The organism is Rhodococcus zopfii NBRC 100606 = JCM 9919 (assembly GCF_001895025.1).
GTDB classification, from domain to species: Bacteria; Actinomycetota; Actinomycetes; order Mycobacteriales; family Mycobacteriaceae; genus Rhodococcus; species Rhodococcus zopfii.
The window spans coordinates 114,096-171,766 of record NZ_BCXI01000011.1; the positions used below are offsets into that span (position 1 = coordinate 114,096).

Here is a 57,671-nt window from a genome sequence, read left to right on the forward strand (position 1 = left end):
ATCGATGGTCACCGGGGAATCGCTGCCGGTGTCCAAGGCGGAGGGCTCGGAGGTGATCGGTGCGTCGATCAACACCACCGGCACGCTGCGGGTGCGGGCAACCAAGGTCGGTTCGGACACCGCCCTCGCGCAGATCGTGGCGATGGTGCAGGAAGCCCAGAATTCCAAGGCGCCGGGCCAGCGTCTGGCCGATCGGGCCGCGTTCTGGCTGGTGCTGGTCGCCCTGATCGGCGGGGTCGGCACGTTCCTGGTGTGGTGGCTCGTCGGCGGCGACGTGCAGATGGCGCTGTTGTTTGCGATCACCGTCGTGGTGATCACCTGCCCCGACGCGCTCGGGTTGGCGACCCCGACCGCGATCATGGTCGGCACCGGTCTCGGCGCCAAGCGTGGCGTGCTGTTCAAGAACGCGACCGCTCTCGAGACCTCGGCGCGGATCGACACGGTCGTGATGGACAAGACCGGCACCTTGACCAAGGGCGAACCGGAGGTCACCGACGTCGTCGTCGACGGTCTCGACGAGAACGAGCTGCTGACGTTGGTAGCCGCGGTCGAACGCGAATCCGAGCATCCCCTCGCCGGGGCGATCGTGCGTTACGCCACGACCCGCGACATCGCCGGGGCGTCGCTCGAGAACTTCCGGAACGTGCCGGGGCACGGCGCGGTCGCCGAGGTGCGGGGGCGTCGGGTAGCGGTGGGCAACCGCAAGCTGATGGTCGCCGAGAACGTCGACTTCGGGTCGCTGATGGACCGTCGCGATGCGCTCGCCTCCACCGGCCGCACCGCCGTGCTCGTCGCCGTGGACGGCCGCGGGGTCGGGGTGATTGCCCTGGCGGATGCGGCGCGGGAGACCTCGGCCGAGGCGGTTGCGTCGCTGCACGAGCTCGGCATCGAAGTGGTCATGCTCTCCGGCGACAACGAGGCCACCGCCCGTCGCATCGCCGGGCAGCTCGGCATCGACGCCGTCATCGCCGAGGTCCTGCCCGGCGACAAGGCCGACAAGGTCGCCGATCTGCAGCGAGCCGGCAGGACCGTTGCGATGGTCGGCGACGGCGTCAACGATGCGCCGGCGCTCGCGCAGGCGGATCTGGGTATCGCGATCGGCGCGGGCACCGACGTCGCCATCGAAACCGCCGATCTGGTGCTGATGCGTTCGGACCCGCTGGATGTGCCGATCGCGCTGCGGATCGGTCGCGGCACGCTGCGCAAGATGCGCCAGAACCTGGGGTGGGCCGTCGGATACAACACCATTGCGTTGCCGATCGCCGCCGGCGTGTTCGAACCGGCCTTCGGGCTGGTGCTGCGTCCGGAGATCGCGGCGCTGTCGATGTCGGGGTCGAGCCTGATCGTCGCGGTCAACGCGCTCACGCTCAAACGGCTGCACCTGCCGTCCCCACCACAGGAGGAGCCGGCGGCGCGCCCGGCGCCGGAACCCGTCCCGACCGGCCCACACCGCTGACACCGCATGCCCTCCGGTGCAGGTCGGCACCGATCACCGCTTCGTGGTGGGCGGTCCCGGCCGATGCGAGTGCAGGGCCTCGAGGCGACGCCGGAACTCGTCCTCGTCGATCTCGCCGTGCGCGAACCGGGTGGCGAGGATGTCCTCCGGGGTCGGTCCCGGCGCAGGCGGCGGTCCCGGCTGCGGCCCCGGACTCATCGCTCGCACCAGCATGACCAGACCGACGACCACCAGCGCCCAGAACAACACCATCGCGACAGTCATCAGAACATAGCCCCAGCCACCCATGCCGTCGCCGTACCAGAACATCATGGAAACCACTCCTCGCGCTCGACGGTGTTCTCCGGGGCGCCGGCCCGGCAGAGCCGGCCGATAGGCCGATACGTCCCGACTCCACGCTGCCCGTCCTCGATGCACTGTTCTGCGTCGTTTCCGTGAAGATCTGGTCGAGATCGTCTCGACCCGAGCCTGGACGGAAGTCCTCGATCGGCCACCGCCCGCCGGTCTTGACGGAATCTTCACCGAATGCTCCGGATAGTCCCGAGGTCGGACTGACACGCTCGGCTCCGGACGAGGCACAAGGGCCGGCGGGCCGACGGAAGTGCCAGGGACCGGCTGGTCCGTACTCGTTCGCCCGCCGCGCACACGAGGGAAAGGCGTAGACGATGGAGAAGAACATGCTTGCGGGGAAGAAGTCCCTGGCGGCTGGAGCTGTGGCGGTCGCGGCGGCCCTCACCCTGGCGGCCTGTGGTGACTCCGGCAGCAATCAAACCACCGAAACCAGCACGCCGGCCGCCGTCAGCGCCACCGCCTCCGCCGAAGCCGCCGAGAACCACAACCCGGCCGATGTGATGTTCGCGCAGCACATGATTCCGCATCACTCCCAGGCCATCGAGATGAGCGACATCGTCCTGGCCAAACAGGACATCGATCCCCGGGTGGCCGAGGTGGCCCAGCAGATCAAGGCCGCACAGGGACCGGAGATCGAACAGTTGCAGAGCTGGCTGGCGGCCTGGGGGCGACCCGGTATGCCTCCGCGCAGTGGCATGCCGATGACGAGCCCGGAGATGCCGATGTCCTCACCCGGGATGGGAATGCCCCGGAACGACATGCCGATGCAATCCGGCACCATGCCCGGCGGTGCGATGGGCGGGATGAGCGGGATGATGTCCGCCGAGGACATGGCCGCGCTGCGCAGCGCCCAGGGCATCGACGCTTCTCGTCTGTTCCTGACCCAGATGATCGAACATCACCGCGGTGCGATCGAAATGGCGCAGACCGAGATCGACGCCGGGGAGAACCCCGACGCCGTGGCCATGGCCCGCAACATCGTCGACACCCAGCAGCAGGAGATCACCACGATGGAGAACATCCTGTCCTCGCTGTAACCCGGCGTCGTCGACCGTGCACCTCGGCGTCTTCGACCTGTGGGTGGGGCGGATATGCGGCAGGGCGCGCCCGGAACGTTCCGGGCGCGCCCTGCCGAAATCGCTGTGCGACTACCGCGGCCGGCGGCGCTTGACGGCGTCGACCACGATAATGAGCACGAGGAGCGCGGCGAAGCCGATGAGGTACCAATCCTCGACGCGGCCGTGGTGGTTGCCGATGATCATGAACAGCAGGAAGATCGCGGCGATCACGCCCATGGTGCGGAACAGCTTGGGAGCTTCGCCGCTCCAACCCCATTCCGCCGACGGCACCTCGGCCGTGTCGACGTGAGTGGACTGCAACTCGGTACCGGCCACGGTTGTTCCTCCTGCTCGAAAGATCGCGCTGTTGGGCTAATCGTGACATACGACCGCCTGTCGTATGAAGCGGGGGCGGCGCCCGCGCGTCGCCGGCTGTCCCGACCGATTCAGGAACGGTTCAGGTGCATCAGGAACAATAGTCGCGTGGTCGACACAGAATCCCGCTCTCGTACCCGCGTCCTGCTGCTCGGCAGCACCGGATCGATCGGCACCCAGGCACTCGAGGTTATCGACGCCAACCCCGACAAGTTCGAGGTCGTCGGCCTGGCCGCGGGCGGTGGCAACCTTGCCCTGCTCGCCGAGCAGATCCGCGCGACCGGTGTCACCGACGTCGCCGTCGCGAACCCGGACGCCGCGGCCCGGCTGGAGTTGCCGCACGACGGTGTGACGATCCGCAGCGGCCCCTCCGCGGTCACCGAACTCGTGCGCGAGACCGAAGCAGACGTCGTCCTCAATGCGCTCGTGGGTTCGCTCGGTCTCGAACCGACCCTCGCGGCCCTTGCGGCGGGCGCGCGGCTTGCGCTCGCCAACAAGGAATCGCTGGTCGCCGGTGGCGCGCTCGTCACTGCCGCGGCGGCGCCCGGCCAGATCGTGCCTGTCGACTCGGAACATTCGGCGCTGGCGCAGTGCCTGCGCGGCGGCACCGCCGGTGAGATCGCTCGACTGGTGCTCACGGCGTCGGGCGGACCGTTCCGCGGGTGGAGCGCCGAGCAACTCGAGGACGTCACGCCCGAGCAGGCCGGCGCCCATCCGACCTGGTCGATGGGGCCGATGAACACCCTCAACTCGGCGACCCTCGTCAACAAGGGACTCGAGCTCATCGAGGCGCACCTGCTGTTCGGCATCGGCTACGACCGCATCGACGTCACCGTGCATCCGCAGTCCATCGTGCATTCGATGGTGACGTTCACGGACGGTTCGACGCTCGCGCAGGCGTCGCCGCCGTCGATGAAGCTGCCGATCGCGCTGGCCCTGGCCTGGCCGGACCGGGTGCCGGAGGCTGCCCCCGCCCTCGACTTCGCCACGGCCTCGACCTGGGAATTCGCGCCCGTCGACAATGCTGTGTTTCCCGCGATCGAACTTGCCCGCGCGGCCGGACGCGGTGGCGGCAGCCTCACCGCCGTGTACAACGCGGCCAACGAGATCGCCGCCGAGGCGTTCCTGGCGGGTGCACTGCCGTTCCCCGGGATCGTCCGCACCGTCGAGACGGTGCTCGACGACGCACACGAGTGGTCCGCGGAACCCGCTACCGTGGATGACGTGCTCGCCGCCGACGGCTGGGCTCGGGACCGAGCCCGCGCGCTCGTGAAATAGGAGGAGCGGCCAGATGATGTTCGTGCTGGGCGTGGTGATCTTCGCCCTCGGCATCACCGCCTCCGTCGCGTTGCACGAGGCCGGTCACATGTGGACCGCGCAGAAACTCGGCATGAAGGTGCGGCGGTACTACATCGGCTTCGGCCCGCGGATCTTCTCGTTCCGCCGCGGCGAGACCGAGTACGGTCTCAAGGCGTTGCCCGCCGGTGGTTTCTGCGACATCGCCGGGATGACCGCACTCGACGAGCTGGCGCCCGACGAGTACGACCGCGCGATGTACAAACAGAAGACGTGGAAGCGCCTGGTCGTGATGTCCGGCGGCATTGCCATGAACTTCCTGATCGGCATCGTGCTGGTCTACGGCCTCGCCGTGACCTCCGGCCTGCCCAACACCGAAACCCGCGCCGTGGTCGGCACCGTCGGGTGTGCCGCCCCCACCCAGGCCGGTGCTGAGGGCGGCTACCAGCCCGCCGAATGCGAGGGCATCGGTCCGGCCGAGGCCGCCGGCATCCAACCGGGCGACATCATCGTCGCGGTCGGCGACACCCGCGTCGAAACCTTCGGTCAACTGGTCCAGGCCACCCAGCCGCTGTCCGGCACCGTCGATTTCACCGTCGAACGCGGCGACGAGACTCTCACGTTCCCGGTCGCGGTGCAGCAGGTGCAGCGCTGGGTGTACGAGAGCAGCGACCGCAACGCCGAGCCCGTCTCGCGCGAGGTCGGCGCGATCGGCATCGGGGGGGAGCCCCGCGAACTCGAGTACTCGGCGTTGTCCGCTGTCCCCGCGACCTTCGAGTTCACGGGATATCTTGCCGCGCGCACGGCCGAGGCTCTCGTGCAGCTGCCGTCGAAGGTGTCGGACCTGTGGACCGCGGTGACCGGCGGTGAACGGGCCATCGACACCCCCGTCAGTGTCGTCGGCGCCAGTGTCATCGGCGGCCAGTTCGCCGAGGCCGGTATCTGGCAGTCCTTCGTGCTGCTGCTCGCCCAGCTGAACTTCTTCCTCGGCGCGTTCAATCTGGTGCCGCTGCTGCCGCTCGACGGCGGGCACATGGCCGTGGCGATCTACGAGCGCCTCCGCAACTGGGTGCGCAACCTGCGCGGCCTCGCCGACGGCCCACCCGTGGACTACATGAAGCTGCTCCCCATCACCTATGTGGCCGTGGTCGTCGGTGGTGCGTACATGCTGCTGACGCTCACTGCGGACATCGTCAACCCCATCAAGCTGCTCTGACCTGCGCCGCTAGAATCGGCAGGTAGCGACGAAAGAAGGCGAAACGTGACCAGCCCCATCGGTTTGGGCATGCCCGAAGTACCTGCGGTCCTCGCACCGCGACGCAAGACCCGTCAGCTCATGGTCGGTGATGTCGGGGTCGGCAGCGACTATCCGGTGTCGGTGCAGTCGATGTGCACCACCAGGACGCACGACATCAACGCGACCCTCCAGCAGATCGCCGAACTCACCGCCTCCGGCTGCGACATCGTCCGTGTCGCGTGCCCGCGGCAGGAGGACGCCGACGCGCTCGCGACCATCGCGAAGAAGAGCAAGATCCCGGTCATCGCCGACATCCACTTCCAGCCGCGCTACATCTTCGCGGCGATCGACGCCGGTTGCGCCGCGGTGCGCGTCAACCCCGGCAACATCAAGGAGTTCGACGGCCGCGTCAAGGAGGTCGCGAAGGCAGCCGGGGACGCCGGCATTCCGATCCGCATCGGCGTCAACGCCGGATCCCTCGATCCGCGGCTGCTGAAGAAGTACGGCAAGGCCACGCCGGAGGCGCTCGTCGAATCCGCGCTGTGGGAGGCGAGCCTGTTCGAGGAACACGGCTTCGGTGACATCAAGATCTCCGTCAAGCACAACGACCCGGTCGTGATGGTCGAGGCGTACCGGCAGCTCGCCGCGCAGTGCGACTACCCGCTGCACCTCGGGGTCACCGAGGCCGGCCCGGCGTTCCAGGGCACGATCAAGTCCGCGGTCGCGTTCGGCGCGCTGCTCTCGGAGGGCATCGGCGACACCATCCGCGTGTCGCTGTCCGCCCCGCCCGCGGAGGAGATCAAGGTCGGCACGCAGATCCTGCAGTCGCTGAATCTGCGTCCCCGCAAGCTCGAGATCGTCTCGTGCCCGTCGTGCGGCCGCGCCCAGGTCGACGTCTACACCCTGGCCAACGAGGTCTCCGCCGGCCTCGAGGGCATGGAGGTGCCGCTGCGCGTTGCCGTGATGGGTTGCGTCGTCAACGGTCCGGGGGAGGCCCGTGAAGCGGACCTCGGTGTCGCGTCCGGCAACGGCAAGGGGCAGATCTTCGTCAAGGGGCAGGTCATCAAGACCGTTCCCGAGGCGCAGATCGTCGAAACCCTCATCGAGGAAGCGCTGCGCATCGCCGAGGAGATGAAGGGCGACGCCGGAAGCGGCGCACCCACCGTGTCCGTGGGGTGAGCCCCCACCCGCCACGAATCGGGACCAGGTTTCCGTAGAGCCGTAGCTCATGGCAATCTGGTCGGTATCGGCAGTCGACAGGTGGTGGGCACGTGCTCAAGCTTCTGGGGGTCCGGTCGCTCGGTGGACGGGACACCGCCGCGGTGTTGCGTGTTCTCGCCCGCGACCCGGTGGCATCGTGCATGGTCACCGGACGCGTCGAGGAATACGGCATTGCGAGCCGCTCCGTCGGCGGTGAGATGTGGAGCCGCGGCGGTCCGGAGACCTCGCTGTGTTTCTCCGGCGCCAATCTGATCCCGCTGCTCGGCGCTCCCGACGATCTGCAGGCATTCGCCGAACGTGCTGCTCGTGGACCGCGCTTGTGCTCGTCGGTCGTGGGCCGCGCCGAACTGGCCATGCCCATGTGGGAACTGCTCGAATCCGCGTGGGGACCGGCCCGGGAGGTGCGCGCCGAACAGCCCCTGCTCGTCCTGGACCGGGAACCGCTCGTGGCGCCGGACCCACTCGTCCGCCGTGTTCGACCCGAGGAACTCGACGCCTACCTGCCTGCCGCCGTCGCCATGTTCATCGAGGAGGTCGGCATCGACCCGCGGGCCGGGGACGGGGGAGTGAGCTACCGGCGCCGCGTCGCGAGCCTCATCGCGACCGGCCGGGCCTGGGCGCGGTTCGAGAAGGGCGAGGTCGTCTTCAAAGCCGAGGTGGGATCGCAGTCGTCGGCGGTCGGTCAGATCCAGGGCGTCTGGGTCAGTCCAGCCATGCGCGACGCCGGGCTCGGATCCGCCGGTACCGCGGCGGTGGCGGTCGCGATCGCCGCGGCGGGCAGGTTGCCGAGCCTGTACGTCAACAGCTTCAACGTGCGGGCCCGCGCCGCGTACGCGCGCGTCGGGTTCCGGCAGGTCGCCACGTTCTCCACCGTCCTCCTCGACTGAACGGGAGACGCCCGCCACGTCCGTTGCGCCTCCCCGACGTCCGGGCTTCGGGCTCCTACGATGACGGGCGATGAAAGCCAGATCAATTCCCGGGGCGACCCGCCCCTTCCGCCGTCACGTCCTCGTGCGGGTCGTGGCGGCGTCGCTCGTCGCGGTCGCTGTTCTCGGTGGCCTCGTGGCGTGCACCCCGAAACCCGCCGGACCCGAAGCGGCCGCGCAGACGTTCCTCACGGCGTTCTCCGAGCAGGACTTCGCGGCGGCCGCAGGGGGCACCGACCGGCCCGGCGACGCCGAAGCGGCCCTCGCCGAGGCATGGGACGGCCTGCAGGCCGAATCGCTGACCGCGGGCACGACCGGCGCGCAGATCCACGGTGACGCCGCGACCGTCACCTACTCCTACGAGTGGCACCTGCCGAAGGACCGGATCTGGCAGTACACCGGGACGATGCAGATGGGCCGCAGTGGCGACGACTGGATCGTGCGGTGGACCCGCTCGAACCTGCACCCGCAGCTCGGCGACCGCCAGACGATGCACCTGCGGACCAAGGCCGCGCCGCGAGCGCGCGTCAACGAGCACTCCGGCGGGGATGTGCTCGTGCCCGGGACCGTGTACTCCGTCGCGTTCGACGCGTCCGCGAGCAGCGATGTCCTCGGCGCCGCCCGAGCCCTGTCGGCTGCCTTGAGCGGCTTCGACAAGTCCCTCACCGCCCAGTCCATCGCCGAATCCGCCACGGCGGCAAGCGGCGCGCTCGCCGTGGTCCGGCTCGTCGAGGACGACTACGCGACCGTCTCCGACGCGCTCGGCGCGATCCCCGGGGTGACAGTCGTCCAACAGGCGGATCTCGTCGCCACCGACCGGAACTTCGCACCGGACCTGCTCGGCCAGATCAAGAAGACGGTGATCGACGAGGTCGACGGTGTTGCCGGCTGGAGTGTCGTCGTGACGAACCAGTACGGCGTCGACACCGGTGTTCTCACCGAGACGGCGCCGCAGCCTGCCCCGTCGTTCTCCATCAGCCTGGACCGGCCCATCCAGCTGGCGGCGCAGGCCGCCGTCGATGCCCGCGTCGAGCAGGCGATGACGGTTGTGATCGAGGCGTCGACCGGCGCGGTCCTCGCCGTCGCTCAGAACAAGGCCGCCGACCGGGACGGTCCGGTCGCGATCGCGGGACACTACCCACCCGGATCCACGTTCAAGATCATCACTTCGGGTGCGGCGATCTCCACAGGTCTGGCCACCCCCGACACGATGGTGCCGTGCCCGGGCCGCATCTCCATCGGCGAACGCAGCGTCCCCAACTACAACGAGTTCGCACTCGGCACCGTCCCGATGGCGACGGCCTTCGCTCGCTCCTGCAACACCTCGTTCGCGAAGCTGGCGTCCGAGATGCCTGCCGACGCGCTCACGAACGCCGCCGCCGCGTTCGGTATCGGACCCGAGTACGGGGTTGTCGGGCTGCCGGTGTTCTCCGGATCGGTCCCGCCCGCGGAGAACACGGTGCAGCGAGCCGAGGACGGGTTCGGGCAGGGCAAGGTCGTCGTCAGCCCGTTCGCGATGGCACTCGCGGCGGCGACCGTCGCGGCCGGGCACACCCCGGTCCCGTACCTGATCCAGGGACGCGAAACGACGGTGGACGGGGATCGCCCGGCGATAACCCCGGAGATGGTCGAGGCGCTGCGCGGCATGATGCGGCTGGTGATCACCAGCGGCACCGCCGACCGCATCCGGGACCAGGGCGAGGTGTACGGCAAGACCGGTGAGGCCGAGGTCGAGGGCGGATCGCACGCGTGGTTCGTCGGCTATCGCGGCGACCTCGCGTTCGCCACGCTCGTCGTCCGCGGCGGCAGTTCCGACAACGCCGTCGCCGTCACCCGTGACATGTTCGCGGCTCTGCCGGAGGGTTACTGACCTGTACCTGCCTGATTCGCGGGACGTGCCCGGCGGGTCACTTCTGCGCCGGCCGTTCGGGGTCGACGGTGGGCCCTCTGCCACCCCTGCGCTTGGCCGACAACCAGGTGATCAGCCACAGCACACCCCCGATGCCGAGTAGGACCGCCGCGATCCGGTACTGGGCGGCGGGACGTTCCACCAGCGGGGACACCAGGAAGATGCAGCTCGCCGCGCCGAGCACGGGAAGGATCGTCGGGGCCCGGAAGTGCTGGTGTTCGGCCGGGCGGCGTCGCAGCACCAGCACCGCGACATTGACGATGGCGAACACGATCAGCAGCAGCAATGCGGTCGTCCCGCCCAGCTCCGGGACCTCGCCGACGAAGGTGATCAACCCGAACGCCAGCAACGTCGTGAACACGATCGCGACGTAGGGCGTGCGCCGCGCCGGATGCACCCTCCCGAGAGCCGCGGGCAACACACCTTCGCGGGCCATCCCGTACAGCAGACGGCTGGCCATGAGCATGTTGATCAGCGCCGTGTTCGCCACCGCGAACATGGTGATGAACGCGAAGATCCCCACCGGAAACGCCGGGGCGCCCGCCTCGACCACCTTCAGCAGCGGAGTGTCACCCGAGCCCAGGTCACCGGGTGGCACGAGCGCGATCGCGGTGACGGACACCAGCACGTAGATCAGGCCCGTGATGCCCAGCCCCGCGAGCAGCACCTTGGGGAAGATGCGGCTCGGGTTCTTGCATTCCTCGGCCATGTTCACCGAGTCCTCGAAACCGACCATCGCGAAGAACGCGAGCGCGGTGCCGGCGACGACCGCACCGAACACCGAGCGGTCGCCGGTGTCGATGTCGAGCACCCGGGAGAAGTCGCCCTGCCCGATCCCGAGTGCCCACATCCCGATCATGATGATGATCAGCAACCCGGACAGTTCCACGCAGGTGAGGACGACATTCGTCTTCACGCTCTCGCCGACCCCGCGCAGGTTGACCAGCGCCACCGCCAGCATGAACGTCAGGCCCACCCCCGTGATGCCGATGCCGTCCCCGAAATCGAGATCGAACGCCTCCACGAGGTTGGCGGAGAACGCCCGCGCCGCCGTCGACGCCGACGTGATGCCCGACGACATGACCGTGAAGGTGACCATGTAGGTCAGGACGTGGATCCCGAACGCCTTGTGCGTGTACAACGCGGCGCCCGCGGCCTGCGGATATTTGGTGACCAGTTCGAGGTAGCTGAACGCCGTGATCACCGCGACAAGGAACGCGAGCAGGAACGGCAGCCACACCGCCCCGCCCACCTCGTTGGCCACCTTGCCGGTCAGTGCGTAGATGCCGGTCCCGAGGATGTCACCGACGATGAACAGGAGCAGCAGTCCCGGCCCCATCACCCGCTTCAGTTGCGGAGATGAGGCGGTATCCGCCACGTCGAGTCCTCTCTGCCCCGGAATCGGGACGCCTCAGGGCAGCAGCGACAGCCGTCGGGCGACGACCACCGCCTCGTGCCGGGTGTGCACGTCGAGTTTGCCCATCGCGCTGCGCAGATAGCTCTTCACCGTCTCCGGGGTGACCGACAGACGCTGCGCGATCTCGACGTTGGTGCAACCCAGCGCCACGTGCGAGAGCACATCGGTCTCGCGTGGGGACAGCACGATCGCGGTGGTCGATGCCGGGGTGCCGTCGCAGGCACCGGCGAGCCGGTCCGACAGGGCCCGCAACTGCTGCTTCAGACCGGTGTCGGTGACCGTCTGGGCGAGGCTGCGCAATTCCGCATGGACTTCCCGGACCTCCGCCGCCGCCATCGGATCACGGTCGGGGGTGCTCTGCCGCGCGAGCATCGCCAACCGTCGATCGACCTCGTCGCGCACCGCGATCTCGTCGGAGAGACGCCGCGCGGCCTGCACGAACGCGCCCACCGCGCGATCACCGAGCGGCGCACATTCGCGGATCGCCCCGTACAGCACAGCACGCGCTGCCCCGCCGACGATCACCGGCACCGCGAGGATCGAGCGCAGACCCTCACCGAGCACCGGACGGTCGAAGTGGTGCGTGATCGACGACGAGCGCCCGTAGTCCGCGACCGTGAGCGGCCTGGCGCGGTCGACGACGAGTCCGCCGAGACCGGCCTTCGGCGGGACGATCACCCCTTCGAGCCCGTTGGTGCGCGTCCCGAAGAACTCGCTCAACTGGAGATGGCTCTCGCGCACCTCGCCGGCGAACACGACGGAGACCTGCGCGTCGGCGGCGGTGCGTCGCAGCTCGGCCCGCAGTGCGTCGCCGTCGCGCGGCCGGAGCAGAGACGAGGGACCGGAAACCGGCACGATCGCTCACCCCTTTCCGGGGGTATCGGGAAACTTCTGTGACTCGGATCATAAGGGTGGCGGTACGTTCGGATGACAGGCATCCCGTGACGTGTGCCGCGAGACCCTGTGAACGCTCGACGAGGAAGGACGGATCGATGGCTGCCGACTTCGCTGCCCGTGTCCGCGAATTGCTGGACCGCTACGACACCGCGGACGGATGCGCGGCGAACCTGTTGTGCGACGATCACCCCGCGGACGCGATCGCGTTCACCGTCGTCGACGCCGACCTCAGCTCGACCGATCTGACGTACGGCTATCTGCGCGAGGAGTCGACCCGCTTCGCGGCCGCGCTGAACGATCTCGGTGTCGAACCCGGCGACCACGTCGCGACCCTGATGGGCAAGTCCGCAGATCTGGTCGTCGCCCTGCTCGGTATCTGGCGTCGCGGCGCCGTGCACGTGCCGCTGTTCACCGCGTTCGCGTCGCCCGCCATCGCGTTCCGGTTGCAGGCCAGCGGCGCGAAGGTCGTCGTCGCCGACGCCGATCAGCTCGGCAAGCTCGCACCCGGCGAGGACATTCCGGCCGATGCGCCGTGGCAGATCGTCGTCGCGGGTGACTCCGGAGACGCCGGGATCGGCCTGCACCTCGCGGATCTGCTCGCCGCCCACACCGGCGACGATCCGCGCGGCGCCGCGGTCGCCGTCGGCGGTGCCGGGGGCCTCGTGCAACTGTTCACCTCCGGTACCACCGGAACCCCCAAGGGCGTACCGGTTCCGGTGCGGGCGCTCGCGTCGTTCCACGCCTACATGGAGTTCGGGCTCGACGTGCGGGCCGATGACGTGTTCTGGAACGCCGCGGACCCAGGCTGGGCGTACGGGCTGTACTACGCGCTGCTCGGTCCGATGGCCGCCGGCCGTCGCAGCCTCCTGCTGCACGCCGGGTTCTCCCCGACCCTGACCTGGCAGGTGATGGAGAAGTTCGGCGTCACCAACTTCGCGGCAGCGCCCACGGTGTACCGCAGCCTGCGCGCCGACGCCGTCGAAGGGCCGCAGATCCGGCTGCGTCGCGCATCGTCGGCCGGTGAACCGCTGACACCGGACGTGCTGAACTGGTCTGCGCACAAGTTCGGGGTCGTCGTTCACGACCAGTACGGACAGACCGAACACGGCATGTTTGTCGTCAACGCGTGGGCCGACGGCCTGCTCGAGGACGTCCCGCCGCTGTCGATGGGCAAGCCGCTGCCCGGCTGGTCGGTGGCGGTGCTGAAGGAGGACAGCGACGAACTCGCCGACGCGAACGAGGTCGGCCGCGTCGCGATCGACACCCAGGCCAGCCCGCTGCTGTGGTTCACCGGCTACGTCAACGCACCGGAGAAGACGGCCGAACGGTTCAGCGAGGACGGTCGCTGGTATCTGACCGGCGATGCCGGCCGCGTCGACGAGAACGGCTTCTACTTCTTCTCCTCCCGCGACGACGACGTGATCATCATGGCCGGCTACCGCATCGGGCCGTTCGACGTGGAGAGCGTGCTCGTGCTGCACGAGCAGGTCGTCGAGGCTGCGGTCGTGGGCATGCCCGACGAGCTGCGCGGCGAGGTGCTCGAGGCGTTCGTCGTGCTCCGTGAGGAGGTCGAGGGAACCGACGAACTCGAGGCCGAGCTGCAGCAGCTGGTGAAGAAGAAGTTCGCCGCGCACGCCTACCCGCGGAGCGTGCACTTCGTCCCGCACCTGCCGAAGACGCCCAGCGGCAAGGTCCAGCGGTTCCTGCTGCGTCAGCGCTGACCCGTCCCGCGGGTGATGCCTCGGCGGCATCACCCGCGGGCCAGTGGGCATATCCTGGTCGTCATGTCTGTGCGCACAGCTCTCGTTCCCGGCACGCCCACCCCGGTCCGCTCGGTTCCCAAGCTCATCGAGCGTCCCGAGTACGTGTGGAAGCCGACTGCCGACGAAGGTAACGAGCCGTGGGTGCAGACCCCGGAGACCATCGAGAAGATGCGCGAGGCGTCCCGGATCGCCGCGCAGGCGCTCGCTGCGGCCGGTGCGGCTGTCGCCCCCGGTGTGACCACCGACGAACTCGACCGGATCGCCCACGAGTACATGTGCGACCACGGCGCCTACCCGTCGACCCTCGGTTACCGGGGCTTCTCCAAGTCGTGCTGCACCTCGCTCAACGAGGTCATCTGCCACGGCATCCCCGACTCGACGGTGATCCAGGACGGCGACATCGTCAACATCGACGTCACCGCCTACATCCACGGGGTGCACGGCGACACCAACGCGACCTTCCTGGCCGGCGACGTCTCGGAGGAACACCGCCTGCTCGTCGAACGCACCCGCGAGGCCACGCGGCGGGCCATCAAGGCCGTCGCGCCCGGCCGAGCCCTGAACGTCATCGGCCGCGTCATCGAGGCCTACGCCAACCGCTTCGGATACGGCGTCGTCCGCGACTTCACCGGCCACGGCATCGGGGAGACCTTCCACAACGGCCTGGTCATCCTGCACTACGACCAGCCGGCCGTGGAGACGGTGATCGAACCCGGCATGGTCTTCACGATCGAACCGATGATCAACCTCGGCACCGTCGACTACGAGATCTGGGACGACGGCTGGACGGTCGTCACGAAGGACCGCAAGTGGACCGCGCAGTTCGAGCACACCATCGTCGTCACCGACACCGGATGCGAGATCCTCACACTGCCGTGACGTTGCGATCGCGTACCGTTCTGCGGCATGGAATCGACTGACGTGAGCACCGCGAGTGGCACCGTCCGGGTACGGATCGACGGACCTGACAGCCGGCACACCGTGCTGCTGCTGCAGGGCGCGGGGGAGACCGCGGACGTGTTCGACGCGGTGTGCGAGCGCCTGCACAATTCCGACCTGCGGACGGTCGTGCCGGAAAGCATCGACAGCCTCGATACGGCTGCGGTGTTCGCGCTGCTCGACGGACTGAAACTGCCGTGGGTGCACCTCGCCGGCAGCGGTGCCGGCGCGGAACTCGCGTGGGCCGTTGCGGCGGGCAGATTCGGCCGGTTCGCGAGTCTCGTCGTTGCCGACCGGGGGCATCCCGCCGTTCCCGACGTCGACGGCGCCGTCCGCGACGCTTCGGCGGCCGCCGCCGAGGTCCCCACGACCGTCGTGATCGGCAGTGGCGCACGTCGCGCCGAGGCCGCCGGGTCCATGCGGTACGTCACCGGGGAGTTTCGGGTCGTCGAACTCGACGGCATCGACAACGTCCCGGCTCAGGCCCCCGCCGAGTTCGCCTCGGCGATCGTGCTGCGCACCGGCAGCTGGTAGGACGAACGTCCGGTGCCGATCCGATCGGCCGGCACCGGATCGTGTCTACAACCCCAGCAGCGCGTTCTCCACGACCTCCGGCAAAGCCGGATGGATCCAGTACTGGCCCGTCGCCATCTCCCGCGCGGTGAGCCCGAAACTCATCGCCTGAATCAGCGGCTGGATCACCGTCGATGCCTGCGCGCCCATGACGTGCGCGCCGAGCAGAAGTCCCGTCGACCTGTCGGCGATCAGCTTGCAGATGCCCTCGGTGTCCTCCATCGCCCAGCCGTACGCGACGTCCCCGTAGTTCTGGATCTTCACGGAGACGTCGTAGCCCCGTGCGCGGGCCTGCTCCTCGGTGAGTCCGACCTCCGCGATCTGCGGATCGGTGAACACCGCCGCGGGCACGAACCGGTGGTCGCTGCGGCGCAACGCCGACGTGTCGCTTGCCCACGCGTCTTGCAGCAGGTTGTGCTGCACCACCCGCATCTCGTGATTGGCGACGTGCTTGAGCTGATACGGCGACGACACGTCGCCGAGCGCGAACACACCGCGCGCGGTGGTGCGCTGGAATTCGTCGACCACGATGCGCCCCTCGTCCACCTCCAGGCCGCCGGCGGCCGCGTCGAGCGCGTCCCCGTTCGGTGTCCGTCCCACCGCGATGAGCAGCGCGTCGCCGGCGACGACGGTGCCGTCGGAGAGTTGCACCTCCACGCCGTCACCGACCGGGTGGAACGCCTTCGCGGGATTCGACAGGTGCACATCCCATTTCTCCTGCGCGATCCGCGTGAACCGCTCGGAGATGTCCGTGTCGAGGTGACGCAGGAGCCGACTGCTGCGGGCGAGGATCGACACCCGGACGCCGAGCGCGGAGAACACGTGCGCGAATTCCATCGCAATGAACCCGGACCCGAGGATCACCATCGATTCCGGCAGCTTCGGCAGCCGCATCACGTCGTCGTTGGTGTGGTACTTGACGCCGCTGTCGAGGACCTCCTGCGGCACGATCGGCCGTGATCCGGCGGCCACGACGATCTGATCGGCGGTGATCGTCTCGCCGGTACCGGTGTCGAGGGTGCGCTCGCCGACGAACCGCGCGTGTCCGCCGTACACCGTGACGTTCCCGCAGTCCTCACGCCGGTAGCGTTCACCGCCGGCCGCGATCGGGTCGATCCGGCCGAACACCCGGTCGACGATGTCGTTCCAGCGCACCCCGTCGACACTCGCATCGACGCCGAACTTCGCGGCGGTGCGGACGGTGTGCGCGACCTCGGCCGCGTACACGTACATCTTCGTCGGGATGCATCCGACGTTGAGGCAGGTGCCGCCGAAGGTGCCCTCCTCGAGGATGGCCACCTTCTTGCCGTCGTAGCGTTCGTCGATGATCGAATTGCCCGATCCGGTGCCGATGATCGCGAGGTCGTAATGGGTCACGCGGGGTCTCCTGCGGTTCGTGTCTGCACGCTGCTGTTGCGGGTGCTGCTGCCGTGGTTGTCCAACCCGTCCAGCCACCGGTCCAATTCCCGGAACGCGGAGTCGAGCGGTCCGGGAGTGGACAGGAACACGTCGTGACGGGCTCCGTCGATCGGCACGATCGTGGTGCGGTCGCCCAGGCAACCCGCCCAGCGCGCGATCTGCCGCACGTCCAGGACCGCGTCGACGGTGTCGATCGCCGGGTCGTACTCCGGCGCGGACCGGCTCGCCGTGGACCGCAGGATCAGCGACGGCACCCCGATGTCGAGTCCGCGATGCAACTGCGCATGTCCGCGCCGTACCGCCCGCAACCAGCCGAACGTGAGAGGGAACCCCGCCAGCGGTTTCCAGTCGAGGTCGTAGCTCCAGCCGCCGGTGCGCAGGCTCACCCCGTATGTGTCGAGCTTCTGGGCGGGGATGACGTTCTTGGGGCGGAGACGCCCGAGAACGTCGATCGCGACGGTGCCGACGTTGCGCAGGTAGGCCGGTCCCTGCAGATCGAACCAGGGGCTGTTGAGGACCACGCCGCTGATACCGCGGCCTGCGGTACCGCCCGGACGCCTGTTCAGCCGGTCGAGCCACAACGGCAACACGAGGCCGCCCGTGGAATGCGCGACCAGAAGTACGTCCCCGCCGGTCTCGGCGCGGACGAGACGCAACGCCTCGTCGAGCTCGGCGTCGTAGTACGCGAGGTCGGTGACGAAGTGCGGGGTGTGGTTCTCGGTGCGCGAACGGCCGCATTTGCGCAGGTCCAGGGCGAAGAACCGGTATCCCTGCGACGCAAAATGCTCGGCGAGATGCTGCTGGAAGAAGTAGTCGGTGAACCCGTGCACGTACAGCACCGCGCGGCGCGGAGCCTCGTCGCCGGCGGGCTGATAGCGGACCAGGGTCGCAGTGATCTCACCTTCCCCGTCCGGGTCGGTGCCGAGGGGCAGAACGAGCTGCTGATAGCCGTCGCCGAGGATATCGGGCTGCCAAGTAGTCACTATCACACTGTATGGGTGTTCATGCCGGATCGTGGTGGGGGCACAATTAGGGGGAAGGAAACGCCGAGCGACGTGCGGGTAACCTGTTCGTCGCAGTCGGCGCGGCTGTGGTGGTTCCCAGATCCGGTTCGTGATCCGATCGGAAGTGGAGCGGGACCACGGACGTGCACGGGACACTTACGCGACGCGATCCCTCGAGATTCGGCGGCGTGTGCGAACAGACAAGGAAGTCGATCCTCCAGTGTCAGAGAACGTGTTAGAGGCGAAGACCGATGTAGTGCTCATCGGGGCGGGCATCATGAGCGCGACCCTCGGAGCGCTGCTGCGCCAGTTGCAGCCCGACTGGTCGATCACCGCATTCGAGCGGCTCGACGCCGCTGCCGCTGAGAGCAGCGACCCCTGGAACAACGCCGGTACCGGCCACTCCGCGCTGTGCGAACTGAACTACACCCCGGCCAAGGCCGACGGCACGGTCGACATCAGCAAGGCGATCAACGTCAACGAGCAGTTCCAGGTCTCGCGCCAGTTCTGGGCCTACGCCGTCGACAACGGGATCCTGTCCGATCCCAAGGACTTCATCAACCCGATTCCGCACGTCAGCTTCGTGCACGGTGCCGACGACGTGAAGTACCTGCGCGCCCGCTACGACGCGCTGGCCGGCCACCCGTTGTTCGCGGGCATGGAGTACTCCGAAAGCCCCGAGCTGTTCTCCGAGCGTCTCCCGCTCATGGCGAAGGGCCGTGACTTCTCCGACCCGGTCGCTGTCAACTGGACCTCTACCGGCACCGACGTCGACTTCGGTGCGCTCACCAAGCAGCTCGTCAACAACGTCGCCGCCTCCGGCGGCACGGTGTTCTTCGGTCACGAGGTGACCAACCTGTCGAAGCAATCCGACGGTAGCTGGATCGTCAAGGTCCGCAACACCCGTACGCGGGAGACCCGCACGGTGCACGCGAAGTTCGTCTTCGTCGGCGCCGGTGGCGGTGCCCTGCACCTGCTGCAGAAGTCCGGCATCAAGGAAGCCAAGGGCTTCGGTGGCTTCCCGGTCTCGGGTGCGTTCCTGCGCTGCACCAACCCCGATGTCATCGCCCAGCACAGCGCCAAGGTGTACGGCAAGGCCGCCGTCGGTGCGCCCCCGATGTCGGTTCCGCACCTGGACACCCGCGTCATCGGCGGTAAGCAGGGCCTGCTGTTCGGCCCCTACGCCGGATGGTCCCCGAAGTTCCTCAAGCAGGGTGGCGTCATGGACCTGCCCAAGTCGATCAAGCCGAACAACATCATGTCGATGCTCGGTGTCGGCGCGACCGAACTCGGCCTCGTCAAGTACCTCGTCGGTGAACTCACCCAGTCGCCGCGCGACCGCATCGCCACCCTCGCCGAGTTCGCTCCCGAGGCGAAGCTCGAGGACTGGGAGCTGATCGTCGCCGGTCAGCGGGTCCAGGTGATCCGCCGCAAGGGTGCCGGTGGCGTGCTCGAGTTCGGTACCGCCGTGGTCAGCGCGGGCGACGGCTCCATCGCCGGTCTGCTCGGTGCATCCCCGGGCGCCTCGACCGCGGTGCCCGCGATGCTCGACGTGCTCGAGCGGTGCTTCCCGCAGCAGTGGGCCGGCTGGCAAGGCAAACTGCACGAGATGGTGCCGTCGCTCGGCACGAAGCTGTCCGACGATCAGGCGCTGTTCGACAAGGTGTGGCAGTGGAGCACCAAGTCGCTGCAGCTCGATGTCACCTCCGTGGCGGAGACCACCGCCCCGATCGAACCCGCATCGGTCTGATCCGACTGTCACGACCCGACCCCGTCACAGGCCGGTCCGCAAGGCGCGGTCCGGCCTGTGACACGTCGTCAACCAGAATTGGGGATTCCCGGTGACATCAACGCCTGCGGACGAGTCCAGCTACCTCGTCGGCCTGAATCTGTCCGGTCGCCGGGTCGTCGTGGTGGGCGGCGGCTCCGTCGCGCAGCGGCGGCTCGGACTGCTCGTGGCCTCGGGTGCCGCGGTGCATGTAGTCACCCGCGCGGCGACGCCCGCGGTCGAGAGCATGGCCACCGCCGGCCACATCACCCTGGATCTACGCGACTACCGCGACGGTGACCTCGACGGCGCGTGGTACGCCGTGGCCTGCACGAACGAGCCCGACACGAACGCGGCGGTCGTCGCCGAAGCCGATCGCAATCGCATCTTCTGCGTGCGCGCCGACAACGCCCGCCACGGCAGCGCCGTCACCCCGGCCACCGCGACCTACGACGGCCTGTCCATCGGTGTCCTCGCCAGCGGTGACCACCGCCGATCCGCGGCGGTCCGCACCTCGATCCGGGATGCCCTCGCCGGGGGAGCCGCCATCGCCGACGATGCCCCGGCCCCGGTCGGGGTCGCGCTCGTCGGCGGCGGGCCCGGTGACCCGGACCTGATCACCGTGCGCGGTCGCCGCCTGCTCGGTCGCGCCGACGTCGTCGTCGCCGACCACCTGGCACCGCAGGAACTGCTCGACGAACTCGGCCCGCACGTCGAGGTCATCGATGCGTCCAAGCTGCCCTACGGCCGTGCGATGGCGCAGCAGGCCATCAACGAAACCCTGATCGACCGCGCGAAGGCCGGCAAGTTCGTGGTGCGGCTCAAGGGCGGCGACCCGTACGTGTTCGGTCGCGGTTTCGAGGAACTCCAGGCGTGTGCCGCCGCGGGGGTTCCGGTCACGGTCGTCCCCGGTATCACCAGCGCGATCTCGGTGCCGTCGGCGGCCGATGTGCCCGTCACTCATCGCGGTGTCACCCACGAGTTCGTGGTGGTCAGCGGGCACGTCGCCCCCGACCATCCGGATTCGCTGACCGACTGGCCTGCACTCGCACGGTTGCGTGGGACCCTGGTGCTGCTCATGGCGGTCGAACGGATCCGACAGTTCGCCGACGCCCTCCTCGCCGGGGGCCGCCCCGCGGACACCCCGGTCGTGGTCGTGCAGGAAGGCACGCGGCGCACCCAGCGGGTGCTGCGCGCCGATCTGCAGACCGTCGCGGCCCGCGTGCGCGACGAACAGATCCGGCCGCCCGCGATCATCGTGATCGGCCCGGTCGCCGGTCTCACGGCGGATGCCGGGTGAACCGGATGCTGGGTAACGTCGACGACGTGTCGGACACCTCGAACTCCGCCCGTTCCACGACCGCCCGGGCCCTGGCTGCGGCGATGCTCGTCCTCAGCGGCCTGCAATTGATGGTCGTCCTCGACGGCACGGTCGCGAATCTTGCGCTCGCGCCGTTGCAGGCGGAACTCGGACTGTCCGACGCCGGCCGCAACTGGGTGCTCACGTCGTACGCGCTGGCGTTCGGCGGTCTGATGCTCCTCGGTGGCCGGCTGGGCGACAGCTTCGGCCGCAAACGCATGTTCGTTGCCGGTGTCGCCGTCTTCACCGCGGCGTCGCTGCTGTGCGGTCTCGCGACCGGCGAGCCCATGCTCATCGCAGCCCGCGCGTTGCAGGGCGTCGGCGCCGCGATCGCGTCACCGACCGCACTCGCCCTGGTCGCGACGACCTTCGCGCCGGGCCCGGCCCGCAACCGCGCGATCGCCGTGTTCGCAGCGATGACCGGCGTCGGCTCGATCGCCGGACTGATCCTCGGCGGGGCGCTCACCCAGGTGTCCTGGCGCTGGATCTTCCTCATCAACGTTCCGATCGGGGTGCTCATCGTCGTCGCCGCGACCGTGGTGCTGCGGGAGACCGCGACCGAACGGCTCGCGCTCGACGTGCCCGGCGCGGTCCTCGCGACCCTCGGCTGCACGGGTGTGGTGTTCGGTCTGAGCGAAGGTCCCGAGCTGGGCTGGGGGAGTCCGCTGGTGGTCGGCGCGCTCATCGGAGGTGTCGTGATCCTCGGGCTGTTCCTGCTCGTGGAGCGGCGCGCCGAGAACCCCTTGCTTCCGTTCGTGCTGTTCCGTAACCGCGACCGGGTCGCCACGTTCGTCTCGATCTTCTTCGCCGGTGCGGTGATGTTCTCACTGGCCGCGTTCGTGGCCCTGTTCGTGCAGGACATCCTCGGCTACACCCCGCTGCAGGCCGGGCTGGCGTTCGTGCCGTTCGCGTTCGGTCTCGGCGGTGCCGCTGCGGTCGCCTCGAAACTCGTCGTCCGGGTGCAGGCGCGCTGGCTGGTGGTCACCGGCGCGGTGATCATGAGCGTGAGCCTGCTGTTCGGGTCGACGATGGACGGGACGGTGCAGTATCTGCCGACCCTGTTCGTGCTGGTGCTGGTCGTCGGGTTCGGAGTGGGCCTGGCGTCCGTGCCGCTGCCGCTGTGCGCGATCGCCGGGGTCGGCACCCATGAGATCGGCCCCCTGTCGGCGATCGCCCAGGTCGCGCAGACCCTCGGCGGTCCGATCGGTCTGGCGGTGATCGGTGCGATGGCCACCTCGCGGACCATGTCGATGGGCGGCACAGCCGGTGCGGTCGCCGACATGACCGAGACGCAGCTCGCCGCGCAGGGGAACGGCTATATGTTCGCTCTGGTCGGCTGCGCTGTGTGCGCGGTGATCACGGGCGTCGCGGCGTTGTTCATCCGGTTCACCCCGCAGCAGGTCGCGCAGGCCCAGGAAGCCGAGAAAGCCGCCCAGAACGTCTGAGTTCCGGGCGCTCGCCGTTGTCACTCCGCGCGGGCTCGCTCCGGGTCGACCGCCTCTGCGGTGGTGATCGGCGCCCGCGTACCGGCCGCGCGGCGTCGCCGGCTCGCCTTCTCGGCCTCGATCACGAGCGGGACGATCACCGACAGGCCGATGCACGCGAGCCACTGGCCCCCGGTCAGTGAGGTCGTCATCAGCAGCCTCTGCAGAACGTCGAGTTCGACGGCGAGCACCGTGATGACCGTCGGGATCACCAGGATCTTCACCGCTCCGAGGATCGGCGCCGCGAAGCCGGTGTCCGGGTCGCGCCGCATCACCAGCCCCCCGAGGATCGACCCGAGCGACATGACCACGAACGCCATCGTCATCGGCACGTTCGCGACCGTCGAACTCATCTCCCCGGGCGCGAGGAGCAGCGCGGCCAGCGTCACCGCGAACTCGACGGCGCCGTAGAAGATCCACTGCCACACGGCCCGCGGGTTCGTGATCGGCACCTCCGGGTCGCGGGGCGGTTTGCTCATCAGGTTCGGCGGCGAGGGGTCGTGCATGATCACGATGACCGGGAACATGGTGACGAAGAAGTTCTGGAACAGCACCATCAGAGGGGTGAGCGCGACACCGTCGTTGATGTCGAACACGCTCGCGACCAGGAACAACAGGATCAGCGAGAACAGCTTCGCCATCTGGCAGCGGATGAACGCGACGATCTTGTCGTAGATGCTGCGGCCGAGGCTGATCGCGGTGACCAGGGTTCCGAAGTTGTCGTCGGTGAGGATCATGTTCCCGGCCTGCTTGGTGACCTCGCTGCCGGACCCCATCGCCACACCCACGTCGGCCTGCTTGAGCGCCGCCGCGTCGTTGACGGCGTCGCCGGTCATCGCGACGATCGCACCGCCCCGCTGCATGAGTTCGGCCAGGCGCAGCTTGTCCTGCGGGGTGACTCGCCCGAAGACGTGCAGGTCCGGCAGCGTCGCGGCGAGTTCGTCGTCGGACAGCGCCTGGATTTCCGGGCCGCTGATGGCCCCCGGCCCGAGGCCGAGTTCGGCGCCGATCGCGGACGCCGTGATCGCATGGTCGCCGGTGATCATGCGGACGTCGATGCCCGCGGCGTGCGCGGTGCGCACGGCCTCGACCGCCTCGGGCCGCAGCGGATCGATGATGCCGACCATCCCGACGAACGTCAGGTCCGCGACGAACGGCATCGGATCGGCGACGACCTCGTCCTCCCGGCCGTCGAGCAGGCGCGTGGCGAACGCCAACACCCGCAGCCCTTTCTCCGACATGCTGCGGTTGGCCGCGAGGATCTCGTCGCGCACCGCGCCCATCGGCACCGGCCCGGCCTCGGTGAACGCGGCTCCGCAGCGCGCCAGCACCACATCCGGTCCGCCCTTGACCAGTTCGACGAAGGTGTCGTTCCCGTCCAACGGCACGTGGTGAAAGGTCGCCATGAACTTGTATGCCGAATCGAACGGGACCTCCGCGACGCGTGGATACGCGCGCCGGGTCGCCTCGGCGTCGACGCCGATCTTCGCGGCCAGCACCACCAGCGCCGCTTCGGTGGGATCGCCGACGACCACCCCCGCATCGGACACGGTGGCATCGCTGTCGAGGCACAGCCCGTACGCCAGCCGCGTGAAGTCCGGCACCTCCGCGCCGGCGGCGCACCGAAGCGCCCCGGTCTTGGCGTAGCCCTCGCCGTCGACGGTGAACCAGCGGCCGTGGAAGTACAGGGACCGCACCGTCATCTGGTTCATGGTCAGGGTGCCGGTCTTGTCGGAGTTGATCGCGCTGGTCGCGCCGAGCGTCTCGACATCGTTGAGGTTCTTGACGATGGCTTTGGCGTCGGCCAGCTGTTTGGCCCCGTAGGACAGCATCGACTGCACGAATGTCGGCAGGCCCGTCGGAATCGCGGAGATCGCCATCGAGATGCCCAGAAGCAGAACCGTCGTGACGCTCTGACCGCGCAGCAGCCCGATCACCACGATGACCGCAACCGCACCCCACGCGACGATGCCCAGCACCTTCGTCAGCGAACCCAGCTCGCGTTGCAGGGGGGATTTCTTGGGAGCGACCGCGGAGAGCATCGACGCGATCCGGCCCATCTGGGTCTGCATCCCCGTCTCGGTCACCACCATGGTTGCGGTACCACGGGTGACCGAGGTGTTCTGGAACAGCATGTTGCTTCGATCGCCGAGCGTGACATCGGCGGCGTCGAGCGTCGCCTGGTCCTTCGCGACGGGGGCGCTCTCGCCGGTCAGCGCCGCTTCCTGGGTCTCGAGTGTGGCGGAGGTGAGGATCCGGCCGTCCGCGGGCACCAGGTCGCCGGCCTCGAGGTTGACGATGTCTCCCGGGACGAGCCCGGTCGAGGGAATCTCGGCGAGGGTGCCGTCGCGGATCACCCGGGCCTGCGGTACCTGCATCTTCGCCAACGCATCCACGCTGGCCCGTGCCTTCAGCTCCTGCCGGGTCCCCAGCACCACGTTGAGCACCACCAGACCCGCGACGGTGAGGGCGACGGGAATCTCGCCGATGATCACGCTGACCACGACGACCGCCACCAGCATCACGTTCATCGGATCCGTGAGCTGCAGCAGCGCGATTGCCCAGATCGACGGTGCGGGTTCGGAGGCGATGACGTTGGCGCCGTAACGGGCGCGGCGTTCCTCGACGGCGGCGCCCGTCAGGCCGGACCGGGGGTCGGTGGACAACGTCGCAGCCACTGCCCCGGGGTCCATGGCATGCCATGCCCGGGCGTCACCGGGCGTGTCGTGGACGGGGGTGTCGCCGGACGCGGATCGTTGACCGAGCATGCTCTCGAACCTCTCGCTCCGGTGGGACGTGATCGTCAGAAGGGGGTGGGAATCCAGTCGACGACCAGACCGGGATCGCGGTAACCGCCCGGTTTCTGCCGGTCGGGCAGCGTGATGTCGGGGACCTCCAGCGGCTCGTAGGGCACCCGGCTCAGCAGGTGGCTGATGATGTTGAGCCTGCCGCGCTTCTTGTCGTCGTTGATCGCGACATGCCAGGGCGACCAGCCGGTGTGCGTGAGCCGGAACATCTCGTCACGGGCCCGCGAGTAGTCGTACCAGCGGCTGTACGACTCGAGGTCCATCGGGGACAGCTTCCAGATCTTGCGCGGATCGTCGATGCGGCTCTGCAGCCGCAGTGTCTGCTGCTCCTGGCTCACCTCGAGCCAGTACTTGATCAGGATGATCCCGGACTCCTGGATCGCGCGTTCGACCGCCGGAACGAGCTGGAGGAACTGGTCGGTCTGCTGCTGGGTGCAGAAACCCAGGACGGGTTCGACGCCCGCGCGGTTGTACCAACTCCGGTCGAAGATGACGACCTCACCGGACGCGGGCAGGTGCGGCATGTACCGCTGGAAGTACATCTGCGACTTCTCGCGCTCGGTCGGGGTGGGCAGAGCGACGACGCGGAAGACGCGGGGACTCACGCGTTCCGTGATCGCCTTGATGACACCGCCTTTCCCCGCGGTGTCCCGGCCCTCGAACAGGATGCACACCTTCGCGCCGGTGGACTTGACCCATTCCTGCATCGCGACGAGTTCGGCGTGGAGGGGTTTGAGGAGCCGACGGTACTCCTTGTTCCCCATCGGTGGCAGATCGAGAGCGCCACCGATCGGCGGCGGATGCAGCTCACCGGTGTGCGCACCGGACTTCTTGCCCGCCGTCTTGTGTCCTGCCTTGCTTCCCTTGGACTTCTTCCCCATGGGCGCTCCCGCGTCGGCTGTCGGGTTCAGAACTATACGGCAGTTCCAGCGGCGTCGCCGCGAAACGTCCCCACCGGTCCGGGTCCGGATGTCGTTGTCGCAGAGGCGGTCAGGCCGAGGTCGTGCTCCGAGGCGGTCGCCGTGGTCGTGACCGGAGTTGTCCGCCGGGACGAACGAGCTCCGGGTGTCGTGCCGGTGGAGGACACCGGCCCGCCGGGCATCAGGTGAGAACGACGAGTTCCGTCGGCGACGCGACTTCCACCCGCAGACCCGCTTTCGATGCGACCCGAGCCACGGAATCGACGTCTGACGGTTCCGCGCGGGTGCGCACCAGCGCGCGGGCCAACAGCCCTTTGTGATGCTTGTTGAAATGGCTCACGACCTTGCGAGTGCCGTCGGGCTGCTCGGTGAGCACGGTCGCGGTCACCGCGGCGGGCACCGGGCCGAGCTGCTGATAGATCCCCGACCGCAGGTCGACGACCAGATCGTCGTCCGCCTCGGCCGCGAGTGCGGCCGTCAGTTCCGGCTTCCACAGCGACGGCAGCGTGGGGAATCCGGGCAACTTCGAACCGCCCGACAGCCGGTAGGCGGGGATCGGATCGCCCGCCCGGACCGCCCCGAACAGAGCCGACCCCATCGCGATCCGCCGGTACGCCTTCTCCCGCTGCACGCGGGTGAACGACTTCGCGTCGAGCGCGTCGAACAGCACCCCGGTGTAGCGCTCGAGAGCCGGCCGGGTCGCCGACACCCACAACTTGGCGTTGCGCTCGATCTCGTCGGCCTGCGTGGCACCGAGTCCGAGGGCACGAATCGACGCCTCGCTGTCGGCCGCCAGGTCGACCAGCACCTGCACGAGCATTTCGCGCGTGTCGGTGAGTTGCGGCATCGACAGCTCGCCCAGATCGAGGGGCGCGCCGTCGCCGCCGTCGGACTTGGTTTCGGAAGGGGGCAGAAGCACCAGCACAACCGCACACCGTACCGACGGCGGACGGAGGCCTGCAGGTAGGCTGCCACTCCGTGATCACCCGCATGTCGCACCTGTTCCTTCGCACGCTTCGCGACGACCCGGCCGACGCCGAGGTCGCCAGCCACAAACTGCTCGTTCGCGCGGGCTACGTGCGGCGCATCGCGCCGGGCGTCTACTCGTGGCTGCCACTGGGCCTGAAGGTGCTGCGGCAGGTCGAGCGGGTCGTGCGGGAGGAGATGAACGGCATCGGCGCGCAGGAGATCTCCCTGCCGGCACTGCTGCCGCGCGACCCCTACGAGACCACCAACCGGTGGACGGAGTACGGGCCCGGTCTGTTCCGGCTGCAGGACCGCAAGGGCGGCGACTACCTGCTCGGACCCACCCACGAGGAGATGTTCGCGCTCACCGTCAAGGGCGAATACAACTCCTACAAGGACTTCCCGGTCACCCTGTACCAGATCCAGACGAAGTATCGCGACGAGGAACGTCCCCGCGCCGGCATTCTGCGCGGCCGCGAATTCGTCATGAAGGACTCCTACAGCTTCGACCTCACCGACGAGGGCCTGACGCAGTCCTACCAGGCCCACCGTGACGCCTACGAGCGGATCTTCGCGCGGCTCGGCGTCAAGTACGTGATCGTCTCCGCGACGTCCGGTGCTATGGGCGGCAGCGCGTCGGAAGAGTTCCTCGCCGAGTCCGACGCGGGCGAGGACACCTACGTACGCTGCCTCGAATCCGGTTACGCCGCGAACGTCGAGGCGGTCGAGACGCTCGCGCCGCAGGCGATCCCGTTCGACGGACTGCCCGGCGCGGTCGTGCACGACACCCCGGACACCCCGACCATCGAATCCCTCGTCACCGCCGCCGCGCAGATCCTCGGGCGTGAGGTCACCGCCGCCGAGACCCTCAAGAACATCCTCGTCAAGGTCCGGCAGCCCGGCGGCGACTGGGAACTGCTCGGCATCGGGATCCCCGGTGACCGGGAAGTCGACGACAAGCGGCTGGAGGCCTCGCTCGAACCCGCCGAGGTCGAGTTGCTCGGCGACGCCGACTTCACCGCCAATCCCTTCCTCGTGAAGGGCTACATCGGCCCGAAGGCATTGCTGGACAACGGTGTTCGTTACCTCGTCGACCCGCGCGTGGTGGACGGCACCAGCTGGATCACCGGTGCCGACGAATCCGGCAAGCACGTCTTCGGGCTCGTCGCCGGCCGCGACTTCACTCCCGATGGCACCATCGAGGCCGCCGAGGTCCGCGACGGCGACCCGTCGCCCGACGGAGCCGGCGCGCTCGTCTCGGCACGCGGAATCGAGATCGGCCACGTCTTCCAGCTCGGCCGCAAGTACACCGACGCGTTCGCCGTCGACGTGCTCGGCGAGAACGGAAAGCCGGTCCGCCCCACCATGGGCTCGTACGGCGTCGGCGTCTCGCGCCTCGTCGCGGTGATCGCCGAACAGCAGCACGACGACAAGGGCCTGCGCTGGCCCGCCGAGGTCGCACCGTTCGGGGTGCACCTGGTCATCGCGAACAAGGACGACGCCGCCCGCGAGGGCGCCGAGGGTCTGGCCGCGGATCTCGACAAGGCCGGCGTCGAGGTTCTGCTCGACGACCGCAAGGCCTCGCCGGGCGTGAAGTTCAAGGACTCCGAGCTGCTGGGTGTGCCCCTCGTGGTCGTCGTCGGACGCGGATGGGCAGAAGGCAACGTCGAACTGCGCGACCGCTTCACCGGCGAATCCCGCGAAGTGCCGGTCGCGTCGGCGCTCGACGAGATCCTCGCCGCCGTCCGCGGCTGATCCCCGGCGCGCGGTACGGCAGATCCCGCTCCTTCAACCGAGCGAATGTATCGTTCGCTCGGTTGAAGGAGACGAACGGTACATTCGCTCGGCGCAGGCACGGCAGACTCGGGTCATGAACAGCGATCCGACGTGGCAGACGACCGACGCCTACCTCACCGACACCCTCATCGGCGCGGACGACGCGCTCGACGGCGCCCTGGCTGCGAACAGCGAGCAGGGGCTGCCGCCGATCGACGTCTCCGCGCCGCAGGGCAAGTTCCTGCACCTGCTCGCCCGCGCGGTCGGTGCCCGGAAGATCCTCGAGATCGGCACCCTCGGTGGCTACAGCACCATCTGGTTCGCCCGCGCCGTCGGCTCATCGGGTCGCGTGATCACGCTCGAATACGAACCGCACCACGCCGAGGTGGCGCGTGCGAACCTCGACCGCGCCGGCGTCGGTGACATCGTCGACATCCGGGTCGGTGCCGCGCTGGACTCGCTGCCGCACCTCGCGTCCCAGGCTCCGTTCGACCTGGTGTTCATCGACGCCGACAAGGAGAACAACCCGCGCTACCTGCGCGCGGCCCTGGAATTGTCGCGGCCCGGCACGGTCATCGTCGTCGACAACGTCGTCCGCGGCGGATCCGTCTCGAATGCCGACCTCGACGACGAGAGGGTACGCGCAAGCCGCGAGGTGCTCGATGTCATCGCCGCCGAACCGCGACTCGACGGGACCGCTCTGCAGACGGTCGGCAGCAAGGGCTGGGACGGTTTCGCACTGGCACTCGTGACCGGTTAGCGCTCCGACTCGGTCCCCTCGATCCGAGCGAATGTACCGCTCGTCTCCATAGTCCGACGGAATGTGCCGTTCGCTCGGGAAAGGGCTGGGTTCAGAACAGCGGGCCGCCCCCGAACGCGCTGCGGTGCGACGGTGGGCGGCTTCCGGCCAGGTCGGTCAGGTCGTAGTCGCGGGCGAGTTCGGCAGTGACGAAGGTGTGCCCGCTGCGCTCGGCCAGTTCGGGATCGTCGGTCAGCGCCACGACCACCGAGCCGATGAACTCGGGTGACTCCGCGTCCGCGACCGCGAACCCCGCGATGTGGGTCATTCCGCTCGCGACAATCCTCTCGGTGCGCACGATGCCCGGCCACAACGAGACCGTGTGCACGTCGTGTTCGCGCAGTTCGACGGCCATGTCGGAAGCCATCTTGTCGAGTCCGGCCTTGGAGATCCCGTACAGCACCGAATGCAGGTGGCTGCGGGTGCCGAACGACGAGATGTTGACGATCAGGCCGGTACGACGGGGCACCATCAGGCGGGCCGCGGCTCTCGACGCCACGTAGTGCGCGCGCAGCCCGAGCCCGATCAGGCTGTCCCAGTCGTCGAGCGGCCGCTCCCAGAACGGTGTGTCGAAGCCGCCGAATCCGCGCGGGCCGGCCCAGACGTTGTTGACCAGCAGGTCGAGCCGGCCGGCCTGTTCGTCGGCGATCTGTGCGAACACACTCTCGATGGCCTCGTCGTCACTGTGGTCGCAGGCCACGGCGTGCCCGCGACCGCCGCGCGCGGTGATCTCGGCGGCGGTCGCGGCCAGCGGAGCCTCACCGGTGGCGGGACCCCGAGCGGTCACGTACACGGTCCATCCGGCGTCCCCGAGGGTCCGGGCGATGCCCTTGCCCACCCCGCGCGATGCGCCGGTGACCAGCGCGACGCGGCTCACGGCCGGGCCCCGAGGCATCGGTCGGCGGTCGTCTGAGCGGTCGGTTCTGATCCTGTCCTGGCCACCTCGGGAACGGTAGAACACGTTTCGGTTCTATGGTGCTGATTTCCGGTCGACGGGATCGTCAGGGCTGGCCGGGCAGGGCGACGGTCGGTGGAGCCACACCCAGGTTCACGCGCCACCGCGCGCCACGCAGGGCCGATTCGGTCAGCGCCTCGATCGCGGCTCCCCGGGTCGATTCGGCGGTGGCTCGTTCGACGACGGACCGCCACGCGACCGCGACGTCCGTCTCGATCTGCACGGCGAGTTGCGCGGCGGAGATCGGGTCGGTCACCGGGAAGGGCACGGTGTATCCGGGCGCGGCGACCGGGGGAGTGACGCTCGCCGCCGTCAGCGCGTCGATCGTGGCGTCCCGGCGCGCCCGGTGCGCGGCGGTGTCCGCCGACACCTCCCCGCCGCGGGCGGGATTGGAGAATGCGGCGACGACGCCGTATCCGAACACAGCGGCGTGTTCGGCGTTCAGGGCGTCGACGAGGGCCTGCTCCTCGGGTCCGAGCTCGGGGGAACTCACGGCAGCAGCACCACCGTCTCGGTCGCGCACGCGGCGCTGACGGACGCGAGCAGACCCGCGCGGTAGCCACGCAGGGTGCGGGCCAGATCCGCGGCGTCGCGCTGGGAACGGGTCAGCCGCTCGCGCAGCAGTTCCACCGACGGAGCCTCGACCGGCGGCGGCGCGGCCGTCGAGGAGGCCGGGGACGTCGGGGTTCCGCCCACCAACCGCGCGACCTCCGCGTCGAGTGCCGCGGCGTGCGTGGTCCGTTCGGCGCCGATCGTCGCAAGGGCATCTGCTCGCTCGGGTGCCACCGCGACGAGGGCACCGGCGAGGGCGGCGTCTGTGCGCGCCCGCTGGGCCTGTGCGATCAACGGATCGGGTTCGGTGTCCTCGTCGGGGGATGCGGCGCATCCGGCGACGGTGAACCCGCCCGCGCTGCCGAGCGCGGCACCGGCCCATCGCAGCAGTGTTCGTCGGGACACGAGTGGCAGGTGTGGTCGCGTGGGCACCGGACCATCGTGCCAGTACCTGGGATCCGATCCGGACGCCGGCCTGGTCACGGCACACCGAAATGCGCGATACCCTTGATACCTGCCGGATCGATCCCCGTACCGGCCCGCCCACTGCTGCGATCACAACTGAACGAGGAGCTTGTCGCCATGCCTGTGCCGCCCCCGGAGAGGATTGTCGAGCTCGTCTCGGATCTGATCGAGCGTGAGGGTTACGACCTCGAGGACGTCGTTGTCACGGCGGCGGGCAAACACAGCACTGTGCGGCTCATGGTCGACAGCGACGCAGGCCTCGGCCTGGACGAGGCGGCTCGGCTGAGTCGCCTCGTGTCGGAGGCATTCGACGCCGTATCGGATTTCGGTGAGTCGCCGTACATGCTCGAGGTGACCAGTCCCGGCATCGGCCGGCCTCTGACGCTGGACCGGCACTGGCGGCGCGCGCAGGGCCGGAAGGTCCGCCTGGATCTGGGCACCGAGTCGCTCGTCGGTCGTGTCGGCGAACTCGTCGGCGAGGAGATCCGCATCGTCGTTCCGGACCGCAACGGCCCGGTGGTGCGCGCGGTCCCGCTGGCGCAGGTGCGTGCCGCGACGCTCGAGGTGGAGTTCAACCCGCCGAACGCACGGGAGCTCGAGCTCGCCGGCGGTCTGCCCGACGGCCGGGTGTGTGCCGGGGAGATCGACGAGAACGCGGTCGGGGTGGACGAGGACGGCAGTGACGACGAAGACGAAGTGAACGAGACGAAGGTGGACAAGTGAATATCGACATCACGGCGCTGAAGGCGCTCGAATCCGAGAAGAACATTCCGTTCGACGCGTTGATCGAGACGATTTCGACCGCCCTGCTCACCGCCTACCGGCACGTGGACGGCCACCAGCCGCACGCCCGGATCGACCTGGACCGCAAGACCGGCGTCGTGCGCGTGATGGCCGAGGAGTTCGACACCGACGGTAACCTCGTCTCCGAATGGGACGACACGCCGGCGGACTTCGGCCGGATCGCCGCCACGACCGCGCGGCAGGTCATCATGCAGCGCATCCGTGACGCCGAGCACGAGCAGCGCTTCGGTGAGTTCGTCACCCACGAGGGGGAGATCGTCGGCGGTGTCGTTCAGCGCGACACCCGCGCGAACGCCCGCGGCATGGTGGTCGTGCGGATCGGTGGCGACAACGGCGCCGAGGGGCTGATCCCGCCGGCCGAGCAGGTGCCGGGCGAGACCTACGAGCACGGCGATCGCATCAAGTGCTACGTCGTGGGAGTCGCGCGCGGACAGCGCGGACCGCAGATCACGTTGTCGCGGACCCACCCGAACCTCGTGCGCAGGCTGTTCGCGCTCGAAGTTCCCGAGATCGCCGACGGATCGGTCGAGATCGTCGCCGTCGCCCGTGAGGCCGGACACCGGTCGAAGATCGCTGTGCACTCGCAGGTGCACGGGCTGAACGCGAAGGGTGCGTGCATCGGCCCGATGGGTCAGCGTGTCCGCAACGTGATGCGTGAACTCGGCGAGGAAAAGATCGACATCATCGACTACGACGAGGATCCGGCGCGATTCGTCGGTAACGCCCTGTCGCCGTCGAAGGTGGTGTCGGTCACCGTAGTGGACCCGGAGGCTCGGGCCGCACGGGTGGTCGTCCCGGACTTCCAGCTGTCTCTCGCTATCGGCAAGGAGGGGCAGAATGCCCGCCTGGCCGCGCGACTGACCGGATGGCGGATCGACATCCGCAGCGACGCCGCAACGGGTGATGATGGTCACTCGGGCGCTGCTTCGACAGGCAGGTAGCGGTGCAATGCGGGCTTCCGGCCGAATCGGCGGTAGAGTGGTCGATGGTTCAGCATGAGCTGTCTCCGTCACGTGGCGAACGCACCGGTCCGGTGCGTACCTGTCTCGGGTGTCGGCAGCGATCGCTGACTGCCGATCTGCTGAGGGTCGTCGCACGAGAAGTGGAGCCGAAACGCTTCGTTCTGGTCCCTGATCCCGGGCGCAGACTTCCCGGGCGGGGCGCGTGGTTGCACCCCGAACCGGAATGTCTGAGTCAGGCGGAGCGGCGTCGAGCATTCGGCAGAGCGCTGAGGGTGCCCGGAAATCCGGACACGGCGGCGCTCGATCAGCTGGTCGGGTCCGGCGACGGAGAATCACTCGGCGTAGCACCGCAGTGAGATCGACAGCAGGGACACCAACGCAGTGACATCGAACTCTGAGAAGAACAGGCACGAACACTCATGAGCACACCGTGAAGCACCAGCGATGAACGTCCATCGGAGATAACCCGAGGTCGTGCGGGCAACCAGCCGCTCGACCTCATCAGTGAGGAGAGCAGTGGCAGGCAAGCCCCGCGTGCACGAGTTGGCGAAAGAACTCGATGTCACAAGCAAGGTCGTACTCGAAAGGCTCAAGGAGCTCGGCGAGTTCGTGAAGTCCGCGTCGTCGACGGTCGAAGCCCCCGTCGCACGTCGTCTGCGTGAATCGTTCGGGAACGCCGCGAGCGAAGGCTCGTCGGCAGCCCCGACTCCCGGTCCCAAGCCGGGCGCACCGCGCCCCGGCCCGCGTCCGGCCGCTCCGACCCCGGCGGCTGCAGCACCCGCCCCGGCTCCGGCGCCCACCCCAGCACCGAAGCCCGCGGCAGCAGCCCCCGCGCAGACTCCCGCTCCGGCGCCGCGTCCCGCGTCCGGACCGAAGCCCGGCGCACCGCGCCCGGCAGCCCCGAAGCCCGCAGCCTCGGCCCCGGCCCCCGCTGCGCCGGCTCCGGCCGCCCCGGCCCCCGCTGCACAGGCCCCGGCCGCGCAGCCCGCGCCGACTCAAGCGCCGGGTCCCAAGCCCGGCGGACCGCGTCCCGGCCCGAAGCCGCCGCGTGTCGGCAACAACCCCTACTCGTCCGCTCCCGCGGAGCGTCCGGCACCGCGTCCCGGCGCCCCCCGTCCGGGTCAGGGCGGTCCCCGCCCCACACCCGGCCAGGGTCGTCCCGCGGCAGGTCCCGGTGGGCCCCGTCCCGCTCCCGGTCAGGGTGCCCCGCGCCCGGCCGCCGGCCCCGGCGGACCGCGTCCTGCCCCCGGCCAGGGCGGACCGCGCCCGTCCCCGGGCTCGATGCCTCCGCGCCCGAACCCCGGTGCGATGCCGCAGCGTGCGGCACGTCCGGCACCGTCCGGTCGTCCGGGTCGTCCCGGCGGCGCGCCGGGCGGTCGTCCCGCCGGTGGCGGTGGCGGCTACCGCGGCGGTGGAGCCGGTGGCGGTACCGGAACCGGCGCGGGTGCCGGAGCCGGAGCAGCCGGTGGCTTCCGGGGTCGTCCCGGTGGCGGCGGCGGTGGTGCCGGTCGCGGTGGACGCGGCGGCACGGCCGGTGCGTTCGGTCGCCCCGGTGGCGCTCCGCGTCGCGGCCGCAAGTCGAAGCGGCAGAAGCGGCAGGAATACGACTCGATGCAGGCACCGGCAGTCGGCGGTGTCCGGCTGCCCCGCGGCAACGGCGAGACCATCCGGCTCGCCCGCGGCGCATCGCTGTCCGACTTCGCGGAGAAGATCGACGCGAACCCGTCGGCACTGGTCCAGGCGCTGTTCAACCTCGGCGAAATGGTCACGGCCACTCAGTCGGTGAACGACGAGACGCTCGAGCTGCTCGGCTCGGAGATGAACTACGTCGTGCAGGTCGTCAGCCCCGAGGACGAGGACCGCGAGCTGCTCGAATCGTTCGATATCCAGTACGGCGAGGACGAGGGCGGCGAGGAGGACCTGCAGCAGCGTCCGCCGGTGGTGACCGTCATGGGTCACGTCGACCACGGCAAGACCCGACTGCTCGACACGATCCGCAAGGCCAACGTCCGCGAGGGAGAGGCCGGTGGCATCACGCAGCACATCGGTGCCTACCAGGTGCTCACGCACCTCAACGGTGAAGATCGCCTGATCACCTTCATCGACACCCCGGGCCACGAGGCGTTCACCGCCATGCGTGCCCGCGGTGCCAAGTCGACGGACATCGCGATCCTCGTGGTCGCCGCCGACGACGGTGTGATGCCGCAGACGGTCGAGGCGATCAACCACGCCCAGGCGGCCGACGTGCCGATCGTGGTCGCGGTGAACAAGATCGACAAGGAGGGTGCGAACCCCCAGAAGATCCGCCAGCAGCTCACCGAGTACGGCCTGGTCACCGAGGAGTACGGCGGCGACACCATGTTCGTCGACATCTCCGCGAAGCAGGGCCTGAACATCGACCAGCTGCTCGAGGCCGTGCTTCTGACCGCAGATGCATCGCTCGATCTGCGGGCTAACCCGGACATGGAGGCGCAGGGCGTCGCGATCGAGGCTCACCTCGACCGCGGTCGCGGCCCGGTTGCCACCGTCCTGGTTCAGCGCGGCACCCTGCGGGTCGGCGATTCCATCGTCGCCGGCGACGCATACGGCCGCGTCCGCCGCATGGTCGACGAGCACGGCGAGGACGTCCTCGAGGCGCTGCCGTCGCGGCCGGTCCAGGTCATCGGCTTCACGTCGGTGCCCGGCGCAGGCGACAACCTCGTCGTCGTCGAAGAGGACCGCATCGCCCGGCAGATCGCCGACCGGCGCAACGCGCGCAAGCGCAACGCACTGGCCGCGAAGAGCCGCAAGCGGATCTCGCTCGAGGATCTCGATGCCGCGCTCAAGGAACACAACGAGCTCAACCTCATCCTCAAGGGCGACAACTCGGGTACCGTCGAGGCCCTCGAGGAAGCACTCATGGGGATCGAGATCGACGACGAGGTGCGCCTGCGGGTCATCGACCGCGGTGTCGGTGGCGTCACCGAAACCAATGTCAACCTCGCTGCTGCCTCCAACGCGGTGATCATCGGCTTCAACGTCCGTGCCGAAGGCAAGGCGACGGAGCTGGCGAACCGCGAGGGTGTCGACATCCGCTACTACTCGATCATCTACCAGGCGATCGACGAGGTGGAGAAGGCCCTCAAGGGCATGCTCAAGCCGATCTACGAAGAGGTCGAGCTCGGTCGCGCCGAGATCCGCGCCATCTTCAAGTCCTCGAAGATCGGCAACATCGCGGGTTGCCTCGTGCAGTCCGGCATCGTCAAGCGCAACGCGAAGGCACGGCTGCTCCGCGACAACAACGTTGTCGCCGAGATCGTCACCATCTCGTCGCTGCGCCGCGAGAAGGACGACGTCACCGAGGTCCGCGAGGGCTACGAGTGCGGTATGACGGTCACCTACTCCGACATCAAGGTCGGCGACGTGATCGAGGCATACGAGCTGCGCGAGAAGCCGCGCGACTGACGGCATCGCCGTCGGGGCGGCGGGCGAGCAATCGTCCGCCGCCTCGACGCGTCAACGCACCCCTTTGCAGGGGTACCCGCCGTCGGTTCAGACAGGAGGTCCGGTGTTCGTAGGCGCACTCGAACTGGATGTGCTGCTCGGTGACGTGCACTCGCTCAAAGGGAAGCGGTCGATGGTCCGGCCGGTCCTCGCGGAGCTGCGCCGGTTCGGGGTCTCGGCCACCGAAGCGGGGCATCAGGATCTGCATCGTCGTGCCCTGTTGGGGGTTGCGTCGGCCGGTCCCGACGCCCGGCATGTCACCGACATCCTCGACCGGTGCGAACGCCTCGTCGCGGCCCGCCCCGAGTTGCAATTGCTCACGGCCCGACGAAGAATTTTCGGTCCGGAAGACTGAGCGGACCCATACACGACACAACAGCCGCCCGCGGCTGGACACAACAGCCGCCCGCGGCTGGACACAACAGCCGCCCGCGGCTGGACACAACAGCCGCACCGCGGCGAGGGAGAGGAAGCGACTGACATGGCCGATCCAGCACGGGCCCGTCGTCTCGCCAAGCGCATCGCGAACATCGTGGCCAGCGCCATCGACTACGAAATCAAGGATCCGCGGCTCGCGTTCGTCACGATCACCGACGCGAAGGTGACCGCCGACTTGCACGACGCCACCGTCTACTACACCGTGCGCGGAGCCGATCTCGACTCCGAGCCCGACCTCGCCGCGGCCGCCGCCGGCCTCGAGAAGGCCAAGGGAGTGCTCCGGACCAAGGTCGGCGCCGGAACCGGTGTGCGGTTCACGCCGACCCTGACCTTCGTGACCGACACCGTGCCGGACACCGCCCGGCACATGGAGGAACTTCTCGCGCGCGCCCGCGCCGCCGACGACGAGGTCGCCAAGGCCCGCGAGGGCGCCTTGCCCGCCGGCGACGCCGATCCCTACAAGGAACCTCGTGAGCGAGACGACGCCGGCGACGAATAGCCTCGCCATGTCCGACATCACCTCCTCCGGCAGCACCCCGGCCGCGACCGCGGTGGACATCCGCGGTGCGGTCGAGCTGCTCGCCGCGGCCGCGTCCGTCACCGTGCTGTGCCACGTACAGCCCGATGCGGACACCCTCGGCAGCGGACTCGCTTTGGGTCTGGCGCTCGAACGTCGCGGCGTGCCCGTGCAGGTCGCGTTCGGATCGCCGAACGACGTGCCCGGTTCGATGCGGGAGTTGCCGGGTCTGCACCTGGTGACAGCCGCAGCGGATGTCAGAGAAACGGTCGATCTGCTGGTCACCGTGGACTGCGGTACCGCCGGGCGGCTCGGGCGGCTCGCGCCCCGCCTGCACGGCGCCGCCCGCACACTCGTGATCGACCATCACCGGTCGAACACCCGGTTCGGTACCCACAACCTCATCGAACCGGACGCCGAAGCAACCGCTGCGGTCCTCGTCGACCTCTTCGATGTGTGGGGCGTCGAGATCGACGCGGATCTTGCGCACTGCCTGTTCGCCGGGCTCGTCACCGACACCGGATCCTTCCGGTGGGGCCGGGCACGCTCGCATCTGCTCGCCGAGCGGCTCCTGGCGACGGGGATCGACGGTGCACGCATCACCCGGCAACTGCTCGACACCCACCCGTTCGGATGGTTGCCGATGCTGTCCGCGGTGCTCGCGACCGCGACGCTCGTCCCGGACGCCGCCGGTGGCCGCGGGCTCGTCCACGCGACCGTGCTGCGCGCGGATTCCGCGCACCTGCGTTCCGAGGAGATCGAAAGCGTCATCGACATCGTGCGGACCACCGCCGAGGCCGAGGTCGCCGCCGTGTTCAAGGAGGTCGGCGCGGAAGTGTGGACGGTGTCGCTGCGATCGAAGGACGAGATCGATGTCTCGCTCGTCGCGTCCCGGCTCGGGGGTGGGGGACACCGTAACGCCGCCGGCTACACCGCCCACGGCGATCGCGCCCGGATCGTGGCGGAACTGCGTGAAGCCCTCGGCTGAGCCGGACGTCACCGTGGTTTCGGCGAGGCGGATCCTGCGGCTCGCGCTGCCGGCGCTGGGCGTGCTCGCCGCCGAACCGCTCTATCTGCTGTTCGACATCGCCGTCGTCGGCCGCCTCGGCGCCCTGCCGCTGGCCGGGCTGGCCGTCGGCGGGCTGATCCTGGCGCAGGTGAGCACCCAGTTGACGTTCCTGTCGTACGGCACCACCGCGCGGGCCGCCCGGTTCCACGGCGCCGACCGCCACGGCGACGCCGTCGGTGAGGGCGTGCAGGCCACCTGGTTGGCGCTCGGTGTCGGGGCGGTCGTGCTGCTCGTCGGACAACTGTTCGCGGGGCCGGTCGCGGAGCTGATCGCCGGCGACGACGACATCGCCGCCGCCGCCGAATCGTGGCTGCGCATCGCGCTGTTCGGTGCCCCGCTGATTCTCGTGACGCTCGCCGGCAACGGGTGGATGCGCGGTGTCCAGGACACCGCGCGACCCCTGCGCTACGTCATCGTCGGTCTGGCGCTGTCGGCCGTGCTGTGCCCGGTGCTCGTCCACGGCCTCTTCGGTGCGCCCAGGTGGGAACTGGTCGGGTCGGCTGTCGCCAACGTGATCGGACAGACGGTGTCGGCGGCGCTGTTCTTGCGGGCACTGCTGCGTGCGGGGGTGCCGCTGAGACCGCAGCGCACGATCATCGGCGCGCAGTTGCGCCTCGGGCGCGACCTCGTCGCCCGCAGCCTCGCCTTCCAGGCGTGCTTCCTGTCGGCCGCCGCGGTCGCCGCCCGCTTCGGGGCCGCCGCCGTCGCCGCGCACCAGGTGGTGCTGCAACTGTGGAACTTCGTGGCGTTGACCCTGGACTCCCTCGCGATCGCGGCGCAGGCACTGGTCGGGGCGGCGCTGGGCTCCGCCGACCGTGAGGGCGCGCGTCGCCTGGCATGGCGGATCACGGCATGGTCGACGATCTTCGCGGCGGTCCTCGCGCTGCTGTTCCTGCTCGGCAGCGACCTGATACCCGGCCTGTTCACCGGCGACGACGCGGTACTCGACCAGATCGGCGTCGCATGGTGGTTCTTCGTGGCGATCATGCCCGCGGCGGGCGTGGTGTTCGCGCTCGACGGGGTGCTGCTCGGTGCCGGCGACGCCGCATTCCTGCGGACTGCGACGCTGCTCTCCGCGCTGCTCGGGTTCCTGCCGCTCATCTGGTGCTCACTCGTGTGGGACTGGGGTCTGGCGGGAATCTGGACGGGACTTACGGTGTTCATCGTGTTTCGGATGGTGGCCGTCGTATGGCGGACACTGTCGGGACGATGGGCGGTGACAGGAGCGGACCGGCAGGTGCGGTCCCTCGACCAAGCGGAAGCGGAAGGATAGTGCCGGTGGCGAAGCTGTGGGCGGTCAGCGACATCCATGTCGGACACAAGGGCAACCGGCCCGTCACCGAGGACATCGTCCCGGAATCTCCGGAGGACTGGCTGATCCTCGCCGGTGACGTCGCCGAGAAGACCGACGACATCCGCTGGGCACTGAAGCTGCTGCGCAGCCGATTCGCGAAGGTCATCTGGGTTCCCGGTAACCACGAACTGTGGACCACCGCGAAGGACCCGGTGCAGATGCGGGGCGTCGCCCGCTACGACTATCTGGTCACCATGTGCCGGGAGCTCGGCGTGCTCACCCCGGAAGACCCGTTCCCGGTGTGGGAGGGCGATGGGGGACCGATGGTGCTCGTCCCGATGTTCCTGCTCTACGACTACTCGTTCCTGCCCGAGGGCACCACGACGAAGGCCGACGGGCTTGCGCTGGCGCGGGACCGCAATGTCGTCGCGACGGACGAATTCCTGCTCGCACCCGACCCGTACCTCACCCGCGACGCCTGGTGCAAGGCTCGTCTGGACCGGACCCGCGAGCGTCTCGACACGCTGGATCCGGCATTGCCGACGGTGCTGATCAACCATTTCCCGCTGGTGCGCGAGCCCACCCGGATGCTCTTCTACCCGGAGTTTGCGCTGTGGTGCGGCACCACCGACACCGCCGACTGGCATCTGCGCTACCGGGCGCTGTGTTCGGTGTACGGGCACCTGCACATCCCGCGCACCACCTATTACGACGGGGTGCGGTTCGAGGAGGTGTCGCTCGGCTATCCCCGCGAATGGCAGCGCCGCGGCCTGCCCGAACGGTTGCTGCGGCAGATCCTGCCGGTCCCGGACTATCCGCCCGGCACGCTGAACAAGTGGGGCGGGCACTTCACGGTGACACCCGAGATGGAAGCGGAAGTGGAGAAGATGCGCGCACAACGAGCAAGGGAACTGCGGTGACGGAAACGACCCGGAACATCCCCGGCGCGTCCGAGACGCTGATCGGGCGGATCCTGCCGGACGGCGTCGTCGCCGCCGAACTGTTCGACGACCCGCCGGGCCTGGCGCCGCATCCGCAGGAGGAGGCGCTCATCGCGCGGGCCGTCGACAAGCGTCGCCGCGAGTTCATCGGTGCCCGGCACTGCGCGCGGCAGGCGATGCGGCTGCTCGGTGTCGAGCCGGCGCCGGTCCTCAAGGGCGAACGCGGTGTGCCGGTGTGGCCGCGCGGTGTCGTCGGCAGCCTCACGCACTGCGACGGCTACCGAGGTGCGGTGCTCGGATATTCGCTGCAGGTGCGGTCCGTGGGCATCGACGCCGAACCCCACGACGTGCTCCCGGACGGGGTGCTGCCTGCCGTGAGCCTCGAACCGGAACGGGACTGGCTCGCCGCCACCTCCGACGACGACGTGCACTGGGATCGCCTGCTGTTCTGCGCGAAGGAAGCCACCTACAAGGCGTGGTTCCCGCTGACCGGCCGGTGGCTCGGCTTCGAGGATGCGCACATCACGTTCACCCGCGACGACAGCGCAGCCGGGGCGGTGGCGTCCGGGACATTCCGGTCGCAGCTGCTCGTGCCCGGCGACACCCGGGACGGGGCGCCGGTGTCGGAGTTCGGCGGGCGCTGGCTGGTCGCCGACGGTCTGGTGCTCACCGCCATCGCGGTGCGCTGAACCCGGGGTGGCAGAATCGGGCCACGTGTCTGCCACCGAGAATCCTGCCCTGGCCAACGCCGGTCTGCTCGTCGTCGACAAGGACCCGGGCATGACCAGCCACGACGTCGTGGCCCGCTGCCGGCGCCTGCTCGGCACCCGCAAGGTGGGACACGCCGGCACCCTCGATCCGATGGCGACGGGAGTGCTCGTCCTCGGTGTGGAACGGGCCACGAAGATGCTCGGGTTGCTGTCGCTGACCACCAAGTCGTACACCGCGACGATCCGTCTCGGGCAGAGCACCGTCACCGACGACGCGGAAGGCGAGACGGTCGCGACCGTCGATGCGTCCGCTGTCACCGACGAGGCCATCGCCGCCGGGGTCGCCGCCCTGACGGGCGACATCGAGCAGGTGCCGGCGAGTGTCAGCGCGATCAAGGTCGACGGCAAACGTGCCTACGCGCGGATGCGCGAGGGCGAGACCGTCGAGCTGGCCGCGCGGCCGGTGACCGTGTCGCGGTTCGACGTGCTCGCGCGGCGTGACCTGCCCGGGGCCGGATTCGTCGACCTCGACGTCGAGGTCGACTGTTCGTCGGGAACCTACATCCGTGCGCTCGCCCGCGATCTCGGTACGACGCTCGGAGTCGGCGCGCACCTGACAGCGCTGCGCCGCACGAAGGTCGGCCCGTTCGGGCTCGAGCACGCGCGCACCCTCGAACAGCTCGCCGACGATCCCGCGCTCAGCCTCGACATCGACGCCGCGGCCCGCACCGCGTTTGCGTGCCGCACGATCAGCGATGCCGAGGCGGCACTGCTCGCCAACGGCCGCTGGCTCGAGCCGATCGGCATGCCGGGGGTGTACGCGGCGATCGACACCCAAGGGCGGGCGGCGGCGCTGCTGCAGGAGAAGGGCAAGCGCGCGTCGGCGGTGTTCGTGGTGCGCCCGTCCAACCTCTGACGGTCAGACCAGCCAGATGGCGTCGGCGGCGAGGTTGCCCAGATCGACGGTGCGGTCCGGGTTTCCACCGATGCTCACCGCGACGGTTCCGGCGAAGTCGCGCCGTTCGACGACCCGGATCTCGGTGTCCAACGCGATGCCGACATCGTCGAAGTAACGCAGCATCGCCGGATCGTTGTCCGAAATGCGGGCGACACGACCGAACTCGCCGTCGGCGAACGAACTCAATTGACGTGCCGGCGGAGTGGGGATCGTGCCGTCCGGGGTGGGAATCGGGTCGCCGTGCGGATCACGTTCGGGGAAACCGAGTTTCGCATCGAGGGCGGCGATCATGCGCTCGGAGACCGCGTGTTCGAGTACCTCGGCCTCGTCGTGCACCTCGTCCCACCCGTAGCCGAGTTCGCGGACCAGGAACGTCTCGATGAGCCGGTGCCGGCGGACCATCGCGACGGCAGCGGCACGGCCGGACTCGGTCAGCGAGATCGCGCCGTACCGTTCGTGGTCGAGCAGGCCTTGGTCGCACAGCCGGCGCACGGCTTCGGATACGGTCGATGCGGATACGCCGAGTTTCTCGGCGAGCAGTTTCGTGGAGACCTTCTCACCGGACCATTCCTGCACGGTCCAGATGACCTTCAGGTAGTCCTGCGCGACGGAGGTCAGCGTTTCCGTCGTCGTGTTCGTCTCGCTCCTGTCAGGCACCTGCCCAGCTTAGGCAACTCTCACCTCGGAATCACCTCTGCCGGGATCGCCCGGGAGCGTCGCAGCGCGGCCGTCACCACGCCCTGGCGGGGCGCGAACAGGTACGCGCACGCGAACACCGACGCCTGCGCGAGTACCACCACGCCGCCGGTCGAGGCGTCGGAGTAGTAGCTCGTGTACACCCCCACGATCGACGACGTGACCGCGAGGACCGGCGCCAGGATCAGCATGCGGGAGATCCGGTCGGTGAGCAGATACGCGGTGGCCCCCGGAATGATGAGCACGGCGACGACGAGAATCACCCCCACGGCCTGGATGGCGGCCACGATCGTCACGGCCAGCAACGCCAGCAGCAGCGCCGACAGCCGCGCCGGGGAGATACCGAGCGCGTGGGCCTGCGCGCGGTCGAAGGCGAACAGGGTCAGATCCCGGCGTTTGACGACGAGCACCGCGAACACGAGCGCGGCGAGCAACGACACCTGCCACACATCGGTGGTGGCCAGCCCGAGCAGGTTGCCGAACAGGACGTGATGCAGGTCCACCTGGCTGGGATTCTTCGAGATCAGCACGACCCCGAGCGCGAAGAGGGTGGTGAACACGACACCGATCGCGGCGTCCTCCTTGACCCGGGTGGTGCCGCGCACCAGTCCGATCAGCGCCACCGCGATCCCCGCGAACAGCAATGCACCGACCGCGAACGGCGCGCCGACGAGGTAGGCGAGGACCACGCCCGGCAACACCGCGTGCGAGACCGCGTCGCCCATCAGCGACCAGCCGATGAGCACGAGCCAGCAGCTGAGCAGGGCGCACACGACGGTCGCGGCGACCGCGACGATCAGGGCGCGCTGCATGAAGCCGTACTGCAGGGGTTCGACGAGCAGATCGAGCATCATCGAACCTCCCTCGCCGACAGTGCGGCCGGTGCATTCGCGGACAGGGGTGCGGCGGACCGGGGTTCGGCGGACAGGGGATCGACACCGAACGCGCGCGCCAGGTTCTCGGGCCGCAGCACCTCGCCCGGGGTGTCGTGCACGAGCACCCGCCGCTGCAACAGCGCGGCCTCGTCGCACAGTTGCGCGAGTCCGGCGAGGTCATGGGTGGCGACGAGGACGGTGTGGCCGCCATCGGCGAGCGAGCGGATCACCGCGGTCAGGGCGAACTCGGTGCTCTTGTCGACGCCTGCGAACGGTTCGTCGAGCAGCAGCAGCGGCGCTCCCTGCGCGATGGCGCGAGCCACGAACACCCGTTTGCGCTGCCCACCGGAGAGCTGACCGATCTGCCGGTCCGCGAAGTCGGTCATCTGCACGCGCTCGAGCGCGTGCGCGACCGCCTCGTGATCGGCGGGCCGGGGTCTGCGCATGGGGCCCTGGTGCCCGTAGCGGCCTGTCATCACGACTTCCCGCACCACGATGGGAAAGTCCCAGTCCACCGCCTCGGACTGCGGTACGTACGCGACGGAGGCGCTGCGGCGCGCCGCAGCGGGGTCGATCCCGCCGATCGTGACGCGGCCGGCGCTGGGGCGCACGATACCCATCACGGTCTTGAACAGGGTGGACTTGCCGGATCCGTTGGTGCCGACCAGCCCGCACACCCGGCCGCGGTCGAGGGTCAGGGTGACGTCGTCGAGAGCGGTGACGGTTCCGTAGCGGACGGTGATGCCGTCGAGGGCGAGCGCGGCGTTCCCGGTGCTCGGCCTGCTGTTCGTGTCGGTGGTCACGCGGCCAGTCCTTTCGTGATGGTGCGGACGTCATGGCGCAGCAGGTCGAGATAGGTCGGGACCGGGCCGTCGGGTTCGGAGAGCGAGTCGACGTAGAGGATGCCGCCGAAGCGGGCACCGGTGTCTTCGGCGACCTGCCGCTGCGCTTTGTCGGAAACGGTGGATTCGCAGAACACCGCGGGGACGCGGTTGTCGCGCACGAAGTCGACGGTCCGTGCGATCTGCTGCGGGGTGCCCTGCTGGTCGGCGTTGATCGCCCACAGGTAGGCCTCCCGGAGCCCGGCGTCCCGCGTCAGGTAGCCGAACGCGCCCTCGCAGGTCACCAGAGCCCGCTGCTGTTCGGGCAGCTCGGCGAGCCCGGAGAGCAGTTCGTCGTGCACGATCTGGAGGTCGTCCTTGTAGGCGGCGGCGTTCGCGGTGAAGTCGGCCGCGTGTTCCGGCGCGATCCGGGTCAGTGCCGCGGAGATGTTGTCGACGTAGATGCGGGCATTGAGCGGTGACATCCACGCGTGCGGGTTGGTGCGCCCGGCGTAGGCGTCCTCGCCGATCCGAAGGGGCACCACCCCGTCGCTGAGGACCGCGTGCTCGGCGCGGGTATCGGCGAGGAACTGCTCGAACCACCGCTCGAGTCCGAGGCCGTTGTCGAGAACGAGATCCGCGTCGGCGGCGTGCCGGAGGTCGCCGGGGGTCGGTTCGTATCCGTGGATCTCGGCACCCACCTTGGTGATCGATTCGACGCGGACGTGCTCACCCGCGACGTTGCGTGCCATGTCGGCCAGCACGGTGAAGGTGGTCAGGACGAGCGGACGGTCGTCCGCGGCGGGCGCGGTGGTGGCGCACGAGCTCAGGGCTGCGACCGCCGCGAGCACGACACATGTTTTGCTCACTCCAAGGAAAATGTTCGGCACACCGAAATTATGTGTGCCGGAGGTCCTGATGTCCATTTCCTCGCGGCACTGCGAGTCGGAAGTGACCGGTCCGGGTCCGGGCCGTAGGCTGCCCGGTGTGCAGAGATGGCGAGGCCTCGAGGAAGTACCTGCGGACTGGGGTCGTTGTGTACTGACGATCGGCGTGTTCGACGGAGTGCACCGCGGACATCAGCAGCTGATCACGCGGGCGGTGAAATCCGCGAAGGAACGCGGAATCCCCAGTGTGCTCATGACGTTCGATCCGCACCCGATGGAAGTGGTGCGACCGGGCAATCATCCGGCGCAGCTGACGACGCTCGCCCGGCGCGCCGAACTCGCGGAGGAACTCGGCGTCGACGTCTTCTGCGTCATGCCGTTCACACCCGAGTTCATGAAGCTGAGTCCGGAGCGGTACGCGCACGAGATCCTCGTCGAACGACTGCACGTCGCCGAGGTCGTCGTGGGAGAGAACTTCACCTTCGGGAAGAAGGCGGCAGGCACCGTCGAGATGCTGCGCACGATCGGCGAACGGTTCGGGTTCGCGGTCGACGGTCAGACGCTGCTCGCCGAGCACGCGGTCACCTTCTCCTCGACCTACATCCGCTCGTGCGTCGACGCGGGAGACGTGACCGCGGCGGCGGACGCTCTGGGCCGCCCGCACCGTGTCGAAGGGGTCGTCGTGCACGGTGACGGTCGCGGGCGCGACCTCGGGTTCCCGACCGCGAACGTCGCCCCGCCCATGCACTCGGCGATCCCCGCGGACGGCGTGTACGCCGCGTGGTTCACGGTACTGGGACCCGGCCCCACTCTCGGTACCGTGGCGCCCGGTGAGCGCTACGGCGCGGCCGTGTCGGTCGGCACGAACCCGACGTTCTCCGGACGTGCCCGCACCGTCGAGGCGTTCGTGCTCGACCAGGACGCCGACCTCTACGGCCAGCACGTCGCGGTCGACTTCGTCGAGCGGTTGCGCGGCATGGAGAAGTTCGACTCGATCGAGGCGCTGATCTCCGCGATGCACGGCGACGCCGCCCGCGCCCGCGACGTCCTCGCCCGCACCGTCGACCCTGCCTGACCGCCCGCCGGCTCCCGGCGGGGAGTACGCGTGCGGTCTGGTAAATTGGATTCTTGGTGCGTGCTGCGGTTCGCGGTGGCACCACCGGCGGGTTTCGGCCGGCTTTTCATAACGCGGACGTCAGTGATCAGGAGTATCCCAGTGGCTTTGACCACCGAGCAGAAGAAGCAGATCCTCGGCGAGTACGGTCTTCACGAGACCGACACCGGTTCGCCGGAGGCGCAGGTGGCAATGCTCACCAAGCGCATCGTCGATCTGACCGCGCACCTGAAGCAGCACAAGCACGACCACCACTCCCGCCGCGGCCTGCTGCTGCTGGTCGGTCGTCGTCGCCGCCTCCTCAAGTACGTCGAGAAGGTCGACGTCGAGCGTTACCGCTCGCTCATCCAGCGTCTGGGCCTGCGTCGCTGACGCGGACCCCGAGCAAGACGATCTGCGTACGCTGATCTTTGCCGGTAGCCGACGAGAATGCCTCTAGACTGGGCCTCGTCGGCTACCGGTGTTTGCGCCGGAAGTCCGGCGTGCAACGCCGCCTCGGTAGGCGGCGAACCGTATGCGCCGACGGTGTCGGTCCTCGGTAGTGACCCTCCGAACCCGGTGACCCGGGAGCGGAGGGTTTCGATCGACGACCGCCTCCGCAAGTCGGTGCGCAGCCGTGGCCAAGGGGGCCGCGGCGCCCACGCGGGTACGGCGAAGACGAAGAGGGAAGAGAAGACATAGAGATGACCAGCAATTCTGCAGTCGAGGTGGACGAGGGCGTGTTCGAAACCGCCGCGACCATCGACAACGGGACCTTCGGTACCCGCACCATTCGTTTCGAGACCGGCCGCCTCGCGCAGCAGGCCGCCGGTTCCGTCGTCGCCTACCTCGACGACGAGACCATGCTGCTGTCGGCGACCAGCGCCTCCAAGCAGCCCAAGGAGCACTTCGACTTCTTCCCGCTGACGGTGGACGTCGAGGAGCGCATGTACGCCGCGGGCCGCATCCCCGGCTCGTTCTTCCGTCGTGAGGGTCGTCCCTCCACCGACGCGATCCTGACCTGCCGTCTCATCGACCGTCCGCTGCGCCCGTCGTTCGTCGACGGCCTGCGCAACGAGATCCAGGTCGTCGTGACGGTGCTGAGCCTGAACCCGAACGACCTGTACGACGTCGTCGCGATCAATGCCGCGTCCGCGTCCACCCAGATCGCGGGCCTGCCGTTCTCCGGCCCGGTCGGTGGTGTGCGCATCGCGCTGATCACCTCGGACGAGAACAAGGCCGGCCAGTGGGTCGCGTTCCCGACCGTCGAGCAGCTCGAGAACGCCGTGTTCGACATGGTCGTCGCGGGCCGCATCGTCGCCGGTGGCGACAACCCGGACACCGCCGACGTCGCGATCATGATGGTCGAGGCCGAGGCCACCGAGAACGTCATCGCGCTGATCGACGGTGGCGCGCAGGCGCCGACCGAGGCGATCGTCGCGCAGGGCCTCGAGGCGGCCAAGCCGTTCATCGCCCGCCTGTGCATCGCGCAGCAGCAGCTCGCCGCCGCTGCGGCGAAGCCGACCGGTGACTTCCCGCTGTTCCCGGCGTACGCCGACGACGTGTACGCCGCCGTCGAGGTCGCCGCGTCCGAGAAGCTGGCCGAGGCTCTGACCATCGCCGGCAAGCAGGAACGCGACGACCGCACCGACGAGATCAAGGTCGAGATCCTCGAGCAGGTCGCCCCGAACTTCGAGGGTCGCGAGAAGGAGATCGGCGCGGCGTTCCGCTCGCTGACCAAGAAGCTGGTCCGTCAGCGCATCCTGCGCGACCAGTTCCGCATCGACGGCCGCGGCATCACCGACATCCGCGCGCTCTCGGCCGAGGTCGCGGTCGTGCCGCGGGCTCACGGTTCGGCGCTGTTCGAGCGCGGCGAGACCCAGATCATGGGTGTCACCACCCTCGACATGGTCAAGATGGCGCAGCAGGTCGACTCGCTCGGTCCCGAGACCAGCAAGCGGTACATGCACCACTACAACTTCCCGCCGTACTCGACCGGTGAGACCGGCCGCGTCGGTTCGCCCAAGCGCCGCGAGATCGGGCACGGCGCACTCGCCGAGCGTGCTCTCGTGCCGGTGCTGCCGAGCCAGGAGGAGTTCCCGTACGCGATCCGTCAGGTCTCGGAAGCGCTGAGCTCCAACGGTTCGACGTCGATGGGCTCGGTGTGTGCCTCGACGCTGTCGCTGCTCAATGCCGGTGTGCCGCTGAAGGCTCCGGTTGCGGGTATCGCGATGGGCCTGGTCTCCGACGAGGTCGACGGTGAGACCCGCTACGTGGCGCTGACCGACATCCTCGGTGCCGAGGACGCGTTCGGTGACATGGACTTCAAGGTCGCCGGCACGAAGGACTTCGTGACCGCGCTGCAGCTCGACACCAAGCTCGACGGCATTCCGTCGCAGGTGCTGGCGGGTGCGCTCTCGCAGGCCCACGACGCCCGCGCCACGATCCTCGAGGTCATGGCCGAGGCGATCGACACGCCGGACGAGATGAGCCCGTTCGCGCCGCGCATCACCACCATCAAGGTTCCGGTGGACAAGATCGGCGAGGTCATCGGCCCCAAGGGCAAGATGATCAACTCGATCACCGAGGAGACCGGCGCCAACATCTCCATCGAGGATGATGGCACCGTCTACGTCGGTGCGGCGGACGGTCCGTCCGCGCAGGCCGCGATCGACAAGATCAACGCCATTGCCAACCCGCAGCTGCCCAAGGTCGGCGAGCGCTTCCTCGGTACCGTGGTCAAGACCACGGCGTTCGGCGCGTTCGTCTCGCTGCTCCCGGGCCGCGACGGTCTGGTGCACATCAGCAAGCTGGGCAACGGCAAGCGCATTGCGAAGGTCGAGGACGTCGTGAACGTCGGCTCGAAGATCCGGGTCGAGATCGCCGACATCGACAACCGCGGCAAGATCAGCCTGGTTCCGGTCCCCGAGGACGACGCCGCCGCCGCGCCGGCCGACGGTGCCGAAAGCGCCGAGGGCTGATCGTCCCTCGGACACCGAGCAGTTCGTAACACCCCCGCCCCGGAAAGGACCTCGGTCCTTCCGGGGCGGGGGTGCATCGTCCCGAGGCCGATGGGGACTCTCGCCCCATTCGCCGGGGTCGTTGTTCCATCATGTGCCGCAACGTAATTCACAACAGTAGGTTCGTGGCGAACCGAAGGGAAGACGCAGCGGGGGACCGGTCCGGACATCACAGTCCCCAGGCGTTGTAACGTTTCCCCCAAAGTTCAGCCAAGTTCCCCCCCGAGTGGTTTCGTGTGGGTGTGAACACGGCAACGACGCCGGGTGCCGGTACGGGACGTGGATTCAACCTCGCCCTCGCCACCTGGGTATCCGCGATCAACTTCTGGGCCTGGAATCTGATCGGCCCGCTGTCCACCACCTACGCTCACGACCTGTCGCTCAGCAGCACCCAGGCGTCGCTGCTGGTCGCGACTCCGATCCTGGTCGGTGCGCTCGGACGGATCGTCGTCGGATCGCTCACCGACCGCTACGGCGGCCGGATCATGTTCATCGCGATCTCGCTGGCATCGATCCTGCCGGTCCTCGCGGTCGGCCTCGCGGGCACCGCCGGTTCGTATCCGCTGCTGCTGGTGTTCGGGTTCTTCCTCGGCATCGCCGGCACGATCTTCGCCGTCGGTATCCCGTTCGCCAACGCCTGGTACGAACCGGCCCGCCGCGGTTTCGCGACCGGTGTGTTCGGTGCCGGCATGGTCGGCACCGCCCTCTCGGCATTCTTCACGCCGCGGTTCGTGAACTGGTTCGGCCTCCTGTCCACCCACGTGATCATCGCGGTCGCGCTCGCGGTCACCGCCGGAGTGTGCATCCTGGCGATGCGCAATTCGCCGGAGTTCGTGCCCAACACCGACCCGGTGGTTCCGAAGCTGACCGCCGCACTCAAACTCGGTGTCACGTGGGAGATGTCGTTCCTGTACGCGATCGTCTTCGGCGGCTTCGTCGCCTTCAGCAACTACCTGCCGACCTACATCAAGACGATCTACGGCTTCTCCGCGGTCGACGCCGGCGCCCGCACCGCGGCGTTCGCCCTGGCCGCGGTGATCGCCCGCCCCATCGGCGGCGCCCTCTCGGACCGCATCCCGCCGAAGTACGTGGTGCTCGCGTCCCTCGCCGGCACGGCCGTGATGGCGTTCATCGCGATCTTCCAGCCGCCGCCGGACATCTGGTCGGCCGCGACGTTCATCGCACTCGCCGTCTTCCTGGGCGTCGGTACCGGCGGTGTGTTCGCGTGGGTCGCTCGCCGCGCCCCTGCCAAGTCGGTCGGATCGGTGACCGGCATCGTCGCCGCCGCCGGGGGTCTCGGCGGCTACTTCCCGCCGCTGGTGATGGGTGCGTCCTACGACAGCGTCGACAACGACTACACGGTCGGCCTGCTGCTCCTGGTGGCCACCGCCCTGATCGCCCTCGCATACACCGCGCTTCGGCTGCACGCCCGCGAACCTGCGCGCGATCCCGCCGCCTGACGACCACGCCCCGAAAGGAACCACCGTGAATGCCCCTCGCATCGGCGGACCCGTCGACGAACTGCTGCAGCGCAGCGGACGATTCTTCACCCGGGGTGAGATCTCGGACGACGGCCGCACCGTGACCCGCCAGGGAGGTCGCGAGGGTGACGTCTTCTATCGCGACCGCTGGAGCCACGACAAGGTGGTGCGCTCGACGCACGGCGTCAACTGCACCGGTTCCTGCTCGTGGAAGATCTACGTCAAGGACGGCATCATCACCTGGGAGACCCAGCAGACGGACTACCCGTCCGTCGGCCCGGACCGCCCCGAGTACGAGCCGCGCGGCTGCCCCCGGGGTGCCGCGTTCTCCTGGTACACCTATTCGCCGACGCGGGTGCGTTACCCGTACGCCCGGGGCGTGCTCGTGGAGATGTACCGCGAAGCCAAGGCCCGCCTCGGCGACCCGGTCCTCGCGTGGGCCGACATCCAGTCCGATCCCGACCGGCGCCGTCGGTACCAGTGGGCGCGCGGCAAGGGCGGGTTGGTACGGGTGTCCTGGGCCGAGGCCACCGAGATGATCGCCGCCGCGCACGTCCACACCATCAAGGAGTACGGCCCGGACCGGGTCGCCGGGTTCTCGCCGATTCCCGCGATGTCGATGGTGTCGTTCGCGGCGGGTTCCCGGTTCGTGGAACTGCTCGGTGGCGTGATGACCTCCTTCTACGACTGGTACGCCGACCTGCCCGTCGCATCACCGCAGGTGTTCGGCGACCAGACCGACGTTCCCGAGTCGGGAGACTGGTGGGACGCGACGTACCTCATGATGTGGGGGTCCAACGTGCCGGTCACCCGCACCCCCGACGCACACTGGATGGCGGAGGTCCGGTATCGCGGCACCAAGGTCGTCACCGTCAGTCCCGACTATGCCGACAACACCAAGTTCGCGGACGAATGGATGCCGTGCGCGGCGGGCACCGACGGCGCCCTCGCCATGGCGATGGGCCACGTGATCCTCTCCGAATGCTTCGTACGGGAGCGGGTGCCGTTCTTCGTCGACTACGTGCGTCGCTACACCGACCTGCCGTTCCTGGTGAAACTCGAGGAACGCGACGGGCGGCTCGTGCCCGGGAAGAACCTCACCGCCGCCGACCTCGGGCGCGACGTGGAGAACGCCGCGTTCAAGCCGGTGCTGCTCGACGGTGCCACCGACGAGGTCGCGGTGCCGTTGGGGTCGCTCGGCTTCCGGTACGGCGACGACGGGGTCGGCAAATGGAACCTCGACCTCGGCGACCTCGTGCCGGCGCTGACCGTCGCACCGCACGACGGCGCGCCGGGGGAGAGCGCCCTGATCCATCTGCCGCGCTTCGACACCCTCGACGGTCACGGTGAGGTCCTGGCCCGCGGCGTCCCGGTCCGGCGGGTCGGCGAGCACCGCGTGTGCACCGTGTTCGACCTGATGCTCGCGCAGTACGGGGTGGCACGGCCGGGACTGCCCGGAACCTGGCCCGCCGGCTACGACGATCCGGCCGAGCCGTACACCCCGGCCTGGCAGGAGCCGATCACGGGAGTCGCTGCGGCGCAGGCGATCCGCGTCGCGAAGGAGTTCGCGCGCAGCGCCGAGGAATCCGGCGGCCGGTCCATGATCATCATGGGTGCGGGGATCTGTCAGTGGTTCCACGGTGACGCCACGTATCGGGCGGTGCTCGCGTTGCTGCTGCTCACCGGCTCGATGGGCCGCAACGGCGGCGGCTGGGCACACTACGTCGGGCAGGAGAAGTGCCGCCCGGTCACCGGCTGGGCCGCGATGGCCATGGGCACCGACTGGTCGCGTCCGCCGCGACAGATGGCAGGCACGTCCTATTGGTATGCGCACACCGGCCAGTGGCGCTACGACGGTTACCGGGCCGACGCGCTGGCGAGTCCCCTCGGGCGCGGCCGGTTCGCGGGCAAGCACACGATGGACGTGCTGGCATCCGCGACCGCGATGGGCTGGAGTCCCTTCTTCCCGCAGTTCGACCGTTCGAGCCTCGACGTCGCCGACGACGCCCGCGCCGCCGGCCAGGAGATCCCCGCCTACGTCGCGAGCAGGCTCGCGTCGGGCGACCTGAAGCTGGCCGTCACCGATCCGGACAACCCGCGGAACTGGCCGCGCGTGCTGAGTATCTGGCGGGCGAATCTGCTCGGGTCGTCGAGCAAGGGCAACGAGTACTTCCTGCGGCACCTGCTCGGCACGACCTCCAATGTGCAGGCCCACCCCACGCCGGAAGACCTGCGCCCCAAGGGCGTCGCGTGGCCTGACGGCATCCCCGAGGGCAAGCTCGACCTGCTCATGTCGATCGACTTCCGGATGACGTCGACGACGCTGCTGTCCGATGTGGTGTTGCCCGCCGCCACCTGGTACGAGAAGGGGGATCTGTCGAGCACCGACATGCACCCCTACATCCACGCGTTCAGCCCCGCGATCGATCCGCCCTGGGAAACCCGCTCGGACTACGAGGCATTCGGTGCGATCGCCCGCGCGTTCAGCGCGCTCGCGGCACGGCACCTGGGCACCCGCACCGACGTCGTGCTCGGCACACTGCAGCACGACACCCCGGGTGCGATGGCGTATCCCGGTGGCACCGAACGTGACTGGCGGACAACCGGTGAGACGCCGGTGCCGGGGAAGACGATGGGGCCGATCGCCGTCGTCGAACGCGACTACGCCGCGATCGCCGACAAGTGGTCGGCGCTCGGCCCGCTCGTCGACACCCTCGGCCTGACGACCAAGGGCATCACCACGCACCCCACCGCGGAGGTCGCCGAGCTCGCAGCGAAGTTCGGGGTCATGGATTCCGGTGCCGCGGAAGGGCGTCCGGCGATCACCACCGCCGAACGGATGGCCGATGTGATCCTCGCACTGTCCGGTACGTCCAACGGCAGACTCGCCGTCGAGGGTTTCCGGGCACTCGAGAAACGCACCGGACGCCGCCTCGTGCACCTCGCCGAGGGCAGCGAGGAACGCCGCATCACCTACGCCGACACCCAGGCCCGCCCGGTACCGGTGATCACCAGCCCGGAATGGTCCGGCAGCGAGACCGGCGGCCGCCGCTACGCGCCGTTCACGGTGAACATCGAGGAACTCAAGCCCTTTCACACCCTCACCGGCCGGATGCACTTCTACGTCGACCACGACTGGATCGAGGAGGTCGGCGAGCAACTGCCCACCTACCGGCCGCCGCTGGACATGACCCGGCTGTTCGGTGAGCCCGCGGTCGGCGAGAGCGGCCGCGACGGAATCGGGTTGAGCGTGCGCTACCTGACCCCGCACTCGAAGTGGTCGATCCACTCCGAGTACCAGGACAACCTGTTCATGCTGTCGCTCTCGCGCGGCGGCCCGACGATGTGGATGAGCCCGGTGGATGCGGAGAAGATCTCGGTGCGGGACAACGACTGGGTCGAGGCCGTCAACCGCAACGGTGTGGTGGTGTGCCGGGCGATCGTCTCGCACCGCATGCCCGAGGGCGTCGTGTACGTCTACCACGCGCAGGAACGCACCATCGACACGCCGCTCACCGAAACCACCGGCAACCGCGGCGGCATCCACAATTCGCTGACCCGGCTGCTGATCAAGCCCACGCACCTTGCCGGTGGCTACGCCCAGAACGCCTTCGCGTTCAACTATCTCGGACCCACCGGCAATCAGCGCGACGAAGTGACCGTGGTACGTCGCCGGTCGCAGGAGGTGACCTACTGAGATGGACGCCGGCGGAGCCTGCGGAGCGAACCGAACCTGCGAAGCGAGGAATTCATGAAGGTCATGGCACAGATGGCGATGGTGATGAACCTCGACAAGTGCATCGGCTGCCACACCTGTTCGGTCACCTGCAAGCAGGCGTGGACGAACCGGGCCGGTACCGAGTACGTGTGGTTCAACAACGTCGAAACCCGGCCCGGACAAGGCTATCCGCGCACCTACGAGGATCAGGAACGCTGGCGCGGCGGGTGGATCCGAGACCGCAAGGGCAGGCTGCGGCTGCGGGACGGCGGGCGCCTGCACAAGCTCTCCCGGATCTTCTCGAACCCGAAGCTGCCCTCCATCGACGACTACTACGAGCCGTGGACGTACGACTACGAGAATCTGACCTCGGCGCCCCTGGGCGAGCACATGCCCGTCGCACCGCCGCGCAGCCTCATCAGCGGCAAGCCGATGAAGGTGTCGTGGTCGGCGAACTGGGACGACGACCTCGGCGGCTCGACGGAGATCGTGCCCGACGACCCGATCCTGAAGAAGGTCGGCGAGCAGGTGAAACTCGAGCTCGAGCAGACATTCATGTTCTACCTGCCGCGCATCTGCGAGCATTGCCTCAACCCGTCGTGTGTGTCCTCGTGCCCGTCCGGCGCGATGTACAAGCGCGTCGAGGACGGCATCGTGCTCGTCGACCAGGACCAGTGCCGCGGCTGGCGGATGTGCGTGTCCGGATGCCCGTACAAGAAGGTGTATTTCAACCACAAGACCGGCAAGGCCGAGAAGTGCACGTTCTGCTATCCGCGCATCGAGGTGGGCCTGCCGACCGTGTGCTCGGAAACCTGCGTCGGGCGCCTGCGGTACCTCGGGTTGGTGCTCTACGACGTCGACCGGGTCCTCGAGGCCGCCTCGACCGAGGACGAGACGGAACTGTACGAAGCGCAGCGCAGCCTCATCCTGGACCCGAACGACCCCGAGGTGATCGCCGGGGCCCGCGCGGAAGGCATCTCCGACGAGTGGATCGAGGCGGCGCAACGGTCCCCGGTGTACACGCTGATCCACACCTACCAGGTCGCGTTGCCGCTGCACCCGGAATACCGCACCATGCCGATGGTCTGGTACATCCCGCCGCTGTCGCCGGTGGTCGACGCGGTCAGCCGCGACGGACACGACGGCGAGGACCTCGGCAATCTGTTCGGAGCGCTCGACGCCCTGCGTATCCCGATGCAGTACCTCGCGGAGCTGTTCACCGCCGGTGACGTCGCACCCGTCGAGGCGGTCCTGCGCCGGCTCGCCGCGATGCGCTCGTACATGCGCGACATCAACCTCGGCCGCGAGACGCAGCCGCACATCCCCGAATCCGTCGGGATGTCCGAGGAACAGATCTACGGCATGTACCGGTTGCTGGCGATAGCCAAATACGAAGAGCGGTATGTCATTCCGTCCGCGTATGCGGCGGAGGGGCATCGGCTCGAGGAGTCGGTCACCGATTGTGCGCTGTCCTTCGAGGGTGGGCCGGGCATGTACGAGTCGGGGCCGTTCGGTGAGGCCAGCGGCGGTCCCGTGCCGGTGGCCGTCGAAACCTTCCACGCGCTCAAACAACGCCAGACCAGTGAGGGCATGGCCGCCAACGCCCGCCACCCGTCCCGGGTCAACCTGCTCAACTGGGACGGAAAGGGTGTACCCGCGGGCATGTTCCCCGGGGCGCACCACACCGGCGAGCCGGGGGGAGACCGGTGATGAGACTGCTGTCGCGAGTCCGATCGTCCCCGGCGGGGGCGTCCCTGCAGGACCGGTTGGTGTGGCAGGCCGCGTCGTTGCTGCTCGCCTACCCGGACGAGGCGCTGCAGCAGCGTCTCGACACTGTCGAGCAGTTGCGCGCCCACGTGAGCGGTCGCGCCGCCGATCTGCTCGGCCGCACCGTGGCAGCGCTGCGCGGGGCGGCCCCGATGGACGCCGCCACCGCCTACGTCGACGTGTTCGACCTGCGGCGCCGGTCCACGATGTACCTGACGTACTGGACCGGCGGCGACACCCGCAACCGGGGTTCCGAGATCCTTGCGTTCGCGCAGGTGTACCGCGCCGCCGGCGCCGAACCGCCGGTAGGGGAGACACCCGACCATCTGCCGGTCGTCCTCGAGTTCGCCGCGACCGTCGACCCCGTGGCCGGACGGCGCCTGCTCGTCGAGTACCGGGTGCCGATCGACGTGCTGCGCGAGGCACTGACGGAGGCGGGTTCGC

49 protein-coding genes (2 of these 49 cut by a window edge) are annotated in these 57,671 nt (G+C 68.9%); 33 read left to right on the forward strand and 16 right to left on the reverse strand.

Annotation, left to right across the window (positions count from 1 at the left end; genetic code table 11):
- On the forward strand, nt 1-1,456 hold the 3' portion of the coding sequence (locus RZ1_RS08240) for a heavy metal translocating P-type ATPase (RefSeq protein WP_072810852.1). The gene continues 932 nt to the left of window position 1, outside the view; the window shows 1,456 of its 2,388 coding nt (coding positions 933-2,388); its start codon lies off the left edge, out of view; it ends in the stop codon at nt 1,454-1,456.
- Between the two features lie 33 nt (nt 1,457-1,489).
- Here the strand turns inward: RZ1_RS08240 and RZ1_RS08245 are convergent, their stop codons facing one another.
- Entirely contained in the window at nt 1,490-1,768 is a 279-nt protein-coding gene (locus RZ1_RS08245) for an SHOCT domain-containing protein (protein ID WP_072810854.1), read from the reverse strand.
- A 353-nt stretch (nt 1,769-2,121) separates the two neighbouring features.
- On the opposite strand from RZ1_RS08245, the gene RZ1_RS08250 reads away from it, so the two are divergent.
- Nucleotides 2,122-2,844 (forward strand): DUF305 domain-containing protein, encoded by a 723-nt coding sequence (locus tag RZ1_RS08250; RefSeq protein ID WP_083583581.1) that lies wholly within the window; start codon nt 2,122-2,124, stop codon nt 2,842-2,844.
- A gap of 111 nt (nt 2,845-2,955) precedes the next feature.
- Here RZ1_RS08250 and RZ1_RS08255 read toward each other — a convergent pair whose 3' ends face one another.
- Nucleotides 2,956-3,201, reverse strand: a complete 246-nt coding sequence (locus RZ1_RS08255; protein WP_072810856.1) for a DUF2631 domain-containing protein — start codon at nt 3,199-3,201, stop codon at nt 2,956-2,958.
- Between the two features lie 147 nt (nt 3,202-3,348).
- Between RZ1_RS08255 and dxr the strand changes: the two genes are divergently transcribed.
- From dxr to RZ1_RS08280, 5 genes are all read left to right on the forward strand, one after another.
- On the forward strand, nt 3,349-4,518 hold the full coding sequence (dxr, locus tag RZ1_RS08260) for a 1-deoxy-D-xylulose-5-phosphate reductoisomerase (RefSeq protein WP_072810858.1): 1,170 nt from the start codon (nt 3,349-3,351) through the stop codon (nt 4,516-4,518).
- A 13-nt stretch (nt 4,519-4,531) separates the two neighbouring features.
- Nucleotides 4,532-5,752, forward strand: a complete 1,221-nt coding sequence (locus tag RZ1_RS08265; RefSeq protein WP_072810860.1) for a M50 family metallopeptidase — start codon at nt 4,532-4,534, stop codon at nt 5,750-5,752.
- A gap of 45 nt (nt 5,753-5,797) precedes the next feature.
- Nucleotides 5,798-6,952: a flavodoxin-dependent (E)-4-hydroxy-3-methylbut-2-enyl-diphosphate synthase gene (gene ispG / locus RZ1_RS08270; protein WP_072810862.1), complete on the forward strand. Its 1,155-nt coding sequence runs from the start codon at nt 5,798-5,800 to the stop codon at nt 6,950-6,952.
- 92 nt (nt 6,953-7,044) lie between these two features.
- Nucleotides 7,045-7,881, forward strand: a complete 837-nt coding sequence (locus RZ1_RS08275) for a GNAT family N-acetyltransferase (protein WP_072810864.1) — start codon at nt 7,045-7,047, stop codon at nt 7,879-7,881.
- A gap of 70 nt (nt 7,882-7,951) precedes the next feature.
- A complete protein-coding gene (locus RZ1_RS08280) occupies nt 7,952-9,790 on the forward strand; it encodes a penicillin-binding transpeptidase domain-containing protein (RefSeq protein WP_072810866.1) in 1,839 nt (612 codons plus the stop codon).
- A 37-nt stretch (nt 9,791-9,827) separates the two neighbouring features.
- Here the strand turns inward: RZ1_RS08280 and RZ1_RS08285 are convergent, their stop codons facing one another.
- Entirely contained in the window at nt 9,828-11,168 is a 1,341-nt protein-coding gene (locus tag RZ1_RS08285) for an APC family permease (RefSeq protein WP_083583582.1), read from the reverse strand.
- A gap of 72 nt (nt 11,169-11,240) precedes the next feature.
- Complete coding sequence (locus RZ1_RS08290) at nt 11,241-12,101, reverse strand: helix-turn-helix transcriptional regulator (RefSeq protein ID WP_072810870.1); 861 nt, start codon at nt 12,099-12,101, stop codon at nt 11,241-11,243.
- A 137-nt stretch (nt 12,102-12,238) separates the two neighbouring features.
- On the opposite strand from RZ1_RS08290, the gene RZ1_RS08295 reads away from it, so the two are divergent.
- The 3 genes from RZ1_RS08295 (at nt 12,239) to RZ1_RS08305 (ending at nt 15,379) form a co-directional block, all read left to right on the forward strand.
- The gene (locus tag RZ1_RS08295; RefSeq protein WP_072810872.1) at nt 12,239-13,864 is read left to right on the forward strand and encodes an AMP-binding protein; all 1,626 of its coding nucleotides are present in this window, start codon (nt 12,239-12,241) and stop codon (nt 13,862-13,864) included.
- Between the two features lie 63 nt (nt 13,865-13,927).
- Nucleotides 13,928-14,785 carry a type I methionyl aminopeptidase gene (gene map / locus RZ1_RS08300; RefSeq protein ID WP_072810874.1) on the forward strand — a complete coding sequence of 286 codons (858 nt, stop codon included), beginning with the start codon at nt 13,928-13,930 and terminating at the stop codon, nt 14,783-14,785.
- Between the two features lie 27 nt (nt 14,786-14,812).
- Nucleotides 14,813-15,379, forward strand: a complete 567-nt coding sequence (locus RZ1_RS08305; RefSeq protein ID WP_072810875.1) for an alpha/beta fold hydrolase — start codon at nt 14,813-14,815, stop codon at nt 15,377-15,379.
- A 45-nt stretch (nt 15,380-15,424) separates the two neighbouring features.
- On the opposite strand, the gene mtr is transcribed toward RZ1_RS08305, so the two are convergent.
- The gene (gene mtr, locus RZ1_RS08310; protein ID WP_072810877.1) at nt 15,425-16,795 is read right to left on the reverse strand and encodes a mycothione reductase; all 1,371 of its coding nucleotides are present in this window, start codon (nt 16,793-16,795) and stop codon (nt 15,425-15,427) included.
- Nucleotides 16,792-17,820: an alpha/beta hydrolase gene (locus RZ1_RS08315; protein ID WP_072810879.1), complete on the reverse strand. Its 1,029-nt coding sequence runs from the start codon at nt 17,818-17,820 to the stop codon at nt 16,792-16,794. Before RZ1_RS08315 ends, mtr begins: the two co-directional genes overlap by 4 nt.
- A 241-nt stretch (nt 17,821-18,061) precedes the next feature.
- Here RZ1_RS08315 and mqo point away from each other — a divergent pair, with 241 nt between their 5' ends.
- The 3 genes from mqo (at nt 18,062) to RZ1_RS08330 (ending at nt 22,414) form a co-directional block, all read left to right on the forward strand.
- On the forward strand, nt 18,062-19,591 hold the full coding sequence (gene mqo, locus RZ1_RS08320) for a malate dehydrogenase (quinone) (RefSeq protein ID WP_072810881.1): 1,530 nt from the start codon (nt 18,062-18,064) through the stop codon (nt 19,589-19,591).
- 91 nt (nt 19,592-19,682) lie between these two features.
- Nucleotides 19,683-20,909: a uroporphyrinogen-III C-methyltransferase gene (gene cobA / locus RZ1_RS08325; protein ID WP_072810883.1), complete on the forward strand. Its 1,227-nt coding sequence runs from the start codon at nt 19,683-19,685 to the stop codon at nt 20,907-20,909.
- 83 nt (nt 20,910-20,992) lie between these two features.
- Nucleotides 20,993-22,414, forward strand: a complete 1,422-nt coding sequence (locus RZ1_RS08330; protein WP_238071701.1) for an MFS transporter — start codon at nt 20,993-20,995, stop codon at nt 22,412-22,414.
- Nucleotides 22,415-22,434: 20 nt separating this feature from the next.
- Here RZ1_RS08330 and RZ1_RS08335 read toward each other — a convergent pair whose 3' ends face one another.
- The 3 genes from RZ1_RS08335 to yaaA all read right to left on the reverse strand — a co-directional run bounded on the left by RZ1_RS08335 (nt 22,435) and on the right by yaaA (nt 27,105).
- Nucleotides 22,435-25,146, reverse strand: a complete 2,712-nt coding sequence (locus RZ1_RS08335) for a cation-translocating P-type ATPase (RefSeq protein WP_238071700.1) — start codon at nt 25,144-25,146, stop codon at nt 22,435-22,437.
- Between the two features lie 110 nt (nt 25,147-25,256).
- Nucleotides 25,257-26,141: a polyphosphate kinase 2 gene (gene ppk2, locus RZ1_RS08340; RefSeq protein ID WP_072810887.1), complete on the reverse strand. Its 885-nt coding sequence runs from the start codon at nt 26,139-26,141 to the stop codon at nt 25,257-25,259.
- 220 nt (nt 26,142-26,361) lie between these two features.
- The gene (gene yaaA / locus RZ1_RS08345; RefSeq protein ID WP_072810889.1) at nt 26,362-27,105 is read right to left on the reverse strand and encodes a peroxide stress protein YaaA; all 744 of its coding nucleotides are present in this window, start codon (nt 27,103-27,105) and stop codon (nt 26,362-26,364) included.
- 53 nt (nt 27,106-27,158) lie between these two features.
- Here yaaA and RZ1_RS08350 point away from each other — a divergent pair, with 53 nt between their 5' ends.
- Both RZ1_RS08350 and RZ1_RS08355 read left to right on the forward strand, forming a co-directional pair.
- Nucleotides 27,159-28,901 carry a proline--tRNA ligase gene (locus RZ1_RS08350; RefSeq protein ID WP_072810891.1) on the forward strand — a complete coding sequence of 581 codons (1,743 nt, stop codon included), beginning with the start codon at nt 27,159-27,161 and terminating at the stop codon, nt 28,899-28,901.
- 115 nt (nt 28,902-29,016) lie between these two features.
- Entirely contained in the window at nt 29,017-29,682 is a 666-nt protein-coding gene (locus RZ1_RS08355; protein WP_072810892.1) for an O-methyltransferase, read from the forward strand.
- A gap of 91 nt (nt 29,683-29,773) precedes the next feature.
- On the opposite strand, the gene RZ1_RS08360 is transcribed toward RZ1_RS08355, so the two are convergent.
- The 3 genes from RZ1_RS08360 to RZ1_RS08370 all read right to left on the reverse strand — a co-directional run bounded on the left by RZ1_RS08360 (nt 29,774) and on the right by RZ1_RS08370 (nt 31,660).
- Nucleotides 29,774-30,616, reverse strand: coding sequence for an SDR family NAD(P)-dependent oxidoreductase (locus tag RZ1_RS08360; RefSeq protein ID WP_072810894.1), 843 nt, complete (start codon nt 30,614-30,616; stop codon nt 29,774-29,776).
- A 106-nt stretch (nt 30,617-30,722) separates the two neighbouring features.
- Complete coding sequence (locus tag RZ1_RS08365; RefSeq protein ID WP_072810896.1) at nt 30,723-31,169, reverse strand: ferritin-like domain-containing protein; 447 nt, start codon at nt 31,167-31,169, stop codon at nt 30,723-30,725.
- Nucleotides 31,166-31,660, reverse strand: a complete 495-nt coding sequence (locus tag RZ1_RS08370; protein WP_072810898.1) for a conserved transmembrane alanine RICH protein — start codon at nt 31,658-31,660, stop codon at nt 31,166-31,168. The genes RZ1_RS08365 and RZ1_RS08370 overlap by 4 nt, the downstream gene beginning before the upstream one ends.
- 150 nt (nt 31,661-31,810) lie before the next feature.
- Here RZ1_RS08370 and rimP point away from each other — a divergent pair, with 150 nt between their 5' ends.
- The 11 genes from rimP to truB all read left to right on the forward strand — a co-directional run bounded on the left by rimP (nt 31,811) and on the right by truB (nt 42,827).
- Nucleotides 31,811-32,416 carry a ribosome maturation factor RimP gene (rimP, locus tag RZ1_RS08375; protein WP_072810900.1) on the forward strand — a complete coding sequence of 202 codons (606 nt, stop codon included), beginning with the start codon at nt 31,811-31,813 and terminating at the stop codon, nt 32,414-32,416.
- Nucleotides 32,413-33,438, forward strand: coding sequence for a transcription termination factor NusA (gene nusA / locus RZ1_RS08380; protein WP_072810902.1), 1,026 nt, complete (start codon nt 32,413-32,415; stop codon nt 33,436-33,438). The genes rimP and nusA overlap by 4 nt, the downstream gene beginning before the upstream one ends.
- A gap of 44 nt (nt 33,439-33,482) precedes the next feature.
- Nucleotides 33,483-33,815 carry a YlxR family protein gene (locus tag RZ1_RS08385; protein ID WP_072811012.1) on the forward strand — a complete coding sequence of 111 codons (333 nt, stop codon included), beginning with the start codon at nt 33,483-33,485 and terminating at the stop codon, nt 33,813-33,815.
- A gap of 160 nt (nt 33,816-33,975) precedes the next feature.
- Complete coding sequence (gene infB, locus RZ1_RS08390; RefSeq protein ID WP_072810904.1) at nt 33,976-36,903, forward strand: translation initiation factor IF-2; 2,928 nt, start codon at nt 33,976-33,978, stop codon at nt 36,901-36,903.
- Nucleotides 36,904-37,006: 103 nt separating this feature from the next.
- Nucleotides 37,007-37,297 carry a DUF503 domain-containing protein gene (locus RZ1_RS08395; RefSeq protein WP_072810906.1) on the forward strand — a complete coding sequence of 97 codons (291 nt, stop codon included), beginning with the start codon at nt 37,007-37,009 and terminating at the stop codon, nt 37,295-37,297.
- Nucleotides 37,298-37,423: 126 nt separating this feature from the next.
- Nucleotides 37,424-37,879, forward strand: coding sequence for a 30S ribosome-binding factor RbfA (gene rbfA, locus RZ1_RS08400; RefSeq protein ID WP_072810908.1), 456 nt, complete (start codon nt 37,424-37,426; stop codon nt 37,877-37,879).
- 7 nt (nt 37,880-37,886) lie between these two features.
- Nucleotides 37,887-38,885: a DHH family phosphoesterase gene (locus tag RZ1_RS08405; RefSeq protein ID WP_072810909.1), complete on the forward strand. Its 999-nt coding sequence runs from the start codon at nt 37,887-37,889 to the stop codon at nt 38,883-38,885.
- Entirely contained in the window at nt 38,869-40,239 is a 1,371-nt protein-coding gene (locus RZ1_RS08410) for an MATE family efflux transporter (protein WP_072810911.1), read from the forward strand. The genes RZ1_RS08405 and RZ1_RS08410 overlap by 17 nt, the downstream gene beginning before the upstream one ends.
- Complete coding sequence (locus RZ1_RS08415) at nt 40,236-41,180, forward strand: metallophosphoesterase family protein (RefSeq protein ID WP_072811015.1); 945 nt, start codon at nt 40,236-40,238, stop codon at nt 41,178-41,180. Before RZ1_RS08410 ends, RZ1_RS08415 begins: the two co-directional genes overlap by 4 nt.
- Nucleotides 41,181-41,218: 38 nt before the next feature.
- A complete protein-coding gene (npt, locus tag RZ1_RS08420; protein WP_072811013.1) occupies nt 41,219-41,890 on the forward strand; it encodes a 4'-phosphopantetheinyl transferase Npt in 672 nt (223 codons plus the stop codon).
- A 25-nt stretch (nt 41,891-41,915) separates the two neighbouring features.
- Complete coding sequence (gene truB, locus RZ1_RS08425; RefSeq protein WP_072810913.1) at nt 41,916-42,827, forward strand: tRNA pseudouridine(55) synthase TruB; 912 nt, start codon at nt 41,916-41,918, stop codon at nt 42,825-42,827.
- A 3-nt stretch (nt 42,828-42,830) separates the two neighbouring features.
- On the opposite strand, the gene RZ1_RS08430 is transcribed toward truB, so the two are convergent.
- The 4 genes from RZ1_RS08430 to RZ1_RS08445 are packed head-to-tail and all read right to left on the reverse strand — an operon-like array spanning nt 42,831 to nt 46,151.
- Nucleotides 42,831-43,526 (reverse strand): metal-dependent transcriptional regulator, encoded by a 696-nt coding sequence (locus RZ1_RS08430; protein WP_072810914.1) that lies wholly within the window; start codon nt 43,524-43,526, stop codon nt 42,831-42,833.
- A gap of 20 nt (nt 43,527-43,546) precedes the next feature.
- Entirely contained in the window at nt 43,547-44,416 is an 870-nt protein-coding gene (locus tag RZ1_RS08435; RefSeq protein ID WP_072810916.1) for a metal ABC transporter permease, read from the reverse strand.
- Entirely contained in the window at nt 44,416-45,243 is an 828-nt protein-coding gene (locus RZ1_RS08440; RefSeq protein WP_083583584.1) for a metal ABC transporter ATP-binding protein, read from the reverse strand. Before RZ1_RS08440 ends, RZ1_RS08435 begins: the two co-directional genes overlap by 1 nt.
- Nucleotides 45,240-46,151: a metal ABC transporter substrate-binding protein gene (locus RZ1_RS08445; RefSeq protein WP_371304869.1), complete on the reverse strand. Its 912-nt coding sequence runs from the start codon at nt 46,149-46,151 to the stop codon at nt 45,240-45,242. The genes RZ1_RS08440 and RZ1_RS08445 overlap by 4 nt, the downstream gene beginning before the upstream one ends.
- 97 nt (nt 46,152-46,248) lie before the next feature.
- Here RZ1_RS08445 and RZ1_RS08450 point away from each other — a divergent pair, with 97 nt between their 5' ends.
- From RZ1_RS08450 to narJ, 7 genes are all read left to right on the forward strand, one after another.
- Complete coding sequence (locus RZ1_RS08450; protein WP_174565174.1) at nt 46,249-47,223, forward strand: bifunctional riboflavin kinase/FAD synthetase; 975 nt, start codon at nt 46,249-46,251, stop codon at nt 47,221-47,223.
- Between the two features lie 141 nt (nt 47,224-47,364).
- Complete coding sequence (gene rpsO / locus RZ1_RS08455; RefSeq protein WP_072810920.1) at nt 47,365-47,634, forward strand: 30S ribosomal protein S15; 270 nt, start codon at nt 47,365-47,367, stop codon at nt 47,632-47,634.
- Between the two features lie 311 nt (nt 47,635-47,945).
- Nucleotides 47,946-50,222, forward strand: a complete 2,277-nt coding sequence (locus tag RZ1_RS08460; RefSeq protein WP_072810921.1) for a polyribonucleotide nucleotidyltransferase — start codon at nt 47,946-47,948, stop codon at nt 50,220-50,222.
- Nucleotides 50,223-50,503: 281 nt separating this feature from the next.
- The gene (locus RZ1_RS08465) at nt 50,504-51,721 is read left to right on the forward strand and encodes a nitrate/nitrite transporter (RefSeq protein WP_072811019.1); all 1,218 of its coding nucleotides are present in this window, start codon (nt 50,504-50,506) and stop codon (nt 51,719-51,721) included.
- Nucleotides 51,722-51,746: 25 nt separating this feature from the next.
- A complete protein-coding gene (locus tag RZ1_RS08470) occupies nt 51,747-55,439 on the forward strand; it encodes a nitrate reductase subunit alpha (RefSeq protein ID WP_072810923.1) in 3,693 nt (1,230 codons plus the stop codon).
- A 54-nt stretch (nt 55,440-55,493) separates the two neighbouring features.
- Nucleotides 55,494-57,170 carry a nitrate reductase subunit beta gene (narH, locus tag RZ1_RS08475; RefSeq protein ID WP_072810925.1) on the forward strand — a complete coding sequence of 559 codons (1,677 nt, stop codon included), beginning with the start codon at nt 55,494-55,496 and terminating at the stop codon, nt 57,168-57,170.
- Nucleotides 57,170-57,671: the 5' portion of a nitrate reductase molybdenum cofactor assembly chaperone gene (gene narJ / locus RZ1_RS08480; RefSeq protein ID WP_072810927.1), read on the forward strand. The gene runs 167 nt beyond the window's last position; the window shows 502 of its 669 coding nt (coding positions 1-502); the start codon lies at nt 57,170-57,172; its stop codon lies off the right edge, out of view. Before narH ends, narJ begins: the two co-directional genes overlap by 1 nt.

Excerpts from the sequence above, each read along its gene's own strand:
- RZ1_RS08250 (WP_083583581.1), top strand. The coding sequence starts at position 2,122 with ATGGAGAAGAACATGCTTGCGGGGAAGAAGTCCCTGGCGGCTGGAGCT.
- rbfA (WP_072810908.1), top strand. The coding sequence starts at position 37,424 with ATGGCCGATCCAGCACGGGCCCGTCGTCTCGCCAAGCGCATCGCGAAC.
- RZ1_RS08305 (WP_072810875.1), top strand. The coding sequence starts at position 14,813 with ATGGAATCGACTGACGTGAGCACCGCGAGTGGCACCGTCCGGGTACGG.
- RZ1_RS08295 (WP_072810872.1), top strand. The coding sequence starts at position 12,239 with ATGGCTGCCGACTTCGCTGCCCGTGTCCGCGAATTGCTGGACCGCTAC.
- RZ1_RS08405 (WP_072810909.1), top strand. The coding sequence starts at position 37,887 with ATGTCCGACATCACCTCCTCCGGCAGCACCCCGGCCGCGACCGCGGTG.
- RZ1_RS08330 (WP_238071701.1), top strand. The coding sequence starts at position 20,993 with ATGCTCGTCCTCAGCGGCCTGCAATTGATGGTCGTCCTCGACGGCACG.
- RZ1_RS08335 (WP_238071700.1), bottom strand. The coding sequence starts at position 25,146 with ATGGACCCCGGGGCAGTGGCTGCGACGTTGTCCACCGACCCCCGGTCC.
- RZ1_RS08385 (WP_072811012.1), top strand. The coding sequence starts at position 33,483 with ATGGTTCAGCATGAGCTGTCTCCGTCACGTGGCGAACGCACCGGTCCG.
- RZ1_RS08435 (WP_072810916.1), bottom strand. The coding sequence starts at position 44,416 with ATGCTCGATCTGCTCGTCGAACCCCTGCAGTACGGCTTCATGCAGCGC.
- map (WP_072810874.1), top strand. The coding sequence starts at position 13,928 with ATGTCTGTGCGCACAGCTCTCGTTCCCGGCACGCCCACCCCGGTCCGC.
- RZ1_RS08245 (WP_072810854.1), bottom strand. The coding sequence starts at position 1,768 with ATGATGTTCTGGTACGGCGACGGCATGGGTGGCTGGGGCTATGTTCTG.
- rimP (WP_072810900.1), top strand. The coding sequence starts at position 31,811 with ATGCCTGTGCCGCCCCCGGAGAGGATTGTCGAGCTCGTCTCGGATCTG.
- narH (WP_072810925.1), top strand. The coding sequence starts at position 55,494 with ATGAAGGTCATGGCACAGATGGCGATGGTGATGAACCTCGACAAGTGC.
- RZ1_RS08280 (WP_072810866.1), top strand. The coding sequence starts at position 7,952 with ATGAAAGCCAGATCAATTCCCGGGGCGACCCGCCCCTTCCGCCGTCAC.
- RZ1_RS08265 (WP_072810860.1), top strand. The coding sequence starts at position 4,532 with ATGATGTTCGTGCTGGGCGTGGTGATCTTCGCCCTCGGCATCACCGCC.
- RZ1_RS08285 (WP_083583582.1), bottom strand. The coding sequence starts at position 11,168 with ATGGGGCCGGGACTGCTGCTCCTGTTCATCGTCGGTGACATCCTCGGG.
- RZ1_RS08355 (WP_072810892.1), top strand. The coding sequence starts at position 29,017 with ATGAACAGCGATCCGACGTGGCAGACGACCGACGCCTACCTCACCGAC.
- RZ1_RS08460 (WP_072810921.1), top strand. The coding sequence starts at position 47,946 with ATGACCAGCAATTCTGCAGTCGAGGTGGACGAGGGCGTGTTCGAAACC.
- RZ1_RS08360 (WP_072810894.1), bottom strand. The coding sequence starts at position 30,616 with ATGCCTCGGGGCCCGGCCGTGAGCCGCGTCGCGCTGGTCACCGGCGCA.
- ppk2 (WP_072810887.1), bottom strand. The coding sequence starts at position 26,141 with ATGGGGAAGAAGTCCAAGGGAAGCAAGGCAGGACACAAGACGGCGGGC.